Source organism: Streptomyces sp. NPDC111507 (genome assembly GCF_055638955.1).
This window is the reverse complement of record NZ_JBVKBU010000006.1, coordinates 451967-508616: the sequence shown is the minus strand read 5'-3', so window position 1 is coordinate 508616 and position 56650 is coordinate 451967. Positions and strand designations below refer to the sequence as shown.

The following is a 56650-nucleotide window of genomic DNA, read 5'->3' as shown; positions in this document are numbered from 1 at the left end:
CACGGCCTGGCCGTCCGTCAGGTGCTCCGGAACCCGTGCCGCCATGAACCGCGTGCTGCGGCGCAGCTTGAAGCCCAGGGACTCGTAGAGCCGGATGGCGTTGGTGTTGCTCGCGGCGGTGTGCAGGAAGGGGGTCTCGCCGCGTTCGCGGATGCCGTGCGCCACAGCCAGGATCAGGCGGGTGGCGAGTCCCTCGCCGCGGAAGTCCGGGTCGGTGCAGACCGCGCTGATCTCGGTCCAGCCCGGCGGGTGCAGCCGCTCGCCCGCCATGGCGATCAGCACGCCGCCGCGCCGGATGCCGAGATAGGTGCCGAGTTCGACGGTGCGTGGCAGAAAGGGGCCGGGCCTGGTGCGCTCCACGAGGTCCAGCATCTCGGGTACGTCGGCGGGGCCGAGCCGCACCGCCTCGGCGTCCGGCGCCGCGGCGAGTCCGTCGTCGACGAGCTGGACACCGTCCAGGCTGAAGGTCACCTCCCAGCCTTCCGGCGTCGGCCCGTTGAAGCCGGCCAGCGGAGCCTCGCCGCCAGGTCCGACGAGGGCCGCGAGGTCCGCCCAGTCGTCGTCGGTCGGGTGGTCGGGCAGGGCCAGCCACGGCGACACGTCGACGGGATAGCGCAGGACGTGTCCCCGGCGTTCGGCGAAGTGCGCGTGCGGGCCCGTCAGCGAGGCGAGGGCCGGGTTGTCCAGCGGGTGCGTGGCGTCGGCCGGCGGACGGGGGCTCGTGATGCGACGGTCACTCATCGGGCGACCTCGATCACGATCTTGCCGCGGGCGTGGCCGTCCTCGACCGTGCGCAGCGCCTCGGCGGCCCGGTCAAGAGGGAAGGTCCCCGTCACGAAGGGCCTCAGCCGGCCGTCGACCACCAGGCGCGCCACCTCGTCGAGGACGGCGGCGGTACGGGCGCGTTCGACGGGTCCTCCCCCGAGCCGGGCGGCGGTCTCCCGGTCGGCTCCGGTGATCAGCTTCGTACGGTCGTCCAGCAAGGTCGCCGCGGCTTCCAGCACCTCGCCTCCGACCAGGTCGAAGACGGCGTCCACCCCGTCCGGCGCGGCGGCCCGCACCCGCTCGGCCAGATCCGGGCCCGACGGGACGTGCACGGCCCCGAGCTCCTCGACGAAGTCCTTCTTGCCCTCGCTCGCGACGCCCACCACGGTGAGTCCGAAGACGCGCGCGATCTGCGTGGCCGCGACACCGACGCCACCGCCCGCACCGGTGATCAGCACGGTCGCGCCGGAGGGCAGGCCGAGCTGGTGGATGCCGTCGTACGCGGTCGCCGCGGCGACGGGCAGGGCCGCCGCGTCCGTGAAGGAGAGGTCGGCGGGTTTGTGTGCGGCGGTCGCGGCCGGCAGCAGGGTGTACTCGGCGTATCCGCCGGCCACCGGGTTGCCGAAGACCTCGTCCCCCACGGTGAAACTGGTCACGTCGGGACCGAGCTCCTCGACGACGCCCGCGACCTCGTTGCCGAGGACGGCGGGGAGCTCGCGTGCCCCGGCGCCGGGGCGGGCGAACCCCGTCCGCTGCTTCCAGTCGACGGGGTTCACGCCCGCCGCGCGGACCGCCACGAGTACCTGGCCGGGGCCCGGGCTCGGCCGGTCCTGTTCCACCAGGGCCTCGGTCTCCGGTCCGCCGTACCGGGTGAAGACGTACGCCTTGGGCATGTGCTTCCTCGCTCTCCTCGTGCCGCACCGCGGGCGGCACTATCGGCAAGGAAGATCACGGCGCGGCTATTCCCGGGCCCCGGGAGTGTTCATACGGCCGCAATGATCGGGATCCCGCCCGGGCGCGGAGCACGGCCCGCGGCCCCGTACGGTGGGATGCGTAAGCACCGATCACGCTCGATCCGCGGGCCGCCGTACCCGACGGCCTGGAGGCACCACCGCCATGAACGTCACCCGAGCCTTCACCGGGCGCCCCCGCGTCGACAACGCCGGACTGCCGCCCGGCCAGTACGACGCGGGCGACGACTGGCCCGTCCTGTCCGCCGAGGTCACCCCCGACCTGGCACCCGCCGACTGGACCTTCCGGGTCGACGGGCTGGTGGCCGAGCCGCGTACCTGGAGCTGGGAGCAGGCGCACGCGCTGCCCGCCTCGGCGTACGAGGGCGACATCCACTGCGTGACGAGCTGGTCGAAGTTCGGGGTGCGCTTCGGGGGTGTCTGCCTGGACGCGTTCCTGGACACCGTGCGCCCGGACGCGTCCGCCAGCCACGTGGTCGCGTACTCGCACACCGGGTACACCACGAACCTCCCGCTCGCCGACATCACCGGCGGTCGTGCCTGGATCGCCTGGGAGTACGAGGGGAAGCCGCTGCCCGCCGAACACGGCGGCCCGGCGCGGCTGATCGTCCCGCACCTGTACTTCTGGAAGAGCGCCAAGTGGATCGCGGGCCTCAGGCTCCTCGACCACGACGAGCCGGGCTTCTGGGAGCAGAACGGCTACCACGCACGCGGCAACCCCTGGGAAGAACAGCGCTACTCCGGTGACTGAGACGATGACCGACACGTTCGTACCGCCCACCCGGTTCGCCGTGCCCGGGCGGATCGCGGTGAGCAACCGGGCCGCCGCCACCTGGCAGACCGCCACGCTCACCGAGATCCGCCGCGAGACGCCGGGCGCCGCCACCTTCCGGTTCGCGGTGCCGGAGTGGACGGGGCATCTGCCCGGACAGCACCTGATGCTGCGGCTGACCGCCGAGGACGGGTACGTGGCGCAGCGTCACTACTCGCTCGCATCGCCGCCCGACGACACCGGGCACATCGAGCTCACCCTCGACCACGTCGAGGGCGGCGAGGTCTCCGGCTGGTTCCACACGGTGGCGAAGCCCGGTGACTCGGTCGAGGTGCGCGGTCCGCTCAGCGGGTTCTTCGCCTGGCCCGGCGACCGGCCCGCGCTGCTCGTCGGCGCGGGCTCCGGTGTCGTACCGCTGATGTCGATGCTGCGCCACCACCGGGCCCGCGCCCTGGACGTGCCGCTGCGGCTGATCGTCTCCGCGCGTGGCCCCGAAGAGCTCATCTACGCGCGGGAGTACGGCGCCGAGACCACGCCCGTCTTCACGCGTACCGCACCCGAGGGGATGGCCGTGGGACGGCTCGCGGCGGCGCATCTGGCGCCGCTGCTGGCCGAGCGGCCGCCCGGTGGGTGGGAGGCTTATGTGTGCGGCTCCAACGGGTTCGCGGAGCACGCCTCGCGGCTGCTGGTGGAGGCCGGGCAGCCAGTGGACCGCATTCGTATCGAACGCTTCGGCTGAGACGTCCCCTTCCGACGAACCCGGTCAGTCGTGTGGAACGACCGCCACCGGGCAGTCGGCGTGCCGGATCAGCGACCGCGCGGCGCGGCCCGGGCCCCGGCCCGTGCGGCGCCCGACGACCAGCAGACCGGCTCGCGCGGACGCTTCCAGCAGACGGGGGCCGGGATCGCCGTAGACGCGGTGTTCGCGGACCGTGGTTCCGGGGAACCTGTGGCGCCACGGCCGCAGGGTGCTGGTGGGCAGGGTCCACGGGTGCACCACGTGCAGCGGCGCCGAGCGCACGGCGGCCGTGTCGAAGGCGTAGCCGATCAGGTCGTCGGCCGAGGCGTCCGGATCGAGTCCGAGGACGACCGGCAGGTAGGGCGCCGTACTCGGCGGTGAGCCGTCGACGACGGGCACCCGTTCGTCCTCGGGGAGTTCGCCCGCGCGCACCAGGACGACCGGGCGGTCGGCGCGGGCCGCGACGCCCAGGGCAACCGAGCCGACCGGGAACCCCGCGCTCCCCGTACGGCCGCGCGAGCCGAGGACCAGCGTCTGCGCCTCGACGGCCGCGGCGAGCAGCGCCGGGACCGCCGGTGTCGCCGTGCGGCGGGCGATGATGTCCAAGGCCGGGTGGGCGTAGGAGAGTTCGATGGCGGCCCGGTCGAGTGCGGCGCGGGTGCGCCCGGCGGGAACGTCGATGCCGTCGATGCCGTCGATGCCGAAGACGCCGCCTGAAACGGCCGGTTCGGTTCCCGCGTGCAGCAGCCGCAGGGGGAGTCGGCGGCGCTGCGCCTCGCGGGCGGCCCAGTCGGCCGCGTCCAGGCTGGGCCGCGAGCCGTCGATGCCCACGGTGATCGCCGGTGTGCCGGTGCTCATGGCTTCCGCCTTTCCACAGGGTGCGACCGGGGGCAACTGCCCTTCGTCTGAGGGTCGGTTACGCGCCAGTGTGCGTCGAGTGCTGCTGGATGGGCACAGGTCATGGTGGCTCCTGTTCGCTGCGCGGAGTGGTTCGCGGGTTCCACAGGAGGCGCGGATCAGTCACGCCGGGTGAGCCGAATCGTCCCGGTGCGGGGTCCGTTCGGCCTCCGCGGGCGGGACCTGGAGGCGAGGAGGTGAAGATGCGTACCCGGGTACGCGGTTGGCGCTGGCGCCGCAATCCGCTGCGCCGTCGCTCGGACGTCGTCGAGGCGTGGACGGTACTGGCCGTCGCCGTGCTGTTGTTCGTCGGTGCGCCGCTGGCCGGAGCCGCTGTGGGGTGGTGGCGGTACGACAGCGCACAGGCACGGGCGGCGACGCAGCGGGCCGAGCGGCAGCGGGTGAGCGCCGTACTCGTCGAGACCGCGCCCGCCGCGGTGCCCTCGCCGCAGGGTGCCAGGCTGCCCACGTTCCGGGTGAAGGTGCGCTGGACCGAGCCGGGCAAGGGGCCCAGGACCGGTGAGGCCCTGGTCCCCGCGGGCGGGCAGCCCGGCGACCGCGTCGCCGTCTGGCTCGATGCGCGCGGCCGGAACGTCGGTCCGCCGGTGAGCACCGGCGCGGTCTGGCAACACGCTCTGACGACGGGCGTGTCGACCGCCGCGGGGGTCGTGGCCGTCGTACTCGCCTGGCACTTCGCCGTACGGCGGATCGCCGCGCGTCGCCGGCTGGCCGAGTGGGAGCGGGAGTGGGCGCGTACGGGGCCCAAGTGGCGACGGCACACGGCTTGATGGCGGGGGTACCACCCGTCTTGACGGCGCGGGGTGCCACCCGTCCCGCGTCTTTTTCGCGCACCCCGTACTGCGGTCCGGCGGCCGACGCGCCTACGGTGTGGACAGCGGCCGGTGCGCCATCGACACGGGAAGGACGCCATGCCCACGCTGATCAACCTGTGCGAGGAGCCCGACTTCTGTCTTCGGTTCGTCAACGGGGGCCCGATGGCCGACCGCGCGGTCGATTCCGTACGCGCCCTGTCCCTGGCCGCGACCGCGGGCGGCGCGCTGGGTGATGTGAGGGACACGCTGGTGGTGATCGGTGACTTCTGGGCTTCCGGGCGGACGTCCGTGCACGAGGGGGTAGAGCCGTTGCTGCGTGAGTTGTCGCGGCAGCGGGCCGCCGGACTCGCCGTGGTGGTCGGGCAGCACGGCGCGCAGTCCGTTCCGGTGGTGATCCGCAGCTCGGCCGTCCGCCTCGGCGTACCGCTGCTGACCACGACGAAGGAGCTGCACGACTGGCACGAACTGATCCCGCGGCTGCGCGAGTACCGCTACCGGCAGGCCGAATGGCACGCCGATCAGCTCACCGCGCTGCTGAACCGGCTTCCGGACCGGCTCACCGACGCGCACACGGCCACGGATGCGGACACGGACGCGATGCAGCGGATCACGGAGTGGCTGGCAGCCGCGGTGGACGCCGAAGTGGTGGTCAGTGATCCCCTGCGCGGTGTACTGGCCGCGGCGCCCGACGTCCTCACTCGGCAGTCCCCGCGCACCGCCTTCCCCCGGACGCGGACGGAGTCGCTCCCGCTGAGCGCCGCCGGTTCCGGCGCGGTCCTGTCGGTGACCCCCAGCCGTCCGCTCGACGACGTGCGCACCGAGTTGCTGGGGCACGCGGCGAAGGCGCTGGGTCTCATCGACCGGACCCGGTTGCCCGACCAACTGGCGGAGACCCGGCGCGAGGTGCAGCTGAGTGTCCTGCAACTGCTGATGGTGGGTGAGGAGGTGGCGGCCCAGCGCGTGCTGGCCGGCCTCGCACCGGGGCTGCTGGCGACCGAGTCGGTGCGTGTCCATGTGATCGACTGCGCGCGGGAGGACCGCGAGGTGGCGCTCCGGCAGGCGGAGGACGCGCTCGCCGGACGCGCGCTGCTGGCGCGGTGCCCGGTGTTCAATCACCTGATCGTGGTCGATCCGCTCCAGACGGACGAGGACGCTCCGGGCGGGGTGTGGCACACGCTGGAGGCGGTCGTCGCCGCGCTGCCCAGGCACTGCATGGGCGGCAGCCGGGTGTACGCGCTGAGCAGTGTGGCGGACGCGTACACGCAGGCGGCCGGCACCCTCGTGACGGCGCGCCGGGCGGCCGGCCGGGTCGCGCTCGCCGAACAGCGTGCCGACCTGATGGACGTCCTGCCGCCGGCCACGGCCCGGCGGTGGGCGGGCACACTGCTGCGCCCGGTGCTCACCCTGCCGGCCGGGCAGCGCGAACAGCTCGTGCGGACACTGGAGTTGGGGCTCGAGTTCCCGCACACGGCCGTCGGCCGACTGCTCGGCATCCACCGCAACACGGTGACGCACCGCATCAGCAAGGGCTTCGGTCTGCTCGGCCTCGACCGCGGCCAGGTCCTGAACCGGGTGGTGGTCTCGACGGCGCTCCAGGTCGTCGTGAAGTACGGTCATGACGCGCATTCGGCCGACCCGGCGGCGGACTTCACCGCGATGGTGTCCGCTCCGGAGGTCCGCGCGTGGGCCGACTCGTTCCTCGAGCCGCTGCGGGCCGACCGCCGAGATCTGCTGCGCACGCTCCGGGTCTGGCTGGAGAACGACACCCACACCGGGCGGACGGCCGCCGCGCTCGACGTGGCGCCGGTGACGGTCCGCAGTCATCTGCGGGCCGCCGCGCCGCTGATCCAGCGCCACCTGCCGGTGGGCCCGGACGAGACGGAGACGCTCGACGGAAACGAGCACGAGCAGGCGCTCAGCGGCGTACGTCCGCTGGCGTTCGCGCTGCACGCCGACACCGGCCGCCCCTCCCTGCCGGCCGCCTGAACCGCCCCTCACCGGCGCCGGACTGTGCACCGGTGCGGTGGCGCGCCCGCCCTCTTGTGCACCGGAACGGCTCCCGTCCGCCCCGGCGGCGCGTCCGGCGGCCCGACTGTGCACCCGTGACGTGGCAGGGCGGGAGGGCGCTCCCTAGCGTGGCGCTCGCCCGCCCGACGCCGTGTCGGGGAGGGCGCGAAGGAGGTCGCCGTGAACGCCAACCGCTGGTCGCGCAAGGGTGAGGACGAGCGGGCCGGGCGACGTGACTGCGGTTGGTCCGTGGCCCTGGCCCTCGGCCCCGGTGACTGACCGAAGGGAGGTCTGGCGGCCCTCCGGCGTCACACGTACGGTGTGATCATCCGCACCCGTGACGTCAAAAGGTGGTCCTTCATGGCCCAGTTCGACCTCCCCCTCGACGAACTTCGCGAATACCGCAGCGCGTCCGCCGAGCCCGAGGACTTCGACACCTTCTGGGCCAAGACCCTCCAAGAGACGCGGGAGCACGACCTCGACGCCCGCTTCGAACCCGTCGAGACGCCCCTCAAGACGGTCAAGGTGTACGACGTGACGTTCGCCGGGTTCGGCGGGCACCCGGTCAAGGGCTGGCTCACGCTGCCCGCCTGGGCGAACTCCGCCCTGCCCACGGTCGTCGAGTTCGTCGGCTACGGCGGCGGTCGCGGCCTCTCGCACACGCATCTGCTGTGGGCCTCGGCGGGCTTCGCGCACTTCGTGATGGACACCCGTGGTCAGGGCAGCGCGTGGGGCGGCGGCGAGACCCCGGACCCGGTGGGCAGCGCGCCCGCGTACCCCGGTTACATGACCCGTGGCATCGACGCACCCGAGAACTACTACTACCGCCGGGTGTTCACCGACGGTGTGCGCGCGGTGGAGGCGGCCCGCTCGCATCCGCTGGTGGACGCCGAGCGCGTGGCGGCCGTCGGCGGGAGTCAGGGCGGCGGGATCACGATCGCGGTGGGCGGTCTGGTCCCCGACCTGGCCGCGATCGCGCCCGACGTGCCGTTCCTGTGCGACTTCCCGCGTGCGACGACGCTGACGGACCGGCACCCGTACCGGGAGATCGGCAACTATCTCAAGACCCACCGCGGTCGTACCGAGGACGTCCTGCGCACGCTGTCCTACTTCGACGGGGTGCACTTCGCGGCGCGCGGGCGGGCGCCGGCCCTCTTCTCGGTCGCGCTGGAGGACCAGACCTGCCCGCCCTCCACGATCTTCGCGGCCTTCAACGCCTGGGACCACGAGGACAAGAAGATCGAGGTCTACGACTTCAACGACCACGAGGGCGGCGGCCCCTACCAGGAAGCGGCCAAGCTGGCCTGGCTGCCCGCGCACCTCTGACGCGGCCGTGGTGCGGTGACGGCCGGCGCTCAGCCCGCCGTTCCGCGTGGCACGACCGTCGACAGCACCGCGGGCAGCGGGTACCAGTCGGCCGACACCACGCTGGCGTGCTGCCGGGCGAGGAGGGCGACGCGGTCCAGGGCCTGGGCCTGGGTGGGGTTGGTGGCGTCGATGGCCGGGGGCACGTTCTGGCCGTCGGTCATGACGACGAGGTAGTGGCGGTCGTCGTACCAGGCGGTGTCGATGGTGCCGTTCGCGTAGGTGGCGGCGTCGCCGTCGAAGATCACGAACCAGGGGCGGATGGTCGGGTCCGTGTAGCGGGTGCGCGGGTCGCCCGCGGCCGCGTTGTGCACGGCGGGGAAGGCGGCCGCCTCGCGCAGCCGCCCGGCCGCGGCGAGGTCACGGAGATGGGTGGCGTACTCGCGGTCGGTCCAGAGCGAGTCGAGGGGGTTGCCCTCCTCGACGGTTCCGGGGATCAGCTCGACCATGAACTTGCCCGCGAGGGCCGAGCGGGCGGGCCAGCCGTCGGCGCGTACCGCCGAGTCGAGGTCGGCGTGGGAGCCGACGATGTCGGCGGGGCGCAGCAGGGCGTCGCCGAGCTTCGCGGTGAGCAGGGCGTCCAGCTGGGCGGGGCCGCGGCCGTTGTTGGCCTGGAATCCGTCCTTCATCTCGATCTTCAGCTGGATCGGCCGGTGGCCCGGGTGCGCGTCGTGCCAGGCCTTGATGTCGGAGAGGCAGCCTGCGAGATCGCGGTTGCGGGACTTGGTGCGCAGCTCGGAGGCGTTCGCCGCGTTCTCGCAGTTGTTGTCGTTGCCGATCGGATTGCTGTGCGAGACGCGCCAGGAGGCACCGAACACATTGGTCCACACGTCGAGTTCGAGCATTCCGGCGCCGGAGTCCAGCGCGTCGGCGAAGTACGTGTACTTGGCCTTGTCGTAGGAGTTGTGGACCCCGACCGAGGTGCTGGCGGAGTACGAGAGGTCCGCGGCGGTGGCGCCGGGGGCCGTGGTCAGAGCGAGGGCTCCCGCCGTCGCCACCGCGATCCCGGTGCGCGTCAACACCCTCACATGTCTGTACATGCTCCCCTGCCTCCTGCGTCTCGGTGGTCAACCGACGTGCAGCGTAAGGGTGTTGGGTGACATCCGGAAGATCCCGCGGTGAAGGACGACGGGCGACGACGACACGTACGCAAGACGGATGCCGTCACACCGCTTCCCTCCAGTCCGACCAGTCGGTACGTTCGGGGCCGGAGTCCCGATGGATGACGGAGGTCCCATGACCCAGCCCGCGCCGCCGCGCGTTCACGGCCACTGCGACGCCCGCTTCGCGGCGGTGCGCACCGCGTTCGAGGAGAACTTCCGGGATCGCGACGAGCTCGGCGCGGCCGTGACCGTCACGCTCGACGGCGAGACGGTGGTCGACCTGTGGGGCGGCTGGGCGGACGCGGCGCGCACCCGGCCCTGGGAGCGCGAGACGCTGGTCAACGTCTGGTCGACGTCCAAGGGCCCGACCTCGCTGTGCGCGCACATCCTGGCCGATCGCGGGCTGCTCGACTTCGACGCCCCGGTGGCCGCGTACTGGCCGGAGTTCGCGGCGGCGGGCAAGGAGTCCGTGCTCGTACGGCATCTGCTGTCGCACCGCGCGGGGCTGGCCGGGCTGCGCGAGCCGCACGATCTGACCCAGCTGTGCGACTGGGAGCTGACCGTGGAGCGGCTGGCGGCGCAGGAGCCGTGGTGGGAGCCGGGAACCCGGTCCGGGTACCACGCGCTCACCTTCGGCCATCTGGTGGGAGAGGTGGTGCGGCGGGTCTCCGGGCTGCGGCCGGGCGCGTTCCTGGAGCGGGAGGTGACCGGGCCGCTCGGGATCGACTTCACCATCGGGCTGCCGGAGAAGGAGGCCGCGCGGGCAGCCGAGCTGGTGCATCCGCCGGTCGCGTCGCGCAGTGAACAGGCGGCGATCTTCGCCCAGTTGACGCCCGCGGCGGTGGCCGCCCTCGCCAATCCACTGGTCGGCGCCAACGAGGCCAACACGGCCCAGTGGCGGGCGGCCGAGATACCGGCGGCGGGCGGCCACGGCACGGCCCGCGCGGTCGCCGCGCTGTACGGGATCTTCGCCGGGCGCGGGGCGTACGGCTCCCGGCAGGTGCTCTCCCCGGAGGCCGCGGAGCGGGTGCGCGAGGGGCAGGGCAGCTGCCGGGACCTGGTGCTCGGCGCCGGGTTCGAGCACGAGACGGAAATCGGTCTCGGGCTGTGGCTGAGCGGGCCCAATGGCTCGTACGGTCCCAACCCGAGGGCTTTCGGACACGACGGCTTCGGCGGCTCCTGCGGTCTCGCCGACCCGGAGTCGGGCCTCTCCCTGGGGTACGTCATGAACCGGATGGGCCCGCACATCGCCGACGACCCAAGGAAGATGGCGCTCGTGGACGCCCTGTACAGCGCGCTCTGAACGCGCCCGCGACGCCCGGCGGGTGCGGGCTGAAACCGGCCGAACCGGCCGACCGCCCTTCCCTCGTGGTTTAGACCAATGCTAGATCTGGTGGCGCACAGAGCCCGCACGGCTACGTCTTGTCACCACGATCAGCACGCTCACCACGGTCACCTCTCAGGAGGCGCGGACATGGCCCGCACCACCAGTCCCATCAGCACCCACCCGTCCGACCAGGAACCCCGCTACGCGCGGATCGCCGCACTACTGCTCGGCGAACTGCGCGACGGGACGGTTCCACCCGGTGAACGACTGCCGGGAGAAAGGGAGTTGGCCTCGCGCTTCGGCGTCAGCCGCGAGACGGTGCGGCAGGCGTTGCAGCGACTGCGGCGCGACGGTCTCGTCTCCACCGACCGGCGCGGCAGCCACGCCACCCTGCCCGGTACCACCGCCGAGCACATCCCCTCGCTCGACTTTCCCGTCGGCGCGCACACCGCCGAGCCGTGCGCCGTCCACCGCGCCAGCGTCACCTGGGAGGCTCCCCCGCCCGAGCACGCCGAGGCACTGGGGCTCGCGCCGGCCCGGCCGACCCTCGTGCATCGCTACGAGTCGGCCGCGGCGGACGGCAGCGGACTGCGTACGGCGTTCACCTCGTTCTCCGCCGTCGCCGTGACCGAGGTCGAGGAACTCGCCCGCTACCGCGACCGCGCGGACGGCTCCGCGTCGGCGCAGCTGCGGCGGGCCTACGACTGGATGCGCAAGGCCGGGCTGACCCTGCACCACCGGGACGCGATCACACGGCTCCCGCAGTCCGTGCGGGTCACCCGGCGCGTGCACGACCAGTACGACCGGCTCCTGGAGATCACCGAACTGGTGGTGGAGGCACAACAGGACGCCCTGGTCTACGAGTTCGTACTGCCGGCGGCGGGGTGAGACCGATCCGGGGATGCAGTCACGTGACAGATCCCAGGAGCGCCGTACGCGACTACGTTCGAGACATGACCACCAACGACGCACAGCAGATCGAGCGGGCCAACGCCACGGGCCGCGTCCCGGTCGTCTTCGTCCACGGCCTGTGGCTGCTGCCGAGCAGCTGGGACCGCTGGACCGCGCACTTCGAGCAGGCGGGCTACGCGCCGGTCTCCCTGTCCTGGCCCGACGACCCCGACACGGTCGAGGAGGCCAACGCCCACCCGGAGGTCCTCGCCGGCAAGACGGTCGGGCAGGTCGCCGACCATCTGGAGACGCTGATCGGCGGCCTGGTGAAGAAGCCGGCGGTCATCGGCCACTCCTTCGGTGGACTGCTCACCCAGATCCTCGCCGGCCGGGGCCGGTCCGCCGCCTCGGTGGCGATCGACCCGGCACCGTTCCGGGGTGTGCTGCCGCTGCCGATCTCGTCGCTGCGCTCCGCCGCTCCGGTCCTGGGCAACCCGGCCAACCGGCACCGGGCCGTCCCGCTCACCTTCGACCAGTTCCGCTACGGCTTCGCCAACGCGGTGAGCGAGGAGGAGGCCAAGGAGCTGTACGACACGTTCGCCGTACCCGCGCCGGGCGCCCCGCTCTTCCAGGCCGCCACCGCGAACTTCAACCCGTGGACCGAGGTCAAGGTCGACGCCGAGAACCCCGAGCGCGGCCCGCTGCTGATCATCTCGGGCGAGAAGGACCACACCGTGCCGTGGGCGATCGCGAACGCCTCGTACAAGAAGCAGCAGCACAACCCGGGCGTCACCGAGATCACCGAGATCCCGGGCCGTGGACACGCGCTGACCATCGACCACGGCTGGCAGGAGGTCGCCGACACCGCGCTGGAGTTCGTCCGCCGCTTCGCCTGACCTCCCGCGACAGCGGGGGTCAGCCGGAACCCGAGGCGGCATCCGAAGCGGCGGCGGAGGCACCGCCGCTTCGGGTGGCCACGACCATCCGGCATCGCGGGCTGCCGTCACGCCGCCACCCGAACTCGGGCAGCGCCAGGAGCTCCACCTCGAACCCCGCCCGCCTCAGCTCCCGCTGTACGTCGCCGAGCCGGAAGGCCCGGTAGTACATGACGAACGGTGGCCGCCAGACGGCGTTGCGCACCCGCATCGCCGTGTCGAAGCCCAACAGGGCCCAGTACCAGGGTGAACTCGGGCGCGGCGGGGCCGTGACGGGGAACGCGAAGCGCCCGCCCGGTCGCAGTACGGAGTGGACCTGGGCGAACAGACCCGGCAGCTCGCGCGGCAGGAAGTGCCCGAACGCGCCGAAGCTGACCACGAGGTCGAAGACGGGGCCGAAGGGCAGGGCACGCGCGTCACCCCGTACCCACGCGAGGCGCGGCGACCTCCCCTGGTCCGCGCCCTCGTACGATCCGGGGCTCGCCCCCGCTCGCGCGCCGGGCCGCGGGCGCGTTCGGGCGCCGGGGAGCGCGACCCCCGGCGCGTCCGCTTCCGTACGCTTCAGTCCCCCCGTACCCGTCCGCTCCCGCCCCACGGCCAGCATCCCCGCGCTGATGTCGACCCCGGTGACCCGACCCCGGCACAGTCCGCTCAGCACCTCCATGCCCGCGCCCGTGCCACAGCACAGGTCGAGACCGTGGTCGAACGGGCCGATGGGGCGTAGTGCACGGGCCACGGCGTCGAGGATCGCGTCCGGAGTCCGGAACGGCGTGTGATCGAACTTGGGTGCGAGAAGGTCATAGCCGTGCTCGACGGAGGACAGGGCCTGCGTGGCCAGTTCGCGGAGGGTGGGACCTTGCGGGGTGAACATCACCCTCAGCTTAGGGGCAGCGCGCGCCCCGGGCGCCGGTCTAGGGTCCCGTTCATGACTTCGTTCCGTCCCGCCCCCGCCTGGCTGGCCGACGCCGTCTTCTACCAGATCTATCCGCAGTCCTTCGCCGACTCCAACGGCGACGGCATCGGCGACTTCAACGGGATCGCCGAGCGCCTCGACCACCTCGCGTGGCTGGGCGTGAACACCGTGTGGCTGAACCCGTGCTTCGTCTCACCGTTCCGCGACGCCGGGTACGACGTCAGCGACTACCTGGCCGTCGCGCCGCGTTACGGCTCCCTCGATGACCTGGCCAAGCTGGTCGACGAGGCCGGCCGGCGCGGCATCCGGGTCCTGCTGGATCTCGTGGCAGGGCACACCTCCGACGAGCACCCGTGGTTCAAGGCCGCCGCGCACGATCCGACCGACGACCGGTACATCTGGGCGGCCGAGGGCCGTCCCGACGGCTTCGTCCCCTCCCCCGGCACCCGCCCGGGCGCGTACCTGCCGAACTTCTTCGCCTTCCAGCCCGCCCTCAACTTCGGCTACGCGCGGGCGAATCCGGCCGAGCCCTGGCGTCTGCCGGTCGACGCCGAGGGGCCGCGCGCCAACCGGGCGGCGCTGCGCGCGATCATGGACCACTGGCTGGGTCTCGGCCTGTCCGGCTTCCGTGTCGACATGGCCGCCTCGCTCGTCAAGGACGACCCGGACAAGACGGAAACCGCCAAGGTCTGGGCCGAGTTGCGCCACTGGCTGGACGACGCGCATCCGGACGCGGTGCTGCTCTCGGAGTGGGGCGAGCCGGAGGTGTCCGTCCCCGCGGGCTTCCACGCGGACTTCTTCCTCCAGTTCGGCGGCCCCACCGACGGCCTCGCCCTGCGCTCGCTGTGGAGCAACGGCGAGGGGACGGTCAACGAGAGCTGGGACCCCCTCGACTGCTTCTTCGACCGGAGCGGCCGGGGTTCGCCGCGCCCCTTCCTCGAAGCCTGGGAGAAGGCGTCCACCGCGCTCGGCGCGAGCGGTTTCATCTCCCTGCCCACCGCCAACCACGACTTCTCCCGCCTCAACTGCGGCCCACGCACACCCGAGCAACTGCCCGCCGCCTTCGCGTTCCAGCTCACCTGGCCGACGCTCCCGGCGATCTACTACGGCGACGAGATCGGCATGCGCTACCTTCCGGGCCTGCCCGACCAGGAGGGCAGCGTCCTCGGCCCTCGCTACAACCGCGCGGGCTCCCGCACCCCGATGCAGTGGGACGAGGGCCCGAACGCCGGTTTCTCCACCGCCGCGCCAGGCCGCCTCTACCTCCCCGTCGACCCGTCGCCCACCCGCCCGACCGTCGCCGCCCAGCGCGCCGACGAGGCCTCACTCCTCCACCTCGTACGCCGCCTCGTCACCCTGCGCACCCACACCCCGCAGCTAGGCTCCCGGGGCTCGGTGGAGGTGCTGCACGCCGGCCATCCGTTCGTGTACCTGCGCGGCGGAAGGTACCTCGTGGTCATCAACCCGAGCGAGCGCGCGGCGAGTTGTGCCTACGACGGTGCCCGCACCGGGGTGCCCCTGGAGGCCGACGGGGTCACGGTGAACGGCTCCACGATCACCGCCGAGGGCTTCGCGTACGGGGTCTTCGACCTGGGCCCCGACCGCTAGTCGCCGTCCCTGGGGCACATGGCCGGCGGGTCCGCCGGCCAGTACCAGGGTGTCGGCGGTGATCCTGCTCAGCCCCTCGAGCCAGGCCGGGTCGGGCGTGTCGATCTCCCTTCTGATGGCCACCACCATGTCCCAGTCGAAGGTGAGCTCGCCGTCCGGCCCGGTCGGGGTGGTCTTCTCGCGGGGCCGCGGAACCGGCACGTCCTCCAGGACGAGCCGGCCCACCCGTTCCGGTCGCTCCTGCGTGAGCAGGTAGGCCACGACCCCGCCCATGGGGTGTCCGATCAGGTCCACCGTGCCGAGTCCCAGAACGTCGAGGGCGGGCATGACCTCGGCCCAGTCGGTGCTGTTCTCGCCAAGGGCGTGCAACAGGACGAGCGGCGGAGCGGACGCCCCCGGTGGCTCAGCCGACCGTGAGGACGATCGCTCCGGAGTAGGCGCCTCCTGCCTCGATGGCCGTCTGCGTGCCGTCGACCGTCATGGTCACGGACTCGCCGCTCGCCGCTCGCACCGCCGCGTCGGCGGCGAGCGTCAGCCTGGTCAGGTACGAGGTGCCGGTCACGGTCCAGGTCGAACCGCTGTTCAGCTGGACGATCACGCCGTTGTTGACGACGGGCTTGACGGTGTTGGCGACCTGGCCCAGCTCGTAGAAGTTCGAGGAGTCGATCGTGTCGACGCGGTGCTTGGCCTCCGTGGCCGAGATGACGCCCTGCACGGTCGAGTCCTCGAAGGTGAGGACCATGTTCTTGCCCGCGCGCATGCCGTTGTAGAAGTCGCCCGCCAGCGCGATGGAGGTGAAGGTGGCGGCGCCGTCGGCCGTGTGGACCGAGGTCGGGTCGAAGGAGGTGTCCTTGGCGGGGTCGCCCGTGGGTTCGGTGTAGACGCCGACGTTCATCATCTTGCCGTCGACGTTCACCGGGCCCGGGTCGTCGCTCTCGATCATCTGCAGGATGATCCCGTTGCCGGGGTTGAGCTGCGCCCCGTCCGAACCGTCCACCGTGATCGAGGTCTGCTGGCCCTTGTTGAGGAAGGTGGTCTGCGCGGAGGTGATGACCGTGCCGCCGTCCACCTTCAGGGTGCCGGTGCCGAAGAACATGAAGCCGAAATGGCCCGAGTTGACGACCGTGATCCGCGCCGGGACGGCCGCCAGTTCGGCCTTGGTCAGGCCGAGGCCGAGCGAGGTGTTGAGCGCCGCGACGGCTTCGCGGGTGCTGTCGCCGTAGTGGATCGAGGCGGCCGGGCCCGCGCAGATGGTGGCGTAGCTGCCGACGTCGAACTGCGAGCCGAGCACGCGGACGGTGGCGTCCCCGATGGCGTAGGTGCCGTAGCCGTACGTTCCCGTGTTGCCGACGCTGCTGTTGATCGCCGTCAGCTGGAGCCCGCTGCCGCCCTCCACCGACAGGGCTCCCCAGGTCTCCGACTGCACGGTCGAGTTGATGTAGGTCGCCTTGGTGCCGGCGCCGATGAGGTTGGTGGCGCGGACGTTGCCGTCGAGGCCCAGCATCCACGGCACGGACTCCATGTACGGGGTCTCCACGGTCGCCTGGTAGTCGGCGGGGAGCGTGCCGTTGCGGGCCCGCAGACGGGAGTTCTTCACGATGACGTTGGCGCCGTCGTCCGCGACGACCGTCGTGCGCACCACGCCCTTGTTGGTGATCCTGGCGCCGTCCACGACGAGTGTCGTGGCCTGACCGGTGCCGACGACCGCGGCGCCGTATCCCGCGAAGTCGCAACGCCCGTTGCCCGTGAGGGAGATGGCGGGGCTCTTGAGCGTGTAGGTGCCGTTCTTCACGAAGACACCGTCGAAGCACTCGCCGGTGGAGGTGATCGCGACGTTGCGGGCGAGGGAGTCGGTGAGCGTGCCGCCGACGACGCCGGACAGGACGGACTTGGCGCGGTCGACGCCGTCGGCGCCCACGTAAAGGGCCTGCCGGAAGGGGAGGGTGAGGGTCTGGTAGGTGACCGCGTTGGCCTCCGCCACCGTGAGCACGATGTCGCCCTGGTAGGTGCCGGCGGAGATCAGCGTCTCGGTTCCGCCCGTCTCGGTGAGGAGCTGCCCGGTCTCGACCCCGTCGACGGTGAGGGTGACGCTGTACCCGTCGGGCGCGGTGACCTTTCCGCCTTCGGCTATGGACAGCTCGCTCACACGCGTGGTCGCCGAGAGCTGGTACGTCTCGCCGGCCCCCACGGAGATCTTGTCCGCCCTGGTCGTCTTCGCCGTGGGTCCCGCGGCCAGGGCGGGGGCCGCCGAAGCGAGCAGGGCTCCGGCCGTGGCCGTACCGGCGATCAGGAACGAACGTCGGGTGATCAGCGTCATTGCATGCCTTCCCAGAGATCGAGTGCGCCGTCGCGCAGCGTGACCGGCCTGCCGTCGGATTCATGAGGGCGACGGCTCGGGCGGAGGCACCAAAGGTGCGCGTGAGAAAGTCAATCAGCCCTGTGCACAAGGGAGTAGCCACCTTGTGGACACATACCGGAGGGCGATGTCTCGGATCGCGTGGCCCGCTTCATGGCGGTCACACAGTGTGTTCACAGACGGGTCGGCGGGGACCGCATGCCGGTGCGGCGGACGACCTGAGACCGTCCGCCGCGCCGTGCTCGCCGCGCCCGGGACTACGCCGGTGCGACCATCCCCGCCGACAGGTCGATGTCCGCCCCGCACAGCCCCGGCATCGCGAGCATCGCCACCAGCGCCCGGGCGACCTCGTCCTCCTCCACGAGCCGGCCCAGCGCGGCGCGCGAGGCGAAGTCCCGCTCGGCGGCCTCGACGCTCGTCCCGGTCAGCTCGGCCGTCAGCCGGAAGTTGCGGTCCATGCGCGGGCCCCGAACCGGCCCGGGGGAAAGGGAGTTGACCGCGACGCCGTGCGGCCCGGCCTCGCCCGCCAGCGTCCGGGTCAGACCGAGGAGCGCCATCTTGGAGGCGGTGTACGGGGTGCGGTTCAGCAGCGGCCGCTTCCCGCTCACGGAGGCGATGTTGACGATGTCACCGTCTCCGGCCGCGATCATGGGCGGCAGGAAGGCCCGGCACATCAGGTACACCCCGCGGACGTTGGCGGCGAACACCTCGTCCCACTCCTCGGGCTCGATGTCGGTGAGCGGCCGTACCGGTCCCGCGACTCCGGCGTTGTTGACGAGCAACGACACCTCCTCGTCGGCGAGTTCGAGGGCCAGGGCGCGCACCGACTCCGGGTCGCGGACGTCACACGCCGCCGTACGGGCCCCTCCGCCCTCCTTGGCCACCAGCGCCGCGGCGTCGGCGAGAGCCCGCTCGCCGCGGCCGACGAGGATCACCCGCGCCCCGGCTCCCGCCAGGGCGAGAGCGAAGGCCCGCCCCAGCGGTCCGCCGCCGCCCGTGATCAGCGCCGTACGACCGTGGAGGGTCATGCCTCGTTCCACGGCAGTTCGTCGCCCGCGGCCTTCGCCGCCCGTACGTCACCGGAGCGGGCGTGCCCCTCGAACAGCTCGACGCGGGAGGCGCGCCCGCACAGCCGGCCGAGCAGGGCCCCCGAGCCGGAGTCCGTGATCTCCTGGTAGGTGACCGTCTTGAGGTACTTCCCGACCCACAGGCCGCCGGTGTAGCGGGCGGCGCCCCGGGTCGGCAGCACATGGTTCGTGCCGATGACCTTGTCTCCGAAGGACACACAGGTGCCCTCGCCCAGGAAGAGCGCGCCGTACTGCGTCATCCTGCGCAGGGCCTCGCGCGGCTCGGCGGTCAGGACCTCGACGTGCTCGAAGGCGAACGTGTCGGCGAGCGCGTACAGCTCGTCGAGGGAGTCCACGACGTGCACCTGCCCGTGGTCGCGCCAGGCGGGCCCGGCGAAGTCGCGCGTGGGCATGCCGGGGAGGAGTCGCTCGACCTCGGCGACGGTCTTCTCGGCGATCTCGCGGGAGGTGGTGATCAGGACGGCCGGGGAGTCGGGCCCGTGCTCGGCCTGGGAGAGCAGGTCGACAGCGCACACGAAGGGGTCGGCGGCGCTGTCGGCGAGGACCAGGATCTCCGTCGGGCCAGCGAAGAGGTCGATGCCGATCTCGCCGAACAGCTGCCGCTTGGCCTCGGCGACATAGGCGTTGCCCGGCCCGGCGATCAGGTTCACCGGCTCCATCGTGTCCGTGCCGACGGCCATCGCGGCGACCGCCTGCACCCCGCCCAGCAGCCAGATCTCGTCCGCGCCCGCGAGATGCGCGGCGGCGACGGTGGCCGCGGGGATCTCGCCGTGGATCGGGGGCGTACAGGCGACGACCCGCGGCACGCCCGCGACCTTCGCCGTGACGATGGTCATGTGCGCGGACGCGGTCAGCGGGTAGCGGCCACCGGGGATGTACGCGCCTGCCGCCCGCACCGGGATGTGCTTCTGCCCGAGCCTGACGCCCGGCAGGGTCTCCACCTCGAACTCGCCCATCGAGTCCAGCTGGTGGCGGGCGAAGGAGCGCACCTGGTCCTGGACGAAACGGATGTCGTCGATGACCTGCCGCGGGACCGAGGCGACGATCTTCTCGATCTCCTCGGCGGAGAGCCGGAAGGCGTCGGGGCTCCACCGGTCGAACTTCTCGGAGTACGCGCGCACGGCCGCGTCGCCGCGCTCGCGGACGTCCGCGATGACGCCCGCCACGGTCTCGCGCACCTGGTCGAGGGAGGCGGTGACCTCCGTCCCCGGTACGGCGTGCTTCAGGATCGTTGCCACAACTGCGGCCTTTCTGCGGGTGGTTGACGGCGGTCGACGGCTATACGGGGGGTGCGACGAACAGCACGTCGGGATCGTTGAACTGCTCCTTGGCGACCGACTCGCTCATCGGGTCGGCGGTGCCCCACTGGTCCTGGGTGACCGGGTCGTCCACGTCGTGGCGGCCCGGGTGCCACAGGTCCTCCTCCAGGACCGCGAGTTCGGTCGTGTACTCGACCGTGTTGCCGTGCGGGTCGTGGAAGTAGGAAAAAGTGTTGTCGCCCGCGAGGTGGCGGCCCGGTCCCCAGGTGAGCCGCGTCCCGGCGCGCAGCGCCCGCCCCGTACCGCGCATGTACTCCTCCACACCGCGCATCTCGAACGAGGCGTGGTGCAGGGAGACATGGGGTCCGCGTGCGATGGCGAAGGAGTGGTGGAGGGGGCTGCACCGCAGGAAGTACATGAGGTCGCCCATGTGCGCCGAGTACAGGGTGTCGGTGAGCCGGAAGCCGAGGTGCCGGACGTAGAAGTCCTTCAGCCCCTCCGGGTCCCGCGAGTTGACCACACAGTGCGAGAGGCGCACCGGGATCGCCTCGCGCTCCTCGATCCTGCGGTGTGCGCGCGTCTCGACATCGGCCGACACCTCCACGACCCGGCCGTCCGGGTCGAAGAAGCGGAAGCCGTAGCCGCCGCCCGGCGTGTCCAAAGCCCCCGGCTCGCCGATGAGTCGGACTCCGGACCTCCCGAGCCGCAGATGCAGCTCGTCCACGGCGGCCGGCGAGACGGCGCCGAAGGCGACCAGGTCCAACCGCTTCCGCTCGTCCTCGCGGATGCGGACGATGTACTGCTCGGGGCTCCCCTCGGCGGCGAAGAAGGCGATCCCGCTGTCGCCGGCGACCTCGGTCAGACCCCAGGTGGTGCCGTAGAAGGCGCGCTGCCGGGCGAAGTCCGGCACGGCCAGGTCGACATGGCGGAGATGGGTGATGGGCTGGAAGGTGCTGGTCACTGTCCGCTCCTGACGGTGTTGCGCTGGTGGCCGAGGCCCGTGATCTCCGCCTCCATGACGTCGCCAGGCTTGAGGAAGACACCCCAGTGCGCGCCGTTGCCCGCCGGGGAACCGGTGAGCAGCAGATCGCCGGGGCGCAGGGTGGTGGTCGTGGAGACGTAGGCGATGAGCCGGGAAATGTCGAAGATCATGTCCTTGGTGGACTCGTCCTGGCGCACGACCGCGTTGTGGCGCAGGGTGATCCGGACGTCCGCGTCTTCGGAGGGGTTGCCGACGAAGGCGGCCGGTACGAGGAAGGGGCCGGTCGGCAGGAAGGTGTCGGCGTTCTTGGCGGTGAACCAGTCGGTGCCGATCGCCTTGAGGTCGGGCCGGTAGAGCCGGTCGCGGGTGGTGAGGTCGTTGCAGATGGTGTAGGCGGCGACGTACGACATCGCGTCCTCGGCGGGGATGTGCTTGCCCGTCCTGCCGATGACGAGGGCGAGTTCGAGTTCCCAGTCGTGCTGCTCACCGAGCGCGGGCAGCACGATGTCGTCGTACGGGCCGCAGATCGCGCGGGGCGAGCCGAGGAAGACATACGGGACGCCGCTGCGGATCCGCTCGTCCATCATCCGCTCGGCGTCCGCGCGGGCCTCCTCGGGCGTGGCGCCGTGCACGCTCTCCTTCTCGGCGGCGACCAGGTCGACCACGTGCTTGCGGTAGTTGGCGCCGCTCTGCAGGACCTGGCCGGGCTCGATGGGGGCGAGGACGCGCAGGTCGGCGAGGCCGTGCCAGGCGCCGGCGGTCTCCTGGGCAAGGCCGGCCAGGCGCGGGAAGAGGGCCGCCCAGTCCTCGAGGACCGCGCGCACGGACGGGGCCACGTCGGACAGGTCACGTACCCGGGGCCCGACGACCAGGCCCGGGAAGACCCGGGAGCCGTAGCCGAAGGTGCCGAGGGCGAAGGGCCCGGTGTGGGAGGGAATTCGGTCGGGCACAGGCTGTCTCCTCGTACGGCGGTTGGCTTGCCGTCGACGCTAGGCAGCGCGGGGGCGGGGCGGAAATGGCGATCCGCGATGCCTGCCATCAGGGGGCCGGAGGCCGTGTGATCAGCGGCCCATCGTCGTACGGGATGGATGACGTCCCCCTTGCCGATGCCTCGATCCGTTGACCCTGCAACGACCCTCCGAGCAGGCTCGGAGCACCATCGGACCCGAGGAGCGAGTGTGATCGTCGAGCATGCCGAACTGACCGTGGAAGCCGGTCGTGAGCGGGTCTTCGAGGCCGTCTTCGACAAGGCCCGCGAGGTGCTCGCCGAGGCGGACGGGTTCTGCTGGACCGAGCTGCTGCGCTGCGAGGAGCGCCCTGACCGCTATCTGCTGCTGGTCGGCTGGACGTCCGTGGAGGCGCACACGGTCGGCTTCCGCAGCTCCGAGCGCTTCCAGCGGTGGCGCGCCCTGGTCGGGCCGTTCTTCGCCGCGCCGCCCGCCGTCGAGCACTACCGCACGCTCGGCGGCCGCTTCACCGCCTGACCGCACCCCACCGCACCCCTGTTCTTCTTCTACGTTCGCAAGGATCGCCCATGCCCGTACACAAGGTGCTCGTCGTCGGCGGCGGCATCACCGGTAGCGTGCTGTCGCTCGCGCTCGCCCAGCGGGGCGCCGAGGTCGAGCTCGCCGAGATATCGCCCCAGTGGTTCGGTGTGGGCCACGGCATCACCGTCCAGGGCAACGCGCTCAAGGCGCTGCGCTCGGTGGGCGTGCTCGACCGGGTGCTCGCCCGGGCCGTCCCGTTCGACGTGATGCGGCTGCGCCGGGCCGACGGCGGACTGCTCGCCGAGCTGCGCACCCCGCACACCGGTGGTGCCGAACTGCCGTCGACGGCGGGCGCGCTGCGCTCGGACCTTCAGGACGCGCTGTGCGACGCGGTCCGCGCGCAAGGGGTGCGCGTCCGGCTCGCGCTGAGCGTGGCGAAGCTCGACCAGTCCCCCGGCCATGTGGACGTCACGTTCACCGACGGCACCAGCGGCCGCTACGACCTCGTGGTCGGCGCCGACGGCATCAACTCGCGGATGCGGCAGCTGATCGGCATCACCACCAGCCCCCGCCCGGTGGGTATGTCGATCTTCCGGGTGGTCGCGGAACGGCCGCCCGAGATGGACTGCGCGGAGGTGTACTACGGCGGCCCGCGCTACAAGGCCGGCTACAGCCCGATCTCGCCCGACCAGTGCTACGCCTACCTGCTCGACGAGAACCTCGACGCCTCGCTGATCGGTCCGCGCGCCCCGCTGTCGCTGCTGCGTGAGCGCGGCGCCGGGTACGGCGGCACCTGGGGCAGGATCCTCGCCTCGCTGCCGGAGGACACTCCGGTCGACTACCGGTGGATCGAGGCGATCCTCGTCGACGAGCCCTGGTACCGGGGCCGTACGGTGATCATCGGGGACGCCGCGCATGCCTGCCCGCCGCTGATCGCGCAGGGCGCCGCGATGTGCGCCGAGGACGCGGTCGTGCTCGCGGAACTCGTCACCGGCGGAGCGCCGCTGGACAAGGCGCTCGACACGTTCATGGCGCGCCGGCTGCCCCGGGTGCGGGTGGTGCTGGAGAACTCGCTGCGGCTCGCCGACTGGGAGATCCATCCGGAGACGCCCGGCGCGGACCCCGGCCGGATCATGTCGGAGACCCTGGACTATCTGACGGCCGCCGCATGAACGTTCCCGTCGTGGACTTCCACGGTCACCTCGCCGTCCCCGCCGCCGACGCGCTGTGCGCGGGCACGCCCGGCCTCGCCGCCGAACTGGCCGCCGAACAGCGGGCGCACTCCCCCGCGTCACTGGCGGTCAACCGCGCCCAACTTCAGCGCGTCGCACCCAAGTTGACGGACGTCACGACCAGGCTCGCCGACCTGGACGCGATGGGTGTCGACCTCCAGGTGGTCGGCCCGATGCCGATGCACCACTACTGGGCGGACGCGGATCTCGCCGTACGCCTGGCGCGCACGGTCAACGAAGCCGTGGCGGCGCACTGCGCGGTGGCGCCGGAGCGGCTGTACGGCCTGGGCACGGTCCCGCTCCAGCATCCCGGCCTCGCGGTCGCGCTCCTCGACAAGGCGGTCACGGAGTACGGCCTGTACGGGATCAGCGTGTCCACGACCGTGGACGGACGGGAACTCGCGGACTCCGCGCACGACCCGGTGTGGCAGCGGGCCGAGGAGCTCGGCGCGGTCGTCTTCGTGCACCCCTGGGGCTGCTCGCTCGGGGAACGGCTGGCCACGCACTACCTCGGCAACACGGTCGGGCAGCCCCTCGAGACGACGGTCGCGCTCTCGCACCTCATCTTCACCGGTGTCCTGGACCGCTTCCCGCGCCTCAAGCTCGTCGCCGCGCACGGCGGGGGCTATCTGCCGACGTACATCGGCCGTTCCGACCACGCCTGGCACATGCGCGAGGACGCGCGGGGCTGCGCGCAGCCGCCGAGCGCGTATCTGCGGCGCATGTGGTTCGACGCGCTCGTCTACACCCCGGGCGGACTGCGCCATCTGGTCGAGGAGGTCGGCGCGGACCGGGTCGTCCTCGGCACCGATCACCCCTTCGACATGGGCGTCGGGGACCCGGTGGCCCGGCTGGACGCCGCCGGGCTGTCCGCGGCCGGCCGTGCCGCCGTCGCCGGGGGCAACGCTCTCGACCTGCTGCAGAAAGGACGTACTCGATGAGCCTGGGTCCGATTGAGGAAGAGCTCGCCAAGGCCCGTTCCGCCTACCGGAACTGGGGCCGTTGGGGTGAGGACGACGTGCTGGGCACGCTCAATTTCATCGACGACGCGATACGGGCGCACGCGGCGGGCCTGGTCCGGCGGGGCCGGTCGTTCTCGCTCTCCCAGGAGTTCAACGAGAGGGGCCCGCAGCGCGGTTTCCGTGGCCGGATCAACCCCGTCCACTACATGAAGGACACCGGTTCGGACGCGGCCGCCGGGACGCAGGGCTTCCCGCACGGCTTCGGGGGCGCCGACGACCACGTCGTGATGCCGCTCCAGGCCTCCACCCAGTGGGACGGCCTCGGGCACATCTACGACAACAAGCAGGCCTGGAACGGCCGTCCGTGCACCATCGTCAACGGCGACGGGGACTCGGTCACCGGCATCGAGCACATGAAGGACGCCTTCACCGGGCGCGGGGTCCTGCTCGACGTGGGCCGCGCGGTCGGCGACGAACACGGCGAACTCCCGGACGGTTTCGCGATCCTGGAGGAGCATCTGCGCGCCACGATCGAGGCGCAGGGCGCCACCTCGTCCGTACGGCGCGGCGATCTGGTCCTCATCAGGACAGGGCAGTTGGGGCGGGTACGGCGACTCGGCGCGTGGGGCGGGTACGCCGCCGGGGACGCCCCGGGCCTCTCCTTCACCACGCTCGGCTGGCTGCACCATACGGAGATCGCCGCGATCGCCTCCGACACCTGGGGACTCGAAGTACGCCCGTACGAGTTCGTCCAGCCGGCGATGTCCCCGCTGCACCAGATCGCGATCCCCAACATGGGCCTTCCGCTGGGTGAGATGTGGGACCTGGAGGAGCTGGCCGAGGACTGCGCTGCCGACGGTGTCCACGAGTTCCTGCTGGTCGCGGCTCCGCTGCCGGTCACCGGCGCGGTGGGCGCCCCTGTCAATCCGATCGCGATCAAGTGAGTACGCGCGTGCACATCGACCGTTTCTCAGGCACCCTCCACTTCCCCGGCGACGAGGACTTCGGGGAGGCGTGTTTCGGCCGGGTCTTCAACGCCCGCCGCCCGTCGGACCGTACCCCCGCCGCCGTGCTGATGGCCGGGTCCGAACAGGACGTCGTCGACGGCGTACGACTCGCCCGGGAGCGGGGCTGGCAGGTCGCCGTCCGCTCCGGCGGGCACAGCTGGGCCGCCTGGTCGGTGCGCGAGGACGCGCTGCTGATCGACCTCGGGGGCCTGCGCGAGATGGCGTACGACCCGCGGACCGGGATCGTGACGGCGAGTCCGGGCATCAAGGGCGGCGACGAACTCAACCCGTATCTCGGAGAGTTCGGGCGCTTCTTCAACGGCGGGCACTGTCCCTCCGTCGGTATCGGCGGCTTTCTGCTCCAGGGCGGACAGGGCTGGAACGCGCGCGGCTGGGGCTGGGCGGCCGAGAACGTCGTCGCGATCGACGTCGTCACCGCCGAGGGCGAGCTGGTGCGTGCGGACGAGACGCACCACGGCGATCTGTTCTGGGCGGCGCGCGGCGCGGGTCCTGGCTTCTTCGGGGTCGTCACCCGCTTCCATCTGCGCACCCGCCCGCTGCCGAAGCATCTGGCGCACACCGTCCACGCGTACCCGCTGGACCTGTTCGACGAGGTCATGACCTGGCTGCACGGCATGCACCACACCGTCTCCGACCTCGTCGAGATCGTCGCCCTGACACAGACGCCGCCCGCCGGGGACGGTCCGGTGCTGCTGGTCACGGGCGTGTCGATGACCGACACCGCCGAGGAGGCCGCCGAGGCGCTGGCCCCGCTGCACGCCAACCCGTACGCGGACCGGGCGCTGCTGCGGATCGAGGCGCGGCCGACGACCCTCGCCGAGCAGCTTCAGGGCCAGCGCGTCGCCAACCCCGAGGGGCACCGCTATCTCGTCGACAACGCCTGGCTGACCGGGTCGGCCGCCGAGGTCGTGCCGGCGATCCGCAAGGCGTTCACCGAGCAGCCGACCCGGCAGACCTTCACCATCTGGTTCTCGATGGCCCCGCTGCGTGAACTCCCGGACATGGCCTTCTCGTTGCAGTCCGAGATCTACTGCGCCACCTACGTCATCCACGACGATCCCGGGCGCGACGCCGAGCTGCGCGGCTGGCTCGACGAGGCGATGGCGGCGATGCGGCCGGTGACCGCAGGCCAGTACCTCGGGGACTGCGACTTCACCGTGCGGCAGCTGAGGTTCATGGGTGACGCGCAGTGGGAGCGGCTTCGGGGGATCCGGGCGGCTCGCGACCCGAAGGGCCTCTTCGTGGGCCATCTGAGCGCCGGGACCGTCACCAACACCAACGACTGGGAGCGATAGGGCATGCGGTTCACGACATACGCGCACGAGGGCGTGGAGCGCGCCGGGGTCGTGCGGGACGGGATCATCCATCCGCTGCCGCCGGGCACGACCGTCCTGTCGCTCGTGGAGCAGGAGGCGCTGCATGCCGCGGGCAGCGAAGCACTCCGCGCCGAGAGTGACTTGACGGTGGATCAGGTACGGCTGCTTCCGCCGCTGAAGCCGCCGTCCATCCGGGACTTCGTCGGTTTCGAGGCGCACATCGAGGGGGTCGCCAAGTCGCTGGACGGTCTGGAGCAAGTGCCCGAGGAGTGGTACCGGGCGCCGAACTTCTACTTCACCAACCCGCACGCGGCCTACGGCGCGCACGACGACGTTCCGGTACCTGCGGGCTGCTCGGTGCTCGACTTCGAGCTGGAGGTGGGCGCGGTCGTCGGCCGCGCGGGCCGGGACCTCACGCCCGGGCGGGCCCGCGAACACATCGTCGGCTATCTCGTCTTCAACGACTGGTCGGCGCGCGATCTGCAGAAACCTGAGAAGAACCTCGGTCTCGGCTTCTCCAAGGGCAAGGACTTCGCGAACACCCTCGGCCCGTATCTGGTCACGGCCGACGAGGTGGCGGGCCGGCGCGACCCGGACGGCTTCCTCGACCTGGAGATGACGGTCACCCTCAACGGCGAGCTGATCGGCCGCGACACCCTCGCCAACGTCTCCTGGACCTTCGAGGAGATGGTCGCCTACGCCACCCGTGACACCTGGGTGCGCCCCGGCGACATCCTCGGCTCGGGCACCTGCGGCTGGGGGGCGCTCGCGGAGTTCTGGGGACGCGTCGGGGAACGTACGCCGCCGCCCCTGAAGCCCGGCGACGAGGTGACGCTCACCGTGGAGCGCCTCGGCAGCGTCTCCAACCGGATCGTCCCCGGGCGCACGGACGTATATCTGCCGCGGGCTCGGAAGCGCGGCCGGACGCCCCGGCCGTAACCTTCCACACCCCTTTCGACCTGCACACATCCAGGGATCCGATGGCAGCCATCGGATCCCTGTGAGTTGCCTCCGGACCCTTCCTCGGCGGGAACCCGGTCGTTACGCTCCCGTTTCACCGAGCTTCAACGACGCGGCCGGAAGGAGACACACATGGGTCTCGGAGCGATCGACCTGAATCTCCTGGTGGCGCTGGAAGCCCTCCTGGAGGAGAAGAACGTCACCCACGCGGGGGTGCGGCTGTCCACCAGCCAGTCCGCGATGAGCGGCTCGCTGGCCCGGCTGCGGCGTCACTTCAACGACGAGCTGCTGGTGCGGGTGGGCCGCGAGTACGAGCTGACGCCGCTCGCGGAGCGCCTGCTGCCGGTCGTCCAGGCCTCCCTGCACAAGGCCGAGGAGGCGCTCTCGCTGACCCGGCACTTCGAGCCCGCACGCAGCCGGCAGCGCTTCTCGGTGGTGATGTCGGACTATGTGATGACGGTGTTCGTGGAGCCGCTGCTGCGGGCCATCGCGCAGGAGGCGCCGGGCATCCGCATCGACTTCCACCCCATCGTGGACGGGCAGTTGGAGACGGAGACCCATCTGCGCTGCCACGACCTGATGATCGTGCCGCTCGGGTACCAGCTGCCGGGCGTCAGCGAGACCGTGATGCACGACCGGTTCGTGTGTCTCGTCGACCCCGACAACCCGCGGCTGGTGGACGGGCGGCTCGCCCTGCGCGACCTGGCGGAGATGCCGCACGCCGCGTGCGGCATCGGCAAACTCACACCGGCCGACCGCCAGCTGGAGACCCTCGGTATCACGCCCAGGGTGCAGGTCAGTACGCCCGGCTTCAACGTGCTGCCGTTCCTGGTGAGCGGCACCGACCTGGTCGCCCTGGTGCCCGAGCGGCTCGCCCGGCGCTACGAGGGCTTCGCCCGCTGTGCCGTCGTACCGACGCCGTTTCCGGACGTGCCGCTCGTGGAGGCCATGTACTGGCACCACAACCGGCACGCGGATCCCGCGCACCGGTGGCTGCGGGAGAAGGTCCGCAAGGTGGGCGCGTCACTGGACGATCCCGCGCCCGCGGAGATCGTCGACGTGGATGCCAGCCATGGCGAACGCGCGTTTCCGGAGTTGGCCCCGGCTTCCTAGCGTGGGGAGCGAACCCCCGCCCTCTTGGAGGAAGCCGTGAGCCGTACGCGCCTGGCCGGTCGTACCGTCGTCGTCACCGGAGCCGCACAGGGCCAGGGAGCCGTGGAGGTGGCCGCGGCGGCCCACGAGGGGGCCTCGGTGGTCGCCACGGACGTCCTCGACGAGCCCGGCGAGAAGCTCGCCGCCGCCCTGCGCGCCGACGGCCTCGACGTGCGCTACCACCACCTGGACGTGTCGTCCCCGGACGACTGGGCGGCCCTGGCGGCCTCCCTCGATGCCGTGCACGGGCTCGTCAACAACGCCGGGATCCCCATGCGGGCCCGCCTCGGCGCGGTCGAACTCGCCGACTGGAACCGGGCGTTCGCGGTGAACACCACCGGCCCGATGCTCGGCGTCCAGGCCCTCGCCCCGCTGATGCCCCCCGGGTCCTCGATCGTGAACGTCGGCTCGGTGGCCGGTCTCACCGCCCATCACGCGGTCGCTTACACGGCGAGCAAGTGGGCGCTGCGCGGCCTGTCGAAGGTGGCCGCGCTGGAACTGGCGCCGCGCGGAATCCGTACGAACGTGATCCACCCCGGCTATATCGAGACGCCCCTGATGGCGACGGCCAGCCCGGTCTTCACACGGGCGCACCTCTCGATGACTCCGCAGGGCCGCCCGGGCAGCTGCGAGGAGGTCGCTCCGCTGGTCGTGTATCTGCTCTCCGACGAGTCGTCCTACGTGAACGGCGCCGAGATCACCGTGGACGGAGGCTACTCCGCGCACGGCGGCGTGAAGGCGATCACGAACGCGCTCGACTCGGTGTGACCACCCGGCCCGGGGACGGTCGCCGCGAACGGGTCCTACGCCGAGCGGCACTCCGTGAGCCGCTTCTCCAGAAAGCGCCGCTCGGCGGCGTTCTCCACGAGCTCCAGCGCCCGGTCGTACGCCTCGGCCGCCTCCGCCGGGCGTCCCATGCGGCGCAGCAGATCCGCGCGGGTGGCGGGCAGCAGGTGGTAGCCGTCCAGCGCGCCCTCCCGCTCCAGCTCCGCGACGAGCGCCAGCCCCGCTTCCGGGCCCTGGGACATGCCCACCGCCACCGCACGGTTGAGCCGCACCACGGCGGAGGGCACGAAGCGCGCCAGTTCCCCGTACAGCGCGGCGACGTCGGCCCAGTCCGTGTCCCCGGCCGTCGCGGCGGTGGTGTGGCAGGCGGCGATGGCGGCCTGGATCTGGTAGGGCCCCGGGCGTCCGCGGCGCAGGGCGCTCTCCAGGAGGGCGGCGCCCTCGTCGACGGCGGCCTTGTCCCAGGCCGTACGGTCCTGGTCCTCCAGGGTCACCAGTTCGCCGGCCGTGTCCACCCGGGTGGCGCGCCGGGCGTCGTGCAGCAGCAGGAGGGCGAGCAGACCGACGACCTCGGGTTCGTCGGGCATCAGACGGGCCAGGACCCGGGCGAGCCGGATGGCCTCCGCGCAGAGGTTCGTACGCACCAGGTCGGCGCCGGACGTGGCGGCGTACCCCTCGTTGAAGAGCAGGTAGACCACGCCGAGGACGCCGGTGGTGCGTTCGGGCAGCAGATGCGCGGGCGGTACGCGGTAGGGGATGCCGGCATTGCGGATCTTCCGTTTGGCGCGCACCAGGCGCTGCGCCATGGTCGCCTCGGGCACCAGGAAGGCGTGGGCGATCTCGGGGGTGGTGAGCCCGGCGAGGGTGCGCAGGGTCAGTGCCACCCGGGCCTCGATGGGGAGCGCGGGGTGGCAGCAGGTGAAGATGAGGCGCAGGCGGTCGTCCCGGACGCCGCTGTCGTCGCGGTCGTACTCCGGGTCGCTGGGCCCCTCGTCCCGTGCCAGCACCGCCGCCTCCCGCAGTTTCTGAGCCCCCACCGCCTCGCGGCGCAGCACGTCCAGGGCCCGGTGGCGTGCGGTCGTGGTCAGCCAGGCGCCCGGGCGGCGGGGCACTCCGTCGCGCCGCCACCGGTCCAGGGCCTGGGCGAAGGCGTCCTGGGCGCACTCCTCGGCGAGGTCCCAGTCGCCGGTCACCCGGATCAGGGTGGCGACGACCTGGCCCCATTCCTCGCGGAAGGCGGCGGCGACCGCCGCCTCCACGTCGCCGATGTCGTTCACTCCCAGACCGGCCGCACCTCGACCGAGCCGCCGGCCAGCGCCGCCGGATGCCGGGACGCGAGCGCGATGGCCTCGTCGAGGTCGGCGACCTCGATGAGGTCGAAGCCGGCCACGTACTCCTTGGACTCCACGAACGGCCCGTCGCTGAGGAGGACTTCGTCGCCCTGGACCCGGACGGTGGTGGCGTCGGTGGAGGGCCGCAGCCGTGCGCCGCCCTTGACGATGTCGCGGCTGCGGACCTCGTCGATGTACGAGGTGAAGCGGGGGTCGTCGGCGATCTGCGCGGGGCTCAGCTCCTCGCCGCCGACGGCGGTGCAGATGAACAGGACGTACTTCATGACAGGCCCTCCGTGACGCTGGTGTCGAAGGGGATCGAGGTGTGCTGGTGAACGATCTGCCAGCGGTCGCCCGCGGCGCGGTAGCCGGTGGTCACCCGGGCGGTGGTGTCGAGCGGTTCACCGGCGGCGAGCGTGGCGCGGATCCGCACGAGCGCGTGGCTGAAGGCGACGCTCTCGTCGACCCGTACACGGAAGTCGGACACCTCGCGGTGCACGGGCCCGCTCAGCGTGGAGAACGACAGCTCCTCCGCCTTGCGCAGGGCCTCGACGCCACCCTGTTCCAGACCGCTCACGGGGTGGAACACCTCGACGTCGAGGGCGTAGCAGGCCATCGCCCGGTCGAGGTCCCGGTCCCGGCCCGCGGCGGTGAGTTCCGCGTCGAGCCGGCGGATCTCGGCCTCGGCGTCCTCGTCGTCCCAGAAGGCGCGCACCTCCATGGCGCCGACGGCGGCCACGGGGTGCTGCGCGGCCACCTCGACGGCCTCCTCCAGGCTGTCGCAGTCGAGGATGTCGTATCCGGCGACGTACTCCTTCGTCTCGGCGAACGGCCCGTCGGTGCGCAGCACCTCGCCGTCGCGCACCCGCACGGTGACCGCCTCGGCGGGGAGCCGGAGCCGGTGGCCGTGCAGCCGGACGCCGCTGCGGGCGCCGTGCTCCTCGACCCAGGGCTCGACGGGGGCCATGCCCGAGGCGTCGGCGGTGTCGTCGCCGCAAACCAGCAGCATGTACTTCATGGTTCCTCCCGGTGCTCATGAACTTCCTACACCCCACCGACGAACGGAAGCGCCCCGAATCGACACGCTGGGCACACGAAGAGGCCAGGACCCGGGTCCCGGCCTCTTCGTGAAGATCCGCGCTACGCGGTGGCCGTCCGCACCGGCGCCTCACCGCCGGCGCCGACCGCCGCTCGGGCGGTGTTCTTGCGCACCAGCAGCAGGGTGACCAGCGCGCCGAGCAGGGAGGCGCAGCCGCAGATCACCACGCCGAGGGCCATGCCGTGGCCGAGCGCGGTCCGCGCGGCGGCCCTCGCGCTGTCGCTGCCCGCGTTGACCACGGCGAGCGGGCCCGCGGCGGCCTCCATGCCGGCGTCCGCGCCGCCCAGCTTGCCCACCAGGGCGGAGGACGCGGCGCTCATCGCGATGGTGCTGATGACGGCCGGGCCGAGGCCCTGGCCGAACTCGCGGACCAGGCTGGTGGCGCCGCTGGCCATGCCGGTCATGTGGATGGGTACGGCGTTCACGGCGGCCGAGGTCAGTGAGGAGACGACGCAGATGAAGCCGATGCCGAGGAGCAGCACCGGGCCGATGAAGGCGGCGAGGGAGGTGGTGGTGATGGGCAGCGCGGCGATCCAGAACTGTCCCGCGGCCATCGGCAGCAGTCCGCCCATCAGGAGCCAGCGGGCGTCGACGCGGGTCAGCATCCTGCTGAGCACCGGTGCCAGGAGCAGCGGGATCAGCTGGAGGATCACGAACGGCATGCTGGCGCGCAGTGCGCTCAGATGCATCACGGCGCCGAGGCGGATGGAGACGCAGTACGCGGTGCCGATGAAGCCGAACATGCCGGCCAGGGCGACGACGGCCGCCGCGGCGAAGGACGGGATCCTCAGCAGGTCCAGGTTGAACATGGGCGAGGCGGCGCGGGTCTCGGCGACGACGAAGCCGACGAGGGCCACCGCCGCGAGGGCCAGCGAGCCGACGATGGCCGCGCTGCCCCAACCGCGGTCGCCGCCCTCGATGATGCCCCAGAGCAGGGCGGTGAGGCCGACGGCGATGGTGATCTGGCCCGGCCAGTCCAGGGCGCGGCCCTCGGGGGCCTTGGAGTCGGTGACCAGTTTCCAGCAGGCGACCGCAACCGCGAGGCCGAGGACGACGGGTGGCACGAACGCCCAGCGGAAGTCGGCGACCGTGGCGAGCACCCCGGAGGACAGCGGTCCCACCGCGGAGGCGAGGGAGATGCTGAGCGCCCAGGTGGAGACCGCCTTGGCACGGTCCTTCCCGTCCGGGGTGGCGGCCGCGATGACCGCGAGGGAACTGGGGAAGAGCGCCGCGGCGCCGATACCGGCCAGCGCCTGTCCGGTCCACATCATGGTGATGTTCTGGGAGGTGGCGTTGAGGAGTTCGCCGAGCGCCAGGACGAGGCCGCCGAGCACCAGCAGGCGCTTGCGGCCGAAGAGGTCTCCGACCACACCGAAATTCAGTTCAAGAATGGCGGTGGGGAGAATGAAGGCGGACGTGACCCAGGCGACCTGGGAACCGGACGCCCCGAAGGCGGCCTGGATTTCCCCATTGATGGGGGACGGAACGGTAATGCACAGTTGCGCGGCGGCGACTGCGAGACAGCAGGCTATGAGTGTTCCGAGGTCCAGTTTCTTCAAAGAGGTCGTGGAGATCGAATCCGTCATCGTGCGTGCCCTCACTCTGCGTTTTTCTCTATGAGTTCGATGAGATTTCCCTCGGGGTCGGTGACCCAGGCCATGCGAATACCGGGTTCGGGGGAAGGACCCGGTTTCATGGCCTCGCCCGCTCCGTGCGCCACCAAGGCCGCGTAGACGGGGTCGAGTTCCGGGGTGGTGACCGCGAAGTGCCCGTATCCCTCGGTGAGGGCGGCGGTCAGCGGGTCCGGGGCCCGCAGCCCCGGCGCGGATCCGGGCCTGGCGAGGAGTTCGATCCGCCAGCCGTGCGGATGTTCCAGGACGACGGCGCTCAGACCGGATCCTTCGAGGGTGAACGCGAAGACGGTCCTGAGTCCGAACGCCCCCTGGTACCAGCTGGTCTGGGCGGGCAGATCGCGTACGTTGAGGCCCACGTGGTCGAGCCGGACGGTCACCGGCGCTCAGCCGGCCATCGCGCTGTCGCCGCCGTCGACCATCAGGTTGGCGCCGTTGACGAACGCCGCCTCGTCGGAGCAGAGGAAGGCGGCGGCGCGCGCGATGTCCTCGGGCTCCCCCACCCGGCCCACCGGGATCCGCGCCTCCAGCTGTGCCTTCGGTCCGTCGGGGTCGTCGAGGAAAGGCGCGGTCGCGGAGGTGCGGGTCATGCCGGGGGCGATGGTGTTGACCCGGATGTGGTGCGGGGCGCCGGCCGCGCACAGGTGCTTGCTCATTGCCAGCACCCCGCCCTTGGCGGCGCCGTGCGGGACCATCGGCATGAAGGGGGCGCCCCGGACGGCGGCCACCGAGGCGACGTTGAGGACGGCTCCGCCGCCACGGGCGATCAGGTGCGGCCAGGCGGCCTGCGTACAGAAGTAGGGGATGTCGAGCTCGTTCTTGATGGTGAAGTACCAGTCCTCGGCCGGCATGGTCGCGAACGGCCCGTTCCGCAGTGCGGATGCGTTGTTGTAGAGGATGTCGATCCCGCCGAGGGCCTCGATCCCCGCGTCGATCCACTCATGGGCGCCCGCCTCGGTGGAGAGGTCCACCGGGGCGAGGGACCGCATGACACCGCCGGCCTTCTCGACGAGTTCCATGGTTTCCGCGGCGGCGTCGGCATCGAGGTCGCAGCCGAATACGGTGGCGCCTTCCGCGGCGAATACCTGGGCCGCGGCCCGCCCTATTCCGGCCCCCGTTCCGCTGATGAAAGCGATTTTTCCGGCCAGTCGACCCATGATTGCCATGTCCCTTGTCCAGTGCCGCCGGTGTGCGGTGCTGGCAGCGTAGGGACGGCCATTGCCCAGAACAAGAAAAGGGTCGGCGCAGGGGCATCGCGGTGTCGTATGGCTGGTATGCGGCGCGGTGTCGTACGGCGGTATGCGCGGTCAGCCGTGGGAGGTGCCGAGCCGTACCGGAAGTGCCCGCACGCTGTTGCCGACGAAACTGGAGGGCCGGGAAAGTTCCGCCTCCTTCACGGCGAGGTCGAGGTCGGGGAAGCGGGTGAACAGCCGCTCCAGGGCGATGGTCGCCTCCATGCGCGCCAGCGGGGCACCGAGGCAGTAGTGGGCGCCGTGGCCGAGGGAGAGGTGCCGGGTGGCGCCGGGCCTGCCGGGCCGGGTGACGTCGAAGCGGTCGGCGTCCGGGCCGTGCACGGACGGGTCGCGCCCCGCCGCCGAGTAACCGGCCAGCACGGGCGTCCCCTTGGGGATCACCGTGCCGTCGACGGTCAGGTCCCGCACCGGATAGCGGAAGGGGAAGTAGCTGACGGGCGCGTCCCAGCGCAGGGTCTCCTCGACCACGTCCGCCCAGCCCGCCCCGCCCTCGCCCTTCATGACCAGCTCCAACTGGTCGCGATGACCACAGAGCGCCCGTACGGCGTTGGTGAGGAGGTTGAGCGTGGTCTCGTGCCCCGCGATGATCATCAGTACCAGGGTGCCGATCAGCTCCTCCTGGCTGAGCCGGTCGCCCCCTTCGTCCCGGGCGGCGATCAGCGCGCTGGTGAGGTCGTCGCCCGGCCGCTCGCCCCGCGCGAGGGCCACGGCGGCGAGCACGGCGACGAGTTCACGGTTGGCCGCCAGGGCCTTCTCGGGGCCGATGTCGGTGGCGACCACCTGGCTCGACAGGTGGTGCAGCCGGTCGCGGTGCTCCTCGTCCACTCCGAGCAGTTCCCCGATGACCCCCATGGGCAGCGGCATCGCGAAGTGCCGCCGCAGATCGGCGACTCCGCCGTCCCGCTCGGCCGCGGCCCGGAGGCCGTCGAGCAGACTGTCCGTCAACTCCTCGATTCGGGGCTGCAGTTCCTCGACCCGGCGCGTGGTGAACGCCTTGCTCACGAGCGACCGCAGCCGCCGGTGGTCCTCGCCGTCCGCGGTCGTCATCCCGCGCACGGTCGCGAAGGTCGCGAGCGGCCACCCCGGCGCTATCCGTCCCTCCCGCAGCTCGGTGAAGTGCTCGGCGCCCTTGGCGACTTCGGGATGCGCGAGGAACTCCTTCAACGCCTCGTGCCCGAGCACCGCCACACCCTCCACCTCGCCGGGCAGCACCACCGCCGCGACGGCGCCGCGCTCGAGCAGCCGCGCGTTGTCGGCGTGCGGGCAGCCACCGGCCGGGTCCATGCGGTGCGGCGTGCCGGGAGAGGTGTCCACCGGAGGTCTCCTTGCGGGGGTTGGAAGTCGGGCGCGGGCGCCGCGAGCCGGTACGACGAAGGATTCTGCCCGCTCGGCCCCGTGGCCGACAGCGATGACGTACGCGCCGATCCGCGGTTCTTCCCCCGGATCCGCCGCCGTCCACGGTTGGATGGTTCCATGACCGACGAGCACGAGCGGATGATGCGGGCCAACCAGGCCAACTGGGACGCGCGGACGCCCGTCCACCTCGCCAGCCGGTTCTACGGGCTGGGCGAGAAGCTCGACCCGGCGCGCTGGTTCGCCGCCTTCGAGTGGGAGGACCTCGGGGACCTGGCCGGCCTCGACGTACTGCATCTCCAGTGCCACCTCGGCACCGAGACGATCGCCTTCGCCGAGCGCGGCGCGCGGGCCGTCGGCCTGGACATCTCCGAGGCGTCCGTGACGGCCGCGGCCGGCATCGCGGCGCGGGCGGGCGCCGATGTGACGTACGTACGGGCCAATGTGTACGACGCCGTCGAATCCCTGGACGGGCGGCGGTTCGACGTGATCTACACCGGCAAGGGCGCCCTGTGCTACCTGCCCGACCTGGACCGCTGGGCCGCCGTCATCGCTCAACTGCTGTGCCCGGGAGGGAGGTTGTACATCGCCGAGTTCCATCCGCTGCTCAACGCGCTGGGCCCCAAGCCCGCCGAGGGCGAGGGCACCGAACTGCTGCTGCGCCACGACTACCTGGGCGGCCGGGACGCCGTGCACCGGAACGCGACCTACACGTACACCGACGGACCGGCCGTCGAGGGCGCGACCGACAGTTACGAGTGGATGCACGGAATGGACGAGGTCGTCAACGCGTTGACCACAGCGGGACTCGTCATCCGCCGGCTCCGGGAGAGCGACGAGCTTCCCTGGCCGCGCTGGCCGCAGATGGTCCGTACGCCGTCCGGCTGGTGGCGCCTGCCGAAGGGGGAGCCGCGCATTCCGCTGCTGTACGGCCTCCTGGCGAGCCGTTGAGAGTCGGATCACAGCCGCTCCGCCGCAAGCCGTGCTAGTATCCGATCAGCACTTGTGTACGCCCCGTCTCGGGCGCCGGTGCTGAATCTCCTTCTTTCGCTGACACGCTCCCTCGCTTTTCCGATGGGGCGACCAGCTTCTTCGCATCACCTTCCGAGCGCGGTCAGCCGTTGCTCCTTCAGGTGATCTTCCCCGCCGCACCGAGGCGTGAGCACGCCGCCTCCCCCCGGCACACCCCTCCCTTCCTCATGACCTCATGAATCCGTCCTCGAAAGGACCACCTCTCATGACCACCACACTCGAACACTCTCCCGTACAGAAGCAGCTCCCGGCCCACGCCGCCGGTGTCCTCGACATCGCGCACAACGGGCAGGGGTACCTGCGCGCCGCCGAGAGCTGCCTGCCCACGCCGACCGACGTCCAGGTCTCCGCCGCCCTGATCCGCCGTCACGGCCTGCGCAAGGGCGACACCGTCGAAGGCGTACGGGGCGGACCCCGCGCCCTCGCCGAGGTCGAGCGGATCAACGGCCGCACCCCACAAGAGCTGCGCCGCCGCCCGCACTTCCACGACCTCACCCCGCTGCACCCGCGCGACCGGATCCGCCTGGAGCACCCGGCGAGCGGCATGGCCGGACGCGTCGTCGACCTCGTCTCCCCCGTCGGCAAGGGCCAGCGCGGTCTGATCGTCGCCCCGCCCAAGACCGGCAAGACGGTGCTGCTCCAGCAGCTCGCGGCCGCCGTCGCGGGCAACCACCCCGAATGCCATCTGCTCGTGCTGCTCCTCGACGAGCGGCCCGAAGAGGTCACCGACATGCGGCGCTCCGTCCGCGGCGAGGTCTACGCCTCGACCTTCGACAAGACGCCGAAGCAGCACATCGCTCTGGCCGAGCTCGTCGTCGAGCGCGCCAAGCGGCTCGTCGAACAGGGCGAGGACGTCGTCATCCTGATGGACTCGCTCACCCGGCTGTGCCGCGCGCACAACAACGCGGCCGCCTCCGGTGGCCGCACTCTCAGCGGCGGTGTCGACGCCGCCGCGGTGCACGGCCCCAAGCGGTTCTTCGGCGCCGCGCGCCTCGCCGAGGAGGGCGGCTCTCTCACCATCCTCGCCACCGCCCTGGTGGAGACCGGCTCCCGCGCCGACGACTACTTCTTCGAGGAACTCAAGAGCACCGGCAACATGGAGCTCCGCCTCGACCGGACCCTCGCCTCACGGCGTGTGTTCCCGGCCGTGGACATCACCCCTTCCGGCACCCGTCGCGAGGAACTGCTTCTGCCCGGGGCCGAGTTGACCGCCGTACGCGGCCTGCGACGCGCCCTGCAGACCCGGGACGCCCAGGCCGCCCTCGAAACCCTCCTGGAGCGGCTGCGCGCCACGCCGGACAACGCGACCTTCCTGCGTCAGGTCCAGCCGACCCTGCCCACCGCCTGATCCCACCCCGAATCCACCGCGCCGGACCTCCCGGACCTCTCCCGCGTGTGGCATCCGGGTACTGCATTCCCTCGCTCGGGCCTGGCACCCCGGCGCACGGCGACTCCGTTCCTACGTTTGCGGTATGACAATCGGATTCCCATCCCGGATGGTCGTCTCCTTGACCGCCTTCTCCTGCTCCGCCCTCTGTGTGGCCGGAGCACTGGCCCTCGCGCCGAGTCCGGCCTTCGCCCGCCCCGGTACGGGCGTGCCGAGACCCGTGGCCTCCCAGACGCCCTACCTCCAGCGGGCCGGGACGCAGGTACGCACACGGTCCGACGCCCCCGCGCTGCCTGACGTCTCGGCGCTGTCGTGGGTGGTGGCCGACTCAGGCACCGGCGAGGTGCTCGCCGCGCACGACGCGCACCTCAAGCTGCCGCCCGCCAGCACCCTCAAGACCCTCTTCGCGCTGACCGTGCTCCCGGTGCTGCCCGCCGGCATCCAGCACACCGTCAAGGAGGAGGAACTGGAGGGCATCGGCGACGGCAGCAGCCTGGTGGGCGTGGCCGCGGAGCACACCTACCGCGTGTCCGACCTGTGGCGCGGCGTCTTCCTCAACTCCGGCAACGACGCCGTGCACGTACTGGCCGCGATGTACGGCGGCTGGCACCGGACGGCGGTCCGGATGCAGGCCAAGGCCCGCTCGCTGGGCGCCCTCGACACCCATGTCGAGTCGCCCGACGGCTACGACACCCCCGGCCAGGTCTCCTCGGCGTACGACCTCGCGGTCTTCGGACGGGCCGGCCTGCGCAACCCGGAGTTCGCACGCTACTGCTCCACCGCCGAGGCCAGTTTCCCCGGCGACGGCTACCCGTACCGGATCCAGAACACCAACCGGCTGCTGACCGGCGCCGACGGGGTGGCGCGCTACCCGGGCCTGATCGGCGTCAAGAACGGCTACACCACCAACGCGGGCAACACACTCGTCGCCGCCGCGCACCGGGGCGGACGCACCCTCCTCGTCACCGTGATGAATCCTCAGGCCGGCGGCGGCACCACGGTGTACGAGGAGGCCCGCTCGCTGCTCGACTGGGGCTTCGCGGCCGCCGGGCACGTCGAACCCGTCGGATCGCTCCCCGACAGCCGGTCCGTCCCTGCGGCGGGCGCCTCCCCCGTACAGGCGAGGACCGGGTCCGCGGACGGCCCCGACGGCGGCTGGCCGGAGGCGGCCGGAATCCTGGGCGCCGCGGGTCTGGGCGCGGGCGGAGTGGCCCTCGCTCTGCGTCTCAAGGGCGTGCGGGCCACCCGCGACTGACCCACTGGCAGCCACAGCAGCAGCCCCAGCGTGATCCACGTGTACGTGTTGCTGCCGAGGAATCCGTCGATGCCGGAGGAGTCGTCGAACCAGAGCCACACCACGCTGCTGCACAGCACCGCGTACAGGGCCGCCGCGACCCGCGCACGGTGCCGCTGCAGCAGTACGGCGAAGGACGGCAGCAGCCAGACGAGGTGGTGCACCCAGGTGATCGGGCTGAGGAGGCAGGCGGCGAGCCCGGTGAGGGCGAACGCGGCCGTCCAGTCCTCGTCGGCCAGCGCCCACGAGGTCCGCCACGCCCACACGCACAGGAACACCAGGGCGGTCGCCGCCCACACGGCCCGACTCGGTTCGCCCGGTGCGGCGAGCCGGGCCAGGACGCCCTGCAGCGACTGGTTGGAGACATAGGCGAGACGTCCGATGCGATTGGTGTCCCACAGTGCCTCGGACCAGTAGAAACGCGAGGCGTCCGGCGCCACCCAGGCCGCGAGACCGGTGGCCGCCGCGGCGACGGCCGTCGCGACCCCGGCGGCGCGCCAGCGGCGGCCGAGCAGCAGCAGACCGATGAAGAGCGCGGGGGTGAGCTTGATCGCGGCGGCCAGCCCGATGCCGACGCCCGCCCGGCGTCCCCGGCCGGTGGACAGCAGCCAGGCGTCGCTCAGGACGAGGGCCAGCAGCAGGAGGTTGACCTGCCCGAAGCTGAAGGTGTCGCGGACCGGTTCGAGCAGGGTCAGCAGACAGGCCGCGAGGGCGTAGCCGTACCAGCCGTAGCGGCGCAGCGCGGGCCCGACCAGGATCCACACCACGGCCGCCAGCGCCGCGAGATTGAGCACCACGGAGACGGCGATCGCCGTGCGCAGCCCGATCAGCGCCATCGGCAGCATCGTCACGGCCGCGAACGGCGGATAGGTGAATCCGTACGTGGTTCCCGGCACCCAGTAGTCGTAGATCCGGCCGCCGTGATGGACCCAGGCGTCGACGGTGCCGTAGTAGACGCGCAGATCGAACCAGTCGCGCAGCAGCGGCACGGTCGCGGTGAACACGCCCACCGCGACGGCGAGAGAGAGCAGGCCGAGCAGCCGTCGGCCGTCGGTGTCCAGATGTCTCATGCCGTCCGCCCCAGCACCGGCGGCTGCGCCGACTCCTCGGCCCAGGCGGCCTGACGGGCCTGCCAGAGCACGACGAGGGCGAGCGCGCCGCCGGAGACGGCCAGCACCACCTGATCCATGTCCGGTGGTCCGCCGCTGGGCAGTACGGCGAGCGCGAGTATCGCACTGGCCGCCGCGACCCGGTGGCGCACCGAACCGTTGGGTGCGGCGGCGGCGATGAGGAACAGGCCCCACAGGGCGTACCAGGGCCGGATCGCGGGACCGAACACGGCGACCGCGCCCAGGCTCAGGCCCAGCGCGTAGATGGGGCCCGGTCGCAGGCGCAGCCATATGAACAGGACGACCAGGACGGTCACCACCAGTCCGGTCGCGTGCCAGACGGGCATCGCCAGCGGGGCGAGACCGCTGCCGAGGTCCTTCAGCAGCGCGCCCGTGGCACGGCCCAGGACGCTGGTGGGCGACCAGTTGTGCGGGGAGACGGGGGTCTTCAGGGCCGCTATCCAGCCGTACCCCGTGCCCGCCACGGCGGTCACCGCGGCCGTGGTGGCGAGCGCGACCCCGGTCGTGGTCACAACCGTGCGCACGACTCCGCGCCGCCCGCGCAGCGCCACCACCGCCAGCAGGCCGAGCACGGCCGGCGCCTTGACCAGTGCGGCGAGGGTGATGAGGACGACGCCCAGCAGGTGCCATCGGCCGCGTGCGGCGACCAGACCGACGCCGAGCAGTCCCAGCATGATGGCGTCGTTGTGCGCACCGGCCACCAGGTGCAGCAGCACGAGCGGGTTGAGCGCGCCGAGCCACAGCGCGGCGGCCGGATCGGCACCGCTGTGCCGGGCGAGGCGGGGCAGCGCCGCCGCCATCAGGCCCACGCCGAGCAGCGCGACCAGGCGCATGCCGAGCAGCCCGGCCGGTATCTCCCCACGGGTGAGGCCGGACAGCGCGGAGGCGACGGCGAGGAAGACCGGGCCGTACGGCGTCGCGGTCTGCTGCCACACCGGTGCCACCTCGTCGGCGAGCGGTCCGCCGAGCTGCGCGGGCCCGTTGGCGTACACGTCGATGTGCGCGTCGACCATGGCGCCCTGCGCGAGATAGCTGTACACGTCCCTGCTGAACAGCGGCGGCGCGAGAAGCAGCGGCGCCGCCCACGCGGCGAGCACCAGGAGCAGTGCGCGCGGCGTCGGCGGCTGCGGACCGCGTACGACCTTGCCGAGCAGCACCCACGCGGCGATCAGCAGGACGACACCGAAGTAGACCCCGACCACGCCGAGTACGGCACGCGCGGAGCCGGGGTCGAGGAAGTCCCGCGTGGGCAGGGCGCCGGCCGTCTCACCGCCGAGCGCGAGGAAGGCGGTACCGATCAGGCCCAGGGCCTGACAGCGGTGGAGATCGAGGGGAGCCTTGGCCAACACTTGGCAAGCGTGTCAAGGGCGGGTGGCCGGAAAGCGACGGGGCGCCCTCCGGACGGGGGATGTGGCGTTACCTCCATGTGGCGCGATGCCGGGTGCGGGCTTTGTTGTGGCTGGTAGACAAGTCCCGCCCCGATGACGGCTCAGAAGACCGACACTCCGGTCAGTGTCGTGAAGCGGTCCAGGGCGGCCACGCCCGCCACCGAGTTGCCCCGCTCGTCCAGACCGGGGCTCCAGACGCACAGGGTGCAGCGGCCGGGGACCACCGCGATGATGCCGCCGCCGACGCCGCTCTTGCCCGGGAGGCCGACGCGGTAGGCGAAGTCGCCCGCCGCGTCGTACGTGCCGCAGGTCAGCATGACCGCGTTGACCTGCTTGGCCTGGCTCCGGGTGAGCAGCCGGGAGCCGTCGGCGCGCAGGCCGTGCCGGGCCAGGAAGCTCGTGGCGAGGGCGAGGTCGGCGCAGGACGCCTCGATCGAGCACTGGCGGAAGTACTGCTCGAGGAGCACCGGTACCGGGTTGTCGATGTTGCCGTACGAGGCCATGAAGTGGGCGAGAGCCGCGTTGCGGTCGCCACGGGTGGCCTCGGAGGCGGCCACCTCCTTGTCGAAGGTGAGCTCGGCGTTGCCGCTCTCCGCACGGAGGAAGGCCAGCAGGGTGCCGGCCGCGTCGCCGGTACGGGTCTGGAGCCGGTCGGTGACGACGAGGGCGCCCGCGTTGATGAACGGATTGCGCGGGATGCCGTTCTCGTACTCCAGCTGCACCAGCGAGTTGAAGGGGTTGCCGGAGGGCTCGCGGCCGACGTGTTCCCACAGTTCGTCGCCCTCACGGGCCAGGTCGAGGGCGAGGGTGAAGACCTTGGTGATGGACTGCGTGGAGAACGGCTGCCGCCAGTCCCCCACGCCGTACACCGTGCCGTCGAGCTCGGCCACGGCCATGCCGAAGCGCCGGGGGTCGCAGGCGGCCAGCGCCGGAATGTAGTCGGCGGGCCGGCCGCGGCCGGGTGTCTGCCCGATCTCGGTGGCGATGCGCTCCAGGACCGGCTGGAAGGTCGGGGACGACGGATACGAAGACACAGCCATGATCACCATTGTGCCGCCGGACCGGTCCTGATGCGCATCGGTCACACCGCCTGCGGGGTGTCGCTGCCCGCGATCACCTCGGGCCGCAGCAGCGCCGCCAGCCGCTCGGCGGGCAACAGGCCCTTCTCCAGGACGAGTTCGGCGACGCCGCGTCCGGTGGCGAGGGCCTCCTTGGCGATGTCGGTGGCGGCCGTGTACCCGATGTGCGGGTTCAGGGCGGTCACCAGGCCGATGGAGTTCTCGACCGCGGCGCGCAGGACCTCCGTGTTGGCGGTGATCCCGGTGACGCAGCGCTCGGCGAGGGTCAGGCACGCGGTGCGCAGGTGGGTGATGCTCTCGGACAGGGAGTGCAGGATGATCGGCTCGAAGGCGTTGAGCTGGAGCTGCCCCGCTTCCGCGGCCATGGTGATGGTGACGTCGTTGCCGATGACCTCGAAGGCGACCTGGTTGACGACCTCGGGGATCACGGGGTTGACCTTGCCGGGCATGATGCTCGAACCGGCCTGCACCGGCGGCAGGTTGATCTCGTTGAGTCCCGCGCGCGGCCCGGAGGACAGCAGCCGCAGGTCGTTGCAGCTCTTCGACAGCTTCACGGCGATCCGCTTCAGCACGCCGGACATCTGGACGAAGGCGCCGCAGTCCTGCGTGGCCTCGACCAGGTTCGCGGCGGTGACCAGGGGCAGCCCGGTGATCGCGGCGAGGTGGCGGCGGGCGGATTCCGTGTATCCGGCGGGGGCGTTGAGGCCGGTGCCGATGGCCGTGGCGCCGAGGTTGATCTCGTGGATCAGCTCGACGGCCTCGGCGAGCCTGCTGCGGTCCTCGTCGAGCATCACCGCGTACGCCGAGAACTCCTGCCCGAGGGTCATCGGCACCGCGTCCTGGAGCTGGGTACGCCCCATCTTCAGCACGTCACGGAACTCGAAGGCCTTGGCGGCGAAGGCGTCCTGGAGCACGGCCATCGCCTTGAGCAGCTCGCGCACCGCGAAGACGGTGGCGACCTTGACGGCGGTGGGGTAGACGTCGTTGGTCGACTGGCCGAGGTTGACGTCCTCGTTGGGGTGCAGGTACTGGTATTCGCCCTTGGCGCGGCCGAGGAGCTCCAACGCCCGGTTGGCGACGACCTCGTTGGCGTTCATGTTCGTCGAGGTGCCGGCGCCGCCCTGGATGACGTCGACGACGAACTGGTCGTGCAGCTTGCCGGCGCGGATCTCCCGGCAGGCCGCGACGATGGCCATCGCCTTCTCCGGTTCGAGCAGGCCGAGTTCCTCGTTGGCACGGGCGGCGGCCTCCTTGACGGCGGCCAGGGCCTCGATCAGATGCGGGTAGGCGGAGATCGACGTGCCCGTGATGGGGAAGTTCTCGGTGGCGCGCAGGGAGTGGATGCCCCAGTACGCCTCGGCCGGGACGTCACGGTCCCCGAGCAGATCGTGTTCACTGCGGTGCGCTACGGCGACGGTCATGACTGAGCGGTCCTCTTTCGGAGGGGTGAGGGTGAGATGGGTGAGGCGTAGGGGCGGGGCAGCGAGCGAGCCGCTGATCAGGACTGAGGCACATCGCCCCAAGGGGCGCGGGGAACTGCGCGACCAGCCACCGCGGCCCCGCACCCGCCGACGCAGTCCCACCCGCCCCTTGGTCGCGCGCCGCTCACTCCGGGAGCGGATCGAGCACCCGGGCCGGGCGAAGCCCGCCCACAACGGCACCGCCCCCGAGCAACGGCACGGAGCCGAACTCCGCGAGCAACGCCGGGGCGACCCCGGCGCGCGCGAGCGCCGCCGCGGCCACCGGCCCACGTGCCCGGTCCGCGCCGTCGGCGATCTTCACAGCGACGGCCCGGCCGTCCGGCAGCGCGGCCATCTGGACGCCTTCGAAGCCGTCCTTGGTGAGCAGCCCCGGCACGGCCCGCATCAGCGCCGCGACATCGCGGCCGGAGCCGGACGCCATCTCGGCGTGCTCGCGCATCGCGTCGGCGACCCGCGCCTCGGGGGTGTCGGCCGGTGCGGTGGTGATCCGGGCGGCGGCGCGGGCGAGCCCGTGCAGCGAGACGGAGAAGAGGGGCGCGCCGCAACCGTCGACGGTGACCTGGGCGATCGCCTGCCCGGTGAGGTCCTCGACGATCTCCGCGATGGCCTGTTGGAGAGGGTGGCCCGGGTCGAGGTAGTCATCGAGCGACCAGCCGTTGAGCCGGGCGGTCATCAGCATGGCGGCGTGCTTGCCGGAGCAGTTCTGTGCGAGTCGGGACGGCAGCCGCCCCTCGCGGATCCAGGCGTCCCGCACGACCGGGTCGTACGGCAGGTCGGGCACGTTGCGCAGGTCGTCCTCGGTGACTCCGGCCAGTTCCAGGATCCGCCGGGTCCCGGCCAGGTGCCGTTCCTCGCCGGAGTGACTGGCCGCGGCCAGCGAGAGCAGCTCGCCGTCCAGCGGCAGTCCCGCCCGCAGCATCGCCACCGCCTGGACGGGCTTGAGTGCCGAGCGCGGGTAGAACGCGGCCTCGATGTCCCCGATCTGGAGGTCGACGCCGCCGTCGGCGGCCAGTACGACCACCGAGCCGTAGTGGACGCCTTCGACGATTCCACCGCGGACGAGCTGGGCGACGGGGGCGTGCAGGGGTTCGCGGACCACCGGGGCGGCGGCGATCGCGGCGGCGTACGTCATGCTCGTGCTCACGCGTCCACTCCGTCACGGATGCCGGAGACCCGGCGGCGCACCCCGTACCACCCGGCAACGAGCGCCAGGGCGATCAGCGGCAGACACAGCACGGTGGTGCGCCCCGCTCCCCCGTCGGCGTACATCAGGACGAGGACGGAGACGAGGAAGCCGATCGTCACGATCTCGGTCCACGGCGAGCCGGGCAGGCGGTAGCTCGGCCTGGTCAGCTCACCGCGCTGGGTCTTCCGCCAGAACAGCACATGACAGAGCATGATCATGCCCCAGGTGGCGAGGATGCCGATGGCGGCGAAGTTCAGGACGATCTCGAAGGCGTCGGCGGGGACCACGAAGTTGAGGCCGACGCCGAGGACGCAGATCCCGCTGGTGAGCAGGATGCCGCCGTACGGGACCTGGCTGCGGCTCATCACGCCGGTGAACCTGGGAGCGGAGCCCGACATCGCCATGGAGCGCAGGATGCGGCCGGTGGAGTAGAGGCCGGAGTTGAGGGACGACATGGCCGCGGTGAGCACGACCAGGTTCATCACGCCGCCCGCCGCCGGGATGCCGATGTTCGACAGGACGGTCACGAAGGGGCTCTGGCCCGCGCTGTACTTGTTCCAGGGCAGCAGCATCGAGAGCAGGACGACCGAGCCGACGTAGAACAGGCCGACACGCCACATGATCGAGTTGATCGCCTTCGGCATGATCTTCTCGGGGTTCTCCGTCTCGCCCGCCGCGACACCGACCAGCTCGACGGAGGCGTAGGCGAAGACGACGCCCTGGATGATCAGGAGCATCGGCAGCAGGCCGTTGGGGAAGATTCCGCCGTTGTCGGTGATCAGGGACGGGCCGGGGGTGGTGCCGTCGACCGGGTGCTGGGTGACCAGCAGGAAGATGCCGATGAGCATGAAGACGACGAGCGCGCTCACCTTGATGATCGCGAACCAGAACTCCAGTTCGCCGAACATGCGTACGGATATCAGGTTCACCGCGAGGACGACGGCGAGCGCGACGAGCGCGATCACCCACTGCGGGATGTCGGAGAACATGCCCCAGTAGTGGGTGTAGACGGCCACGGCGGTGATGTCGGCGATACCGGTGGTGGCCCAGTTCAGGAAGTACATCCAGCCGGCGACGTACGCGCCCTTCTCCCCCAGGAACTCCCGGGCGTACGACACGAAGGCGCCGGAGGACGGCCGGTACAGGACGAGTTCGCCGAGCGCGCGCACGACGAGGAAGGCGAAGACGCCGCACACCGCGTACGCGACGAAGAGGGAGGGGCCGGCGTCGGCGAGCCGGCCGCCCGCGCCGAGGAAGAGGCCGGTGCCGATGGCACCGCCGATGGCGATCATGTTGACGTGCCGGGACTTCAGCGACTTGCTGTAACCCGCGTCGCCGGCGTCGACGTGCGCGGCCGGTTTGCCGGCCGATGTGGCCTCGTCTTTGAGGGACTGCTCGCTCACGCCTCGGGTCCGCCTTCCGTGGGGATGTCCGTACGCGCGGGGCGCACGATGTCGGTGAGGGTGGTCTCCACGCGGTCGAGGTGATGGGACATCGCCTCCACCGCGTCGTGTTCACTGCCGTCGATCAGCGCCTCGACGATCGCCCGGTGCTCACGGTTGGACTGTTCGCGCCGGCCGCCGAGCTCGTTGAGGAAGGCGGACTGGCGGGCCAGGGCGTCCCGGATCTCTTCGATCACCCTGCGGAAGACCGGGTTCTGGGAGGCCTCGGCGACCGCGATGTGGAAGACCGTGTCCATCGCGACCCACGCCGTGGTGTCGGTCTCCCGCTCCATCCGCTCCAGCAGATGGGCCAGGTGGTCGAGGTTCTCCGGGGTGCGGCGCGCCGCCGCGTATCCGGCGACCGGGATCTCGACGTGGCGGCGCACCTCGAGCAGGTCGCTGGCCGCGTAGTCGCCGAAGGTGGGGTCCTCGACCGTGTTGGCGACCACGAAGGTGCCCTTGCCCGTACGGGACACGGTCAGGCCCATCACCTGCAGGGCCCGCAGCGCCTCGCGGAGCACCGGCCGGCTGACTTCCAGGCGGCGGCACAGTTCGGCCTCGGAGGGGAGTTTGTCACCGATGGCGTATTCGCCGCGCTCGATGGCGCCGCGAAGGTGGGTGAGCACCGCTTCCATGGCGCTGACGCGCCGCGGTACCGATCCACCTGTCTGGCTGTCTGACAGGTTCACGGGGGTGATCCTGCGGGTGACACGAGGGGGCTGTCAAGGGCGGTGAAAAGAAACATTCAGGGGGTGCGAAGCCTGTAAACCGGCTTCGCACCCCCTGTGAGCTGCTGTTTCCGCGATCAGCCGGCGAGGTTCCCGCTCGCCAGCAGCCCGAACAGTGCCAGACCGATCACGATCCGGTAGATCACGAAGGCGTTGAAGGAGTGCTTGGCGACGAACTTCAGCAGCCAGGCGATCGACCCGTAGGCGACGACGAAGGAGACGATCGTGCCGACGGCGAGCGGCGCGGCGCCCACCCCCGTGCCCAGGGCGTCCTTCAGTTCGTACAGACCGGCGCCGGTCAGGGCGGGGATGCCGAGGAAGAACGAGAGCCGGGTGGCGGCGACCCGGTCCAGGTCCAGGATCAGCGCGGTCGACATGGTGGCGCCGGAGCGGGAGAAGCCCGGGAAGAGCAGCGCGAGGATCTGCGAACAACCGACCAGCATCGCGTCCTTGAAGGACGTGTCGTCCTCACCACGCTTGTGGCGCCCCATCTGGTCCGCCGCCCACATCACACCGCTGCCCACGATCAGCGAGCCCGCGACCACCCACAGGGAGGCGAGCGCCCCGTCGATGAGCGGCTTGGCGGCGAGGCCCACGATCACGATCGGGATGGTGGCGTAGATGACCCACCAGGCGAACTTGTAGTCGTGGTGCTGCCGCTCCTCGCGGTTGCGCAGCCCTCGTCCCCACGCGGAGACGATCCGCACGATGTCCTTGAAGAAGTACACCAGTACGGCGGCGATCGCGCCGACCTGGATGACCGCTGAGAACCCGACGACGGCCTTGTCGTCGACCGGGATGTTCATCAGCCCCTCGGTGATCTTGAGGTGGCCGGTGGAGGAGACGGGGAGGAACTCGGTCACTCCCTCGACGACTCCGAGGACGACGGCCTGACCGACGTTGATGACGCTCATAGGATCCAGTTCTAGGTCTGAGGGGTTGATGGTGAGAAGTATTGGTCGACAGTGCTGTAGGTCGACAGTGCTGTAGACAGTCTTACTATGCGCGAGTGCCGTCCGGTGCCTACGCCCACACCGCCTGGGCGAACGAGACACCCGCGAACGCCGCGCCGAGCCCGGCCGTCACGCTCACGAGCACGTTGGCCGCAGCGTAGAACCCCGCGCCGGTCTCGGTCAGCCGTAGTGTCTCGTACGAGAACGTCGAGTACGTGGTCAGCGCCCCGCACAGGCCGGTACCGAGGAACAGCTGAAGGTGGGAACCCGCGGCCCCTGCGGCGACCGCGCCGGTGAGCAGGCCGAGAATCAGGCAGCCGACGACGTTGACCGCGAAGGTGCCCCAGGGGAAGACGGTGTCATGCCTGGTCTGCACGGCACGGTCGGTCAGATAGCGCAGGGGCGCGCCGACCATTCCACCGACGATCACCAGCAGCCAGTTCACAACCGCCTCTTACCTTCCTTGCCCGTTTTGTCTGATTCGACGTCACGTCCCGCATGCCGGGCGCTGCCCGTCAGCCGTGTCATCGCCGCCTCCGTACCAGGGCGCGCCGGGTCGCGGTGACCGCGAGCCACACCGCCGTGAGCGCCGCGCACAGGGTCGCGGCGAGATAGGCGAGGCCGGTTCCGGAGTGGCCCGAGTCGACCAGTCTCCGGATGTCCACGGCGTATGTCGAAAAGGTGGTGAACCCTCCCAGCACACCGGTGCCGAAGAAGGGCCGCACGAGTCGGTGGGCCGCCCACACCTCCGTGATGACGACCATGAACACGCCGATCACCGCACAGCCGATGACGTTGACCCAGAACGTGGTCCAGGGGAAACCGCCCGTCTCCACGGGCCACAGCCGCGTGGCCCCGTACCTGGCGGTGGCGCCGATGGCTCCGCCGAGCGAGACCATCGCCACGACCGGGGCCTGGCCGTGCCAGGGGGACGCGGGGCGCGGGGTCGGGCGTGCGGCGGCAACGGGTTCGTCGACGCGCTCGGGATGCGGGACTGTCACGACGTACTTCTCCTACTCGCCGGGCCCGGGCCCCCGGGCACACCTCATCGCAAGTAGGGACCGTTGGCGGCATCAGCGCCGCGGTTCGGGTACGGCGGGCCCCACCGCCGCGCCGCGACACGTGATCGCGGCCGCTGAACAGGGTAACGCCGACGCCGACGCCCTCGCACACTCGACCGGGGCACGCGGCGCCCCGCCGCTTACCAGCCCTTCTCGAACAGGGAGCGGACCTCGGCGATGCGGTACTCGTCGCGGTGGTAGAGCGTGCGCCGCCCGATCCTTCTCGCGCGCAGGAGCCCGACCCCGACGAGGAGGTCGAGGTGGGTGCGGGCGACGGCGTGGCTCACGCCGAGCTTGGTGGCGAGGGCGGCCGCGTCGACGCCGTCGGCGAGAGAGCCGTGGCGCTCGGGCGGGAAGTGCGCGGCGGGGTCCCGCAGCCACTCCAGGATGTCCAGGCGTCGCCCGCCGACGGGAACCCTCAGCATCGCGTCCCCCTGCCCTTCGTGATGGTGGCGCTGTGTGGCCACTGTCCCGCAGCCCGGGGCGGCCCGCAGGGGACTTCCACGCCATCACGCGGCCCGGAAGTCCCCGGGACACCACAAGGGCCCGGCCGCCTCGGCGGCCGGGCCCTCATGTCATCGACGGTGACTGATCAGGTGGCTGATCAGCGGTGACCGAACTGCGACATGGCGGGCAGCGCCTTGTCGTCGAAGCCGAACAGCGCCTGGTTCTCCCAGCCATTGCCGGACGTGGCGTCGGCCGGGTCCCAGCCGTTGCCCGTGACGGCGGTCCAGGTGGCCTCCCAGTAGAAGACACCGAGGCCGCGGCCGTTCGGGACGGCCTCCACGACGTTCATCACGTCCCGCAGCCACGCGGACTGCCCGGCGGTGGTGGCCGGGTAGCCGGAGACGAGCTCACCGGTCGTGTCGATCTGGTTGACGAGCGAGTCGTCGCTGTCGAGACGGAAGGGGTAGGCCGTCTCGGCCAGGAACACCGGCTTGCCGTAGCGCGCGGCCGCGTCGTCCAGGGTCGTCTGGAAGTCGGAGAGCGGGCCGTGCCAGTAGCCGTAGTAGGACAGGCCGATGGCGTCGAACTTCACGCCGTTGGAGACCGCGTTGTCGAACCACCAGCGGGTGCCGGACAGGTCGCCGCCCTTGGCGAGGTGCAGCGCGACGGTCGTCGACGAGCTGACGGCCTTGACGGCGTCGTAGCCGGAGTTGAGGAGCCCGGCGAGCTGCGACCAGTTGTCGGTGGAACCCTCGGACCACAGCATGCCGCCGTTGATCTCGTTGCCGACCTGGACCATGTCGGCGGTGGTGCCCTGCGCCTTCAGCGCGTTGAGGACGTCGTACGTGTGGTTGTAGACGTCCGTCTTCAACTGGCTGTAGGAGTGGCCCGCCCAGGCGGCCGGCTTGGTCTGGGCGCCGGGGTCGGCCCAGGTGTCCGAGTAGTGGAAGTCGACCAGGAGCTTCATGCCCTGCGCCTTGATGCGCTTGGCCATCGCCAGGACGCGCGTCTTGTTGTTGTAGCCGTCGGCGGGGTTCACCCAGACCTTCAGGCGTGCGTAGTTCATACCGGCGGACTTGAGGATGGCGAGCGCGTCACCGGTGGTACCGGAGCTGGTCTTGTAGACGCCGCCGAGGGCCTCGCTCTTGGCGAGGGAGGAGATGTCGGAGCCCTTGACGGACAGCCCGGTGGCGCTGCCGGAGGTGAACGTCAGGTCGTCGACGTTGATCCAGTTGCCCGCGTTGGCATCGGAGTTGATGCTGATCGTGCACTGGTTGCTGGTCACCGCCACAGGGACGACGAGGTGTATCCATCCGCTGCTGGAGACCGGCAGGTCGGTGCGCTGCTCGGTGCCGCCGCAGTTCTTCAGAGCGAGGTAGGCGGAGTTCTGGCCGCCGCCCGAGCGCACCCAGGCGGTGAGCCGGTAGTTCCCGTTGGTCAGTCCGGAGAGGTACTGGTACGTCTCCACCTTGTAGGCGGCGGAGGAGTACTGCGAGAGGCGGTATCCACCGCTGTGGCCTCCGGCCTCCACGTAGGAGGCGCCGGTGTCGCCGTACTCCGACCAGCCGGCGGGCGTGGCCGTGCCGGCGCCGTCGGCCTCGAATCCGGCGTTGGTGAGGGTGCTCGCCGCCTGCGCCGCCTGCGCGGGCAGGCCGGTGAGGGCCAGCCCGGCCGCGAGCGGCAGCAGCAGGGTCCTGAGTGTGCGTCTGGGATGGAACATCTTCGTCCGTCGTCCCTTCGACGTGATGGGAATGGGGGTGCCCCCGGAGTGGCTCTGGGGGCGACCCCTCCGCCCGCGGCTCTCGTGGCACTCACGGGCGGAGGGGAGTTCGGCTCCGTCGCGGGGTCCTGCGCCCCGGCGGCGGTCGGGTGAAGCCTGGAGCCGTACGACGAGGACGGCGGTCGGCTCAGCCGTCGAGCCATACGGCCGGGAGACCGTTCGGCTCAGCCGTCGAGCCGTACGACCCGGACGGCCCCCGCGGGCAGCACCAGGCGGCCCGCGGCGCGTTCGCCCGTCAGCAGCTCGGTGCCGGCCGCGTCCAGCGGCACCTTGGCGTCCGACGAGGTGTGGTTGATCGCGAACAGGAAGGTGCCCGACTCACCGCTGCGGCGCACCACTTCGACATCGCGGGGCAGGTCGGCGCGCGGCGCGATCCGCGCGTCGTCGGACGCCCAGCCGATGAGGGCGTCCAGGCCCTGCGCGCCGAGGCGGGTGGAGACGTACCAGGCGGAGCCCTCGCCGAGGCGGTGGCGGGTGACGGCCGGGCGACCCGCGGTGAGTCCGTCGGCGTACGTCCACACGGTCTCGGCGCCGCGCGGCACCACGAACTCGGTCCAGACGTCGCCGGTGAGTTCGGAGCCGTCGGGGCCGGTGATCCGGACCCGGTCGTCCTTCAGGAGCGGTGAGAACTCCTCGACGGTCAGGCCGAGCACGTCCCGCAGCGCACCGGGGTAGGCGCCCTCGTGCACGGCGTCGTGCTCGTCGACGATGCCGGAGAAGTACGAGACGACGAGGGTGCCGCCGTTCTCGACGTACTCCCTGAGGTTGTTCCCGGCGGCCTCGGTCATCAGGTAGAGGGCGGGGACGACGACAAGGGGATAGGCCGACAAGTCGGCTTCTGGGTGGGCGAAGTCGACCGTGAGGTGACGGTCGTAGAGCGCCTCGTAGAACGCGTCGGCGCGCTCGCGCGGGTCGTGGTCCTCGCTGGGGCGCCAGTCGAGGGTCTGCGCCCACCAGGAGTGCCAGTCCCACAGCACGGCGGCGTCGGCGACGGTGCGGCTGCCCTTGACCGAGGTCAGTGACTCGATGGACGCGCCGAGTTCGACCACCTCGCGCCAGACCCGTGAGTCGGTGCCGGCGTGCGGCAGCATCGCCGAGTGGAACTTCTCGGCGCCGCGCCGGGACTGCCGCCACTGGAAGAACATGGCGCCCTCGGAGCCGCGCGCCACGTGCGCGAGGGAGTTGCGGGCCATCTGGCCCGGGGACTTCGCCGGGTTGCGGGGCTGCCAGTTGACGCCGGACGTGGAGTGTTCGAGCAGCAGCCAGGGTGCGCCGTCCGCGACGGAGCGGGTGAGGTCGGCGGCCATCGCGAGGTTGACGTGGGTGCGGCGGCCGTCGGTGATCAGGTAGTGGTCGTTGCTGACGAGGTCGACCTCGCGGCCCCAGGCCCAGTAGTCGACGGAGTCGCACTGGCTGAGGGCGGTCATGAAGTTCGTGGTGACCGGGATGCCGGGGGCGAGGCGGTGCAGGATGTCCCGCTCGGCGACGAAGTTCTCGCGCATGGTCTCGTCGGCGAAGCGCTTGTAGTCCAGGGCCTGGGCCGGGTTGCCGACCGTGGGAGTCACGCGCGGCGGGTTGATCTGCTCGAAGTCCGCGTAGCGCTGGCCCCAGAAGGCTGTGCCCCAGGCCTCGTTCACCGCGTCCACGGTTCCGTACGTGCGGGCCAGCCAGCGGCGGAAGTGGGCGGCGCAGGACGCGCAGTAGCAGGCCGAGACGGGGACGCCGTACTCGTTGTGGACGTGCCACAGGGCGAGCGCGGGATGGCCGGCGTACCGGGTGGCGAGTGCCGTGGTGATGCTCGCCGCGGCGGCGCGGTAGTCGCTGTTGCTGTGGCAGATGGCGCCGCGCGAGCCGAACTCGTAGCGGGTGCCGTCGGCGGCCACCGGCAGCGCCTCGGGGTGCTCGCGGTAGAACCAGGCGGGCGGCGCGACGGTCGGGGTGCCGAGGTCGGCACGGATGCCGTTCTCGTGCAGCAGGTCGAGCAGTCGGTCCAGCCAGCCGAAGTCGTGCGTCCCCCGAGCGGGTTCGAGCAGCGCCCAGGAGAAGATCCCGACGCTCACCATCGTGACACCCGCCTCGCGCATCAGCCGGACGTCCTCGTGCCAGACGTCTTCCGGCCACTGCTCGGGGTTGTAGTCCCCACCGAAGGCGAGCCTGGTGAGGCCCTTGGGTGTGGTCTCCGGCATGGATCTTCTCCCGTTTAATCGATCATTTGGGAACGTGCACACACTCGATCAGCGGCGCGAGCCCAACATAACCGCACAGCAACAACCATTGACAAGTGTCCAGGATGTTTCTCTACTGTGAACGCTCACAGAAGCATGGCACGGTCGCCGCAGCAGGCGGGGACCCAGGTCAGGGGAGAAAGATCCATGCCAAACACGAAGCTGCGTCGCCTCGTGGCCACCTCCATCGCCGTCACGCTCGGCGGCACCGCACTCGCCGCCTGCGGCTCGTCGGACGACAAGAGCTCGTCCGAATCGGGTCCGGCGTCCCTGACGTACTGGTCCTGGACTCCGGGCATGGACAAGGTGGCCGACCTCTGGAACAAGGGGCCGGGCAAGCAGCAGAAGATCACGGTCACGGTGAAGAAGCAGGCGTCGGGCGACACGCTGGTCACCAAGATCCTCACCGCGCACAAGGCGAAGAAGGCCCCGGACCTGGTCCAGGCCGAGTACCAGGCGCTGCCGACCCTGGTCAGCAATGACGCGCTCGCCGACATAGCCGGCGAGTCGAAGGACGCGAAGAGCAAGTTCGCCGACGGTGTCTGGCAGCAGACGACCCTGGGCTCGGACGCCGTGTACGCGATCCCGCAGGACATCGGCCCGATGATGTTCTACTACCGCCAGGACCTCTTCAAGAAGTACGGCCTGACGGTTCCCACGACCTGGGAGCAGTTCGCCGAGACCGCCCGCGCGCTGAAGAAGAAGGCCCCGGACAAGGACCTGACCACCTTCTCCGCCAACGACTCCGGCCTCTTCGCGGGTCTCGCCCAGCAGGCGGGCGCCAAGTGGTGGACCGCCTCGGACGACAAGTGGAACGTCGGCATCGACGACGCGGCGACGCAGAAGGTCGCCGACTTCTGGGGCGGCCTCGTCAAGGAGGGCGCGATCGACAACCAGCCGATGTACACGCCCTCCTGGAACAAGGCGCTGAACACCGGCAAGCAGATCGCCTGGGTCAGCGCGGTGTGGGCGCCGGGCACCCTCACCACGGCGGCCCCCGACACCAAGGGCAAGTGGGCGATGGCCCCGCTGCCGCAGTGGGACGGCAGCAAGGACGTCACCGGCAGCTGGGGCGGCTCCTCGACGGCCGTCACCACGGACTCGCAGCACAAGGCGGCCGCCGCGAAGTTCGCCACCTGGCTGAACACGGACCCGCAGGCGGTGGCAGCGCTGGCGAAGGAGGGCGGCATCTACCCGGCCGCCACCACCGCGCAGACCAGTGACGCCTTCTCCGAGCCGCCGGCGTTCTTCTCCAACCAGGCCGACTTCTACCCGAAGGCCGCGGAGATCGCCAAGACCACCGCGCCCTCCGCCTGGGGCCCGAACGTGAACGTCGCCTACACGACCTTCAAGGACGCCTTCGGCGCCGCCGCCAAGGACAAGTCGGACTTCGGCGCCGCCCTGAAGAAGATGCAGGACGACACGGTGGCCGACCTCAAGAAGCAGGGCTTCGGGGTCGCTCAGTGACGACGGCACGTCGGAAGTCGTACGGGGTCAAGCGGGCCCCGTACGCTTTCCTCCTCCCCGCGACGATCCTCTTCGCCCTCTTCTTCGCGCTGCCCATCGGCTACGCGCTCTGGCTGAGTCTGCACAAGGTGCAGGTCAAGGGCCTGGGCCTGGGCTCGGGCGCCCGCAA

At 71.4% G+C, this 56650-nt stretch carries 51 protein-coding genes and 1 pseudogene (2 of these 52 cut by a window edge); 22 read left to right on the top strand and 30 right to left on the bottom strand.

Annotated features, from left to right (window positions below):
- Positions 1-741, bottom strand: partial view of a GNAT family N-acetyltransferase gene (locus ACZ7M2_RS26475; protein ID WP_471597354.1) — the 5' portion only. 12 nt of this gene lie to the left of the window's left edge; 741 of the gene's 753 nt are visible here — the first part of the coding sequence; the start codon lies at positions 739-741; the stop codon falls past the left edge of the window.
- The gene (locus ACZ7M2_RS26470) at positions 738-1658 is read right to left on the bottom strand and encodes an NADP-dependent oxidoreductase (protein ID WP_471597353.1); all 921 of its coding nucleotides are present in this window, start codon (positions 1656-1658) and stop codon (positions 738-740) included. The genes ACZ7M2_RS26475 and ACZ7M2_RS26470 overlap by 4 nt, the downstream gene beginning before the upstream one ends.
- A gap of 223 nt (positions 1659-1881) precedes the next feature.
- On the opposite strand from ACZ7M2_RS26470, the gene ACZ7M2_RS26465 reads away from it, so the two are divergent.
- The gene (locus tag ACZ7M2_RS26465; protein WP_471597352.1) at positions 1882-2487 is read left to right on the top strand and encodes a sulfite oxidase-like oxidoreductase; all 606 of its coding nucleotides are present in this window, start codon (positions 1882-1884) and stop codon (positions 2485-2487) included.
- A 4-nt stretch (positions 2488-2491) separates the two neighbouring features.
- The gene (locus tag ACZ7M2_RS26460) at positions 2492-3247 is read left to right on the top strand and encodes a ferredoxin reductase (RefSeq protein WP_471597351.1); all 756 of its coding nucleotides are present in this window, start codon (positions 2492-2494) and stop codon (positions 3245-3247) included.
- A gap of 24 nt (positions 3248-3271) precedes the next feature.
- On the opposite strand, the gene ACZ7M2_RS26455 is transcribed toward ACZ7M2_RS26460, so the two are convergent.
- On the bottom strand, positions 3272-4105 hold the full coding sequence (locus ACZ7M2_RS26455; RefSeq protein ID WP_471597350.1) for a universal stress protein: 834 nt from the start codon (positions 4103-4105) through the stop codon (positions 3272-3274).
- Between the two features lie 242 nt (positions 4106-4347).
- On the opposite strand from ACZ7M2_RS26455, the gene ACZ7M2_RS26450 reads away from it, so the two are divergent.
- From ACZ7M2_RS26450 to ACZ7M2_RS26440, 3 genes are all read left to right on the top strand, one after another.
- Positions 4348-4932, top strand: coding sequence for an Rv1733c family protein (locus ACZ7M2_RS26450; RefSeq protein ID WP_471597349.1), 585 nt, complete (start codon positions 4348-4350; stop codon positions 4930-4932).
- 141 nt (positions 4933-5073) lie between these two features.
- Positions 5074-6963, top strand: a complete 1890-nt coding sequence (locus tag ACZ7M2_RS26445) for a CdaR family protein (RefSeq protein WP_471597348.1) — start codon at positions 5074-5076, stop codon at positions 6961-6963.
- Positions 6964-7344: 381 nt separating this feature from the next.
- Positions 7345-8310, top strand: a complete 966-nt coding sequence (locus tag ACZ7M2_RS26440; protein ID WP_060897692.1) for an acetylxylan esterase — start codon at positions 7345-7347, stop codon at positions 8308-8310.
- 29 nt (positions 8311-8339) lie between these two features.
- On the opposite strand, the gene ACZ7M2_RS26435 is transcribed toward ACZ7M2_RS26440, so the two are convergent.
- Positions 8340-9389, bottom strand: a complete 1050-nt coding sequence (locus tag ACZ7M2_RS26435; protein WP_471597347.1) for a phosphatidylinositol-specific phospholipase C domain-containing protein — start codon at positions 9387-9389, stop codon at positions 8340-8342.
- Positions 9390-9585: 196 nt separating this feature from the next.
- Here ACZ7M2_RS26435 and ACZ7M2_RS26430 point away from each other — a divergent pair, with 196 nt between their 5' ends.
- The 3 genes from ACZ7M2_RS26430 to ACZ7M2_RS26420 all read left to right on the top strand — a co-directional run bounded on the left by ACZ7M2_RS26430 (position 9586) and on the right by ACZ7M2_RS26420 (position 12566).
- Entirely contained in the window at positions 9586-10755 is a 1170-nt protein-coding gene (locus ACZ7M2_RS26430) for a serine hydrolase domain-containing protein (protein ID WP_471597346.1), read from the top strand.
- Positions 10756-10926: 171 nt separating this feature from the next.
- On the top strand, positions 10927-11667 hold the full coding sequence (locus ACZ7M2_RS26425) for a GntR family transcriptional regulator (RefSeq protein ID WP_471597345.1): 741 nt from the start codon (positions 10927-10929) through the stop codon (positions 11665-11667).
- Positions 11668-11732: 65 nt separating this feature from the next.
- Complete coding sequence (locus ACZ7M2_RS26420) at positions 11733-12566, top strand: alpha/beta hydrolase (protein ID WP_471597344.1); 834 nt, start codon at positions 11733-11735, stop codon at positions 12564-12566.
- Between the two features lie 19 nt (positions 12567-12585).
- Here the strand turns inward: ACZ7M2_RS26420 and ACZ7M2_RS26415 are convergent, their stop codons facing one another.
- The gene (locus ACZ7M2_RS26415) at positions 12586-13476 is read right to left on the bottom strand and encodes a class I SAM-dependent methyltransferase (protein ID WP_471597343.1); all 891 of its coding nucleotides are present in this window, start codon (positions 13474-13476) and stop codon (positions 12586-12588) included.
- A gap of 54 nt (positions 13477-13530) precedes the next feature.
- On the opposite strand from ACZ7M2_RS26415, the gene ACZ7M2_RS26410 reads away from it, so the two are divergent.
- Complete coding sequence (locus ACZ7M2_RS26410; RefSeq protein ID WP_471597342.1) at positions 13531-15126, top strand: alpha-amylase family glycosyl hydrolase; 1596 nt, start codon at positions 13531-13533, stop codon at positions 15124-15126.
- A 403-nt stretch (positions 15127-15529) separates the two neighbouring features.
- Here the strand turns inward: ACZ7M2_RS26410 and ACZ7M2_RS26405 are convergent, their stop codons facing one another.
- From ACZ7M2_RS26405 to ACZ7M2_RS26385, 5 genes are all read right to left on the bottom strand, one after another.
- Positions 15530-17443, bottom strand: coding sequence for a hypothetical protein (locus ACZ7M2_RS26405; RefSeq protein WP_471597341.1), 1914 nt, complete (start codon positions 17441-17443; stop codon positions 15530-15532).
- 296 nt (positions 17444-17739) lie between these two features.
- The gene (locus ACZ7M2_RS26400; protein WP_471597340.1) at positions 17740-18510 is read right to left on the bottom strand and encodes an SDR family NAD(P)-dependent oxidoreductase; all 771 of its coding nucleotides are present in this window, start codon (positions 18508-18510) and stop codon (positions 17740-17742) included.
- A complete protein-coding gene (gene hisD, locus ACZ7M2_RS26395; protein ID WP_471597339.1) occupies positions 18507-19808 on the bottom strand; it encodes a histidinol dehydrogenase in 1302 nt (433 codons plus the stop codon). Before hisD ends, ACZ7M2_RS26400 begins: the two co-directional genes overlap by 4 nt.
- Positions 19809-19848: 40 nt before the next feature.
- The gene (locus tag ACZ7M2_RS26390) at positions 19849-20790 is read right to left on the bottom strand and encodes a VOC family protein (protein WP_471597338.1); all 942 of its coding nucleotides are present in this window, start codon (positions 20788-20790) and stop codon (positions 19849-19851) included.
- Complete coding sequence (locus tag ACZ7M2_RS26385) at positions 20787-21761, bottom strand: fumarylacetoacetate hydrolase family protein (RefSeq protein WP_471597337.1); 975 nt, start codon at positions 21759-21761, stop codon at positions 20787-20789. Before ACZ7M2_RS26385 ends, ACZ7M2_RS26390 begins: the two co-directional genes overlap by 4 nt.
- A gap of 228 nt (positions 21762-21989) precedes the next feature.
- On the opposite strand from ACZ7M2_RS26385, the gene ACZ7M2_RS26380 reads away from it, so the two are divergent.
- The 8 genes from ACZ7M2_RS26380 (at position 21990) to ACZ7M2_RS26345 (ending at position 29716) form a co-directional block, all read left to right on the top strand.
- Positions 21990-22295: an antibiotic biosynthesis monooxygenase family protein gene (locus ACZ7M2_RS26380; RefSeq protein ID WP_352045427.1), complete on the top strand. Its 306-nt coding sequence runs from the start codon at positions 21990-21992 to the stop codon at positions 22293-22295.
- Between the two features lie 50 nt (positions 22296-22345).
- Positions 22346-23470 carry an FAD-dependent monooxygenase gene (locus ACZ7M2_RS26375; protein WP_471597336.1) on the top strand — a complete coding sequence of 375 codons (1125 nt, stop codon included), beginning with the start codon at positions 22346-22348 and terminating at the stop codon, positions 23468-23470.
- A complete protein-coding gene (locus tag ACZ7M2_RS26370) occupies positions 23467-24471 on the top strand; it encodes an amidohydrolase family protein (RefSeq protein ID WP_471597335.1) in 1005 nt (334 codons plus the stop codon). Before ACZ7M2_RS26375 ends, ACZ7M2_RS26370 begins: the two co-directional genes overlap by 4 nt.
- The gene (locus ACZ7M2_RS26365) at positions 24468-25436 is read left to right on the top strand and encodes a cyclase family protein (protein ID WP_471597334.1); all 969 of its coding nucleotides are present in this window, start codon (positions 24468-24470) and stop codon (positions 25434-25436) included. The genes ACZ7M2_RS26370 and ACZ7M2_RS26365 overlap by 4 nt, the downstream gene beginning before the upstream one ends.
- An 8-nt stretch (positions 25437-25444) precedes the next feature.
- Positions 25445-26815, top strand: a complete 1371-nt coding sequence (locus ACZ7M2_RS26360) for an FAD-binding oxidoreductase (RefSeq protein WP_471597333.1) — start codon at positions 25445-25447, stop codon at positions 26813-26815.
- Positions 26816-26818: 3 nt separating this feature from the next.
- On the top strand, positions 26819-27775 hold the full coding sequence (locus ACZ7M2_RS26355) for a fumarylacetoacetate hydrolase family protein (RefSeq protein WP_471597332.1): 957 nt from the start codon (positions 26819-26821) through the stop codon (positions 27773-27775).
- Between the two features lie 153 nt (positions 27776-27928).
- Entirely contained in the window at positions 27929-28909 is a 981-nt protein-coding gene (locus ACZ7M2_RS26350) for a LysR family transcriptional regulator (protein WP_471597331.1), read from the top strand.
- Between the two features lie 36 nt (positions 28910-28945).
- The gene (locus ACZ7M2_RS26345; protein ID WP_471597330.1) at positions 28946-29716 is read left to right on the top strand and encodes an SDR family NAD(P)-dependent oxidoreductase; all 771 of its coding nucleotides are present in this window, start codon (positions 28946-28948) and stop codon (positions 29714-29716) included.
- 35 nt (positions 29717-29751) lie between these two features.
- On the opposite strand, the gene ACZ7M2_RS26340 is transcribed toward ACZ7M2_RS26345, so the two are convergent.
- The 7 genes from ACZ7M2_RS26340 to ACZ7M2_RS26310 all read right to left on the bottom strand — a co-directional run bounded on the left by ACZ7M2_RS26340 (position 29752) and on the right by ACZ7M2_RS26310 (position 36362).
- A complete protein-coding gene (locus ACZ7M2_RS26340; RefSeq protein ID WP_471597477.1) occupies positions 29752-31002 on the bottom strand; it encodes an RNA polymerase sigma factor in 1251 nt (416 codons plus the stop codon).
- A gap of 5 nt (positions 31003-31007) precedes the next feature.
- A complete protein-coding gene (locus tag ACZ7M2_RS26335) occupies positions 31008-31349 on the bottom strand; it encodes a YciI family protein (RefSeq protein ID WP_471597329.1) in 342 nt (113 codons plus the stop codon).
- The gene (locus ACZ7M2_RS26330; protein ID WP_471597328.1) at positions 31346-32083 is read right to left on the bottom strand and encodes a nuclear transport factor 2 family protein; all 738 of its coding nucleotides are present in this window, start codon (positions 32081-32083) and stop codon (positions 31346-31348) included. Before ACZ7M2_RS26330 ends, ACZ7M2_RS26335 begins: the two co-directional genes overlap by 4 nt.
- Positions 32084-32205: 122 nt before the next feature.
- On the bottom strand, positions 32206-33750 hold the full coding sequence (locus ACZ7M2_RS26325; RefSeq protein WP_352045438.1) for an MFS transporter: 1545 nt from the start codon (positions 33748-33750) through the stop codon (positions 32206-32208).
- A gap of 11 nt (positions 33751-33761) precedes the next feature.
- Positions 33762-34175, bottom strand: coding sequence for a VOC family protein (locus ACZ7M2_RS26320; RefSeq protein ID WP_471597327.1), 414 nt, complete (start codon positions 34173-34175; stop codon positions 33762-33764).
- A gap of 6 nt (positions 34176-34181) precedes the next feature.
- Positions 34182-34961 carry an SDR family NAD(P)-dependent oxidoreductase gene (locus tag ACZ7M2_RS26315; RefSeq protein ID WP_471597326.1) on the bottom strand — a complete coding sequence of 260 codons (780 nt, stop codon included), beginning with the start codon at positions 34959-34961 and terminating at the stop codon, positions 34182-34184.
- Between the two features lie 141 nt (positions 34962-35102).
- Positions 35103-36362 carry a cytochrome P450 family protein gene (locus ACZ7M2_RS26310; RefSeq protein WP_471597325.1) on the bottom strand — a complete coding sequence of 420 codons (1260 nt, stop codon included), beginning with the start codon at positions 36360-36362 and terminating at the stop codon, positions 35103-35105.
- A 159-nt stretch (positions 36363-36521) separates the two neighbouring features.
- On the opposite strand from ACZ7M2_RS26310, the gene ACZ7M2_RS26305 reads away from it, so the two are divergent.
- The 3 genes and pseudogenes from ACZ7M2_RS26305 to ACZ7M2_RS26295 form a co-directional block, all read left to right on the top strand.
- Positions 36522-37352, top strand: a complete 831-nt coding sequence (locus ACZ7M2_RS26305) for a class I SAM-dependent methyltransferase (protein ID WP_471597324.1) — start codon at positions 36522-36524, stop codon at positions 37350-37352.
- A gap of 286 nt (positions 37353-37638) precedes the next feature.
- Positions 37639-38781: a transcription termination factor Rho gene (gene rho / locus ACZ7M2_RS26300; RefSeq protein ID WP_471597323.1), complete on the top strand. Its 1143-nt coding sequence runs from the start codon at positions 37639-37641 to the stop codon at positions 38779-38781.
- Between the two features lie 124 nt (positions 38782-38905).
- Positions 38906-39739: pseudogene (locus ACZ7M2_RS26295) on the top strand (D-alanyl-D-alanine carboxypeptidase family protein); the annotation flags it as partial.
- A 59-nt stretch (positions 39740-39798) separates the two neighbouring features.
- Here ACZ7M2_RS26295 and ACZ7M2_RS26290 read toward each other — a convergent pair.
- The 13 genes from ACZ7M2_RS26290 to ACZ7M2_RS26230 all read right to left on the bottom strand — a co-directional run bounded on the left by ACZ7M2_RS26290 (position 39799) and on the right by ACZ7M2_RS26230 (position 54975).
- Positions 39799-41184 carry a glycosyltransferase 87 family protein gene (locus tag ACZ7M2_RS26290; RefSeq protein ID WP_471597322.1) on the bottom strand — a complete coding sequence of 462 codons (1386 nt, stop codon included), beginning with the start codon at positions 41182-41184 and terminating at the stop codon, positions 39799-39801.
- Positions 41181-42593, bottom strand: a complete 1413-nt coding sequence (gene mptB / locus ACZ7M2_RS26285; RefSeq protein ID WP_471597321.1) for a polyprenol phosphomannose-dependent alpha 1,6 mannosyltransferase MptB — start codon at positions 42591-42593, stop codon at positions 41181-41183. The genes ACZ7M2_RS26290 and mptB overlap by 4 nt, the downstream gene beginning before the upstream one ends.
- A 140-nt stretch (positions 42594-42733) precedes the next feature.
- Positions 42734-43681 carry a glutaminase gene (locus tag ACZ7M2_RS26280; RefSeq protein WP_471597476.1) on the bottom strand — a complete coding sequence of 316 codons (948 nt, stop codon included), beginning with the start codon at positions 43679-43681 and terminating at the stop codon, positions 42734-42736.
- A gap of 32 nt (positions 43682-43713) precedes the next feature.
- Positions 43714-45132 carry an aspartate ammonia-lyase gene (gene aspA / locus ACZ7M2_RS26275; RefSeq protein WP_471597320.1) on the bottom strand — a complete coding sequence of 473 codons (1419 nt, stop codon included), beginning with the start codon at positions 45130-45132 and terminating at the stop codon, positions 43714-43716.
- A gap of 184 nt (positions 45133-45316) precedes the next feature.
- Positions 45317-46324 carry an asparaginase gene (locus tag ACZ7M2_RS26270; RefSeq protein ID WP_471597475.1) on the bottom strand — a complete coding sequence of 336 codons (1008 nt, stop codon included), beginning with the start codon at positions 46322-46324 and terminating at the stop codon, positions 45317-45319.
- Between the two features lie 8 nt (positions 46325-46332).
- Positions 46333-47781, bottom strand: a complete 1449-nt coding sequence (locus tag ACZ7M2_RS26265; protein WP_471597319.1) for an amino acid permease — start codon at positions 47779-47781, stop codon at positions 46333-46335.
- Positions 47778-48455, bottom strand: coding sequence for a FadR/GntR family transcriptional regulator (locus ACZ7M2_RS26260; protein WP_471597474.1), 678 nt, complete (start codon positions 48453-48455; stop codon positions 47778-47780). Before ACZ7M2_RS26260 ends, ACZ7M2_RS26265 begins: the two co-directional genes overlap by 4 nt.
- Before the next feature lie 170 nt (positions 48456-48625).
- Entirely contained in the window at positions 48626-49462 is an 837-nt protein-coding gene (locus ACZ7M2_RS26255; protein WP_352045448.1) for an undecaprenyl-diphosphate phosphatase, read from the bottom strand.
- 109 nt (positions 49463-49571) lie between these two features.
- Positions 49572-49946: a fluoride efflux transporter CrcB gene (gene crcB / locus ACZ7M2_RS26250; protein ID WP_266632624.1), complete on the bottom strand. Its 375-nt coding sequence runs from the start codon at positions 49944-49946 to the stop codon at positions 49572-49574.
- Between the two features lie 79 nt (positions 49947-50025).
- Complete coding sequence (crcB, locus tag ACZ7M2_RS26245; RefSeq protein ID WP_471597318.1) at positions 50026-50502, bottom strand: fluoride efflux transporter CrcB; 477 nt, start codon at positions 50500-50502, stop codon at positions 50026-50028.
- A 200-nt stretch (positions 50503-50702) separates the two neighbouring features.
- Complete coding sequence (locus ACZ7M2_RS26240; RefSeq protein ID WP_095858282.1) at positions 50703-50987, bottom strand: helix-turn-helix domain-containing protein; 285 nt, start codon at positions 50985-50987, stop codon at positions 50703-50705.
- Positions 50988-51166: 179 nt separating this feature from the next.
- Positions 51167-52729, bottom strand: coding sequence for a glycosyl hydrolase 53 family protein (locus ACZ7M2_RS26235; RefSeq protein WP_471597317.1), 1563 nt, complete (start codon positions 52727-52729; stop codon positions 51167-51169).
- A 224-nt stretch (positions 52730-52953) separates the two neighbouring features.
- Complete coding sequence (locus ACZ7M2_RS26230) at positions 52954-54975, bottom strand: beta-galactosidase (protein WP_471597316.1); 2022 nt, start codon at positions 54973-54975, stop codon at positions 52954-52956.
- A 186-nt stretch (positions 54976-55161) separates the two neighbouring features.
- On the opposite strand from ACZ7M2_RS26230, the gene ACZ7M2_RS26225 reads away from it, so the two are divergent.
- Positions 55162-56481: an ABC transporter substrate-binding protein gene (locus ACZ7M2_RS26225; protein ID WP_471597315.1), complete on the top strand. Its 1320-nt coding sequence runs from the start codon at positions 55162-55164 to the stop codon at positions 56479-56481.
- Positions 56478-56650: the start of a carbohydrate ABC transporter permease gene (locus ACZ7M2_RS26220; RefSeq protein ID WP_471597314.1), read on the top strand. Its footprint extends 751 nt past the window's final position; the window shows 173 of its 924 coding nt (coding positions 1-173); it begins with the start codon at positions 56478-56480; its stop codon lies beyond the right edge, outside the window. The genes ACZ7M2_RS26225 and ACZ7M2_RS26220 overlap by 4 nt, the downstream gene beginning before the upstream one ends.

Coding starts and splice junctions, on each gene's coding strand:
- ACZ7M2_RS26470 (WP_471597353.1), bottom strand. CDS start 1,658: ATGCCCAAGGCGTACGTCTTCACCCGGTACGGCGGACCGGAGACCGAG.
- ACZ7M2_RS26465 (WP_471597352.1), top strand. CDS start 1,882: ATGAACGTCACCCGAGCCTTCACCGGGCGCCCCCGCGTCGACAACGCC.
- ACZ7M2_RS26460 (WP_471597351.1), top strand. CDS start 2,492: ATGACCGACACGTTCGTACCGCCCACCCGGTTCGCCGTGCCCGGGCGG.
- ACZ7M2_RS26455 (WP_471597350.1), bottom strand. CDS start 4,105: ATGAGCACCGGCACACCGGCGATCACCGTGGGCATCGACGGCTCGCGG.
- ACZ7M2_RS26450 (WP_471597349.1), top strand. CDS start 4,348: ATGCGTACCCGGGTACGCGGTTGGCGCTGGCGCCGCAATCCGCTGCGC.
- ACZ7M2_RS26445 (WP_471597348.1), top strand. CDS start 5,074: ATGCCCACGCTGATCAACCTGTGCGAGGAGCCCGACTTCTGTCTTCGG.
- ACZ7M2_RS26440 (WP_060897692.1), top strand. CDS start 7,345: ATGGCCCAGTTCGACCTCCCCCTCGACGAACTTCGCGAATACCGCAGC.
- ACZ7M2_RS26435 (WP_471597347.1), bottom strand. CDS start 9,389: ATGTACAGACATGTGAGGGTGTTGACGCGCACCGGGATCGCGGTGGCG.
- ACZ7M2_RS26430 (WP_471597346.1), top strand. CDS start 9,586: ATGACCCAGCCCGCGCCGCCGCGCGTTCACGGCCACTGCGACGCCCGC.
- ACZ7M2_RS26425 (WP_471597345.1), top strand. CDS start 10,927: ATGGCCCGCACCACCAGTCCCATCAGCACCCACCCGTCCGACCAGGAA.
- ACZ7M2_RS26420 (WP_471597344.1), top strand. CDS start 11,733: ATGACCACCAACGACGCACAGCAGATCGAGCGGGCCAACGCCACGGGC.
- ACZ7M2_RS26415 (WP_471597343.1), bottom strand. CDS start 13,476: ATGTTCACCCCGCAAGGTCCCACCCTCCGCGAACTGGCCACGCAGGCC.
- ACZ7M2_RS26410 (WP_471597342.1), top strand. CDS start 13,531: ATGACTTCGTTCCGTCCCGCCCCCGCCTGGCTGGCCGACGCCGTCTTC.
- ACZ7M2_RS26405 (WP_471597341.1), bottom strand. CDS start 17,443: ATGACGCTGATCACCCGACGTTCGTTCCTGATCGCCGGTACGGCCACG.
- ACZ7M2_RS26400 (WP_471597340.1), bottom strand. CDS start 18,510: ATGACCCTCCACGGTCGTACGGCGCTGATCACGGGCGGCGGCGGACCG.
- ACZ7M2_RS26375 (WP_471597336.1), top strand. CDS start 22,346: ATGCCCGTACACAAGGTGCTCGTCGTCGGCGGCGGCATCACCGGTAGC.
- ACZ7M2_RS26370 (WP_471597335.1), top strand. CDS start 23,467: ATGAACGTTCCCGTCGTGGACTTCCACGGTCACCTCGCCGTCCCCGCC.
- ACZ7M2_RS26365 (WP_471597334.1), top strand. CDS start 24,468: ATGAGCCTGGGTCCGATTGAGGAAGAGCTCGCCAAGGCCCGTTCCGCC.
- ACZ7M2_RS26355 (WP_471597332.1), top strand. CDS start 26,819: ATGCGGTTCACGACATACGCGCACGAGGGCGTGGAGCGCGCCGGGGTC.
- ACZ7M2_RS26350 (WP_471597331.1), top strand. CDS start 27,929: ATGGGTCTCGGAGCGATCGACCTGAATCTCCTGGTGGCGCTGGAAGCC.
- ACZ7M2_RS26335 (WP_471597329.1), bottom strand. CDS start 31,349: ATGAAGTACGTCCTGTTCATCTGCACCGCCGTCGGCGGCGAGGAGCTG.
- ACZ7M2_RS26330 (WP_471597328.1), bottom strand. CDS start 32,083: ATGAAGTACATGCTGCTGGTTTGCGGCGACGACACCGCCGACGCCTCG.
- ACZ7M2_RS26325 (WP_352045438.1), bottom strand. CDS start 33,750: ATGACGGATTCGATCTCCACGACCTCTTTGAAGAAACTGGACCTCGGA.
- ACZ7M2_RS26315 (WP_471597326.1), bottom strand. CDS start 34,961: ATGGCAATCATGGGTCGACTGGCCGGAAAAATCGCTTTCATCAGCGGA.
- ACZ7M2_RS26305 (WP_471597324.1), top strand. CDS start 36,522: ATGACCGACGAGCACGAGCGGATGATGCGGGCCAACCAGGCCAACTGG.
- rho (WP_471597323.1), top strand. CDS start 37,639: ATGACCACCACACTCGAACACTCTCCCGTACAGAAGCAGCTCCCGGCC.
- ACZ7M2_RS26290 (WP_471597322.1), bottom strand. CDS start 41,184: ATGAGACATCTGGACACCGACGGCCGACGGCTGCTCGGCCTGCTCTCT.
- ACZ7M2_RS26280 (WP_471597476.1), bottom strand. CDS start 43,681: ATGGTGATCATGGCTGTGTCTTCGTATCCGTCGTCCCCGACCTTCCAG.
- aspA (WP_471597320.1), bottom strand. CDS start 45,132: ATGACCGTCGCCGTAGCGCACCGCAGTGAACACGATCTGCTCGGGGAC.
- ACZ7M2_RS26270 (WP_471597475.1), bottom strand. CDS start 46,324: ATGACGTACGCCGCCGCGATCGCCGCCGCCCCGGTGGTCCGCGAACCC.
- ACZ7M2_RS26260 (WP_471597474.1), bottom strand. CDS start 48,455: ATGGAAGCGGTGCTCACCCACCTTCGCGGCGCCATCGAGCGCGGCGAA.
- ACZ7M2_RS26255 (WP_352045448.1), bottom strand. CDS start 49,462: ATGAGCGTCATCAACGTCGGTCAGGCCGTCGTCCTCGGAGTCGTCGAG.
- ACZ7M2_RS26240 (WP_095858282.1), bottom strand. CDS start 50,987: ATGCTGAGGGTTCCCGTCGGCGGGCGACGCCTGGACATCCTGGAGTGG.
- ACZ7M2_RS26235 (WP_471597317.1), bottom strand. CDS start 52,729: ATGTTCCATCCCAGACGCACACTCAGGACCCTGCTGCTGCCGCTCGCG.
- ACZ7M2_RS26230 (WP_471597316.1), bottom strand. CDS start 54,975: ATGCCGGAGACCACACCCAAGGGCCTCACCAGGCTCGCCTTCGGTGGG.
- ACZ7M2_RS26225 (WP_471597315.1), top strand. CDS start 55,162: ATGCCAAACACGAAGCTGCGTCGCCTCGTGGCCACCTCCATCGCCGTC.